This window comes from Natronococcus sp. A-GB1, from assembly GCF_029688845.1.
In the GTDB taxonomy this organism is placed as follows: domain Archaea; phylum Halobacteriota; class Halobacteria; order Halobacteriales; family Natrialbaceae; genus Natronococcus.
The window spans coordinates 335,485-390,289 of the sequence record NZ_JARUKW010000001.1 but is presented as its reverse complement, the minus strand read 5'-3'; the positions used below and the strand labels follow the sequence as shown (position 1 = coordinate 390,289).

General features: G+C 65.4%; 57 protein-coding genes and 2 pseudogenes (2 of these 59 running past the window's edge). 29 read left to right on the top strand and 30 right to left on the bottom strand.

Going from position 1 to position 54,805, the window contains the following annotated elements; genetic code table 11:
• Window positions 1-338: the 3' end of a TrkA family potassium uptake protein gene (locus tag QA600_RS02015; RefSeq protein ID WP_278290292.1), read on the top strand. It extends 364 nt beyond the left edge of the window; the window shows 338 of its 702 coding nt (coding positions 365-702); the start codon falls outside the window, past its left edge; the stop codon is at window positions 336-338.
• Window positions 338-568, top strand: coding sequence for an Lrp/AsnC ligand binding domain-containing protein (locus QA600_RS02010; protein ID WP_278290291.1), 231 nt, complete (start codon window positions 338-340; stop codon window positions 566-568). The genes QA600_RS02015 and QA600_RS02010 overlap by 1 nt, the downstream gene beginning before the upstream one ends.
• A 27-nt stretch (window positions 569-595) precedes the next feature.
• Here QA600_RS02010 and QA600_RS02005 read toward each other — a convergent pair whose 3' ends face one another.
• On the bottom strand, window positions 596-1,126 hold the full coding sequence (locus QA600_RS02005; protein ID WP_278290290.1) for a DUF5813 family protein: 531 nt from the start codon (window positions 1,124-1,126) through the stop codon (window positions 596-598).
• Between the two features lie 135 nt (window positions 1,127-1,261).
• Here QA600_RS02005 and QA600_RS02000 point away from each other — a divergent pair, with 135 nt between their 5' ends.
• Window positions 1,262-1,438 carry a hypothetical protein gene (locus QA600_RS02000; protein ID WP_005554178.1) on the top strand — a complete coding sequence of 59 codons (177 nt, stop codon included), beginning with the start codon at window positions 1,262-1,264 and terminating at the stop codon, window positions 1,436-1,438.
• Here the strand turns inward: QA600_RS02000 and QA600_RS01995 are convergent.
• Window positions 1,416-1,805 carry a hypothetical protein gene (locus QA600_RS01995; protein ID WP_005554179.1) on the bottom strand — a complete coding sequence of 130 codons (390 nt, stop codon included), beginning with the start codon at window positions 1,803-1,805 and terminating at the stop codon, window positions 1,416-1,418. The two genes, QA600_RS02000 and QA600_RS01995, sit on opposite strands and share 23 nt — an antisense overlap.
• 178 nt (window positions 1,806-1,983) lie before the next feature.
• On the bottom strand, window positions 1,984-2,982 hold the full coding sequence (locus tag QA600_RS01990; RefSeq protein WP_278290289.1) for a bifunctional oligoribonuclease/PAP phosphatase NrnA: 999 nt from the start codon (window positions 2,980-2,982) through the stop codon (window positions 1,984-1,986).
• Between the two features lie 158 nt (window positions 2,983-3,140).
• Here QA600_RS01990 and QA600_RS01985 point away from each other — a divergent pair, with 158 nt between their 5' ends.
• Complete coding sequence (locus QA600_RS01985) at window positions 3,141-3,770, top strand: TetR/AcrR family transcriptional regulator (protein WP_278290288.1); 630 nt, start codon at window positions 3,141-3,143, stop codon at window positions 3,768-3,770.
• A gap of 42 nt (window positions 3,771-3,812) precedes the next feature.
• On the opposite strand, the gene QA600_RS01980 is transcribed toward QA600_RS01985, so the two are convergent.
• From QA600_RS01980 to gpmI, 4 genes are all read right to left on the bottom strand, one after another.
• On the bottom strand, window positions 3,813-4,061 hold the full coding sequence (locus tag QA600_RS01980) for a hypothetical protein (RefSeq protein WP_278290287.1): 249 nt from the start codon (window positions 4,059-4,061) through the stop codon (window positions 3,813-3,815).
• Between the two features lie 112 nt (window positions 4,062-4,173).
• Window positions 4,174-4,935, bottom strand: coding sequence for a dimethylallyltranstransferase / geranyltranstransferase (locus tag QA600_RS01975; protein ID WP_278290286.1), 762 nt, complete (start codon window positions 4,933-4,935; stop codon window positions 4,174-4,176).
• A 245-nt stretch (window positions 4,936-5,180) separates the two neighbouring features.
• Window positions 5,181-6,467 (bottom strand): O-acetylhomoserine aminocarboxypropyltransferase/cysteine synthase family protein, encoded by a 1,287-nt coding sequence (locus tag QA600_RS01970; protein WP_278290285.1) that lies wholly within the window; start codon window positions 6,465-6,467, stop codon window positions 5,181-5,183.
• Between the two features lie 90 nt (window positions 6,468-6,557).
• Window positions 6,558-8,081 carry a 2,3-bisphosphoglycerate-independent phosphoglycerate mutase gene (gene gpmI / locus QA600_RS01965; RefSeq protein WP_278290284.1) on the bottom strand — a complete coding sequence of 508 codons (1,524 nt, stop codon included), beginning with the start codon at window positions 8,079-8,081 and terminating at the stop codon, window positions 6,558-6,560.
• Between the two features lie 100 nt (window positions 8,082-8,181).
• Here gpmI and QA600_RS01960 point away from each other — a divergent pair, with 100 nt between their 5' ends.
• Window positions 8,182-9,453 carry a DNA double-strand break repair nuclease NurA gene (locus QA600_RS01960; protein ID WP_278290283.1) on the top strand — a complete coding sequence of 424 codons (1,272 nt, stop codon included), beginning with the start codon at window positions 8,182-8,184 and terminating at the stop codon, window positions 9,451-9,453.
• Between the two features lie 44 nt (window positions 9,454-9,497).
• Window positions 9,498-10,295 (top strand): alpha/beta hydrolase, encoded by a 798-nt coding sequence (locus tag QA600_RS01955; RefSeq protein ID WP_278290282.1) that lies wholly within the window; start codon window positions 9,498-9,500, stop codon window positions 10,293-10,295.
• Between the two features lie 130 nt (window positions 10,296-10,425).
• Here QA600_RS01955 and QA600_RS01950 read toward each other — a convergent pair whose 3' ends face one another.
• Window positions 10,426-11,079, bottom strand: coding sequence for a ribonuclease HI family protein (locus QA600_RS01950; protein ID WP_278290281.1), 654 nt, complete (start codon window positions 11,077-11,079; stop codon window positions 10,426-10,428).
• Between the two features lie 337 nt (window positions 11,080-11,416).
• Window positions 11,417-11,746: a hypothetical protein gene (locus tag QA600_RS01945; protein ID WP_005554198.1), complete on the bottom strand. Its 330-nt coding sequence runs from the start codon at window positions 11,744-11,746 to the stop codon at window positions 11,417-11,419.
• A gap of 230 nt (window positions 11,747-11,976) precedes the next feature.
• On the opposite strand from QA600_RS01945, the gene QA600_RS01940 reads away from it, so the two are divergent.
• Together QA600_RS01940 and QA600_RS01935 are read left to right on the top strand one after the other, a co-directional pair.
• The gene (locus QA600_RS01940; protein WP_278290280.1) at window positions 11,977-12,579 is read left to right on the top strand and encodes a hypothetical protein; all 603 of its coding nucleotides are present in this window, start codon (window positions 11,977-11,979) and stop codon (window positions 12,577-12,579) included.
• A gap of 82 nt (window positions 12,580-12,661) precedes the next feature.
• Entirely contained in the window at window positions 12,662-14,473 is a 1,812-nt protein-coding gene (locus QA600_RS01935) for an ATP-binding protein (RefSeq protein ID WP_278290279.1), read from the top strand.
• A 143-nt stretch (window positions 14,474-14,616) separates the two neighbouring features.
• Here the strand turns inward: QA600_RS01935 and QA600_RS01930 are convergent, their stop codons facing one another.
• The 3 genes from QA600_RS01930 to QA600_RS01920 all read right to left on the bottom strand — a co-directional run bounded on the left by QA600_RS01930 (window position 14,617) and on the right by QA600_RS01920 (window position 17,100).
• Complete coding sequence (locus QA600_RS01930) at window positions 14,617-15,411, bottom strand: hypothetical protein (protein ID WP_278290278.1); 795 nt, start codon at window positions 15,409-15,411, stop codon at window positions 14,617-14,619.
• Complete coding sequence (locus QA600_RS01925; protein ID WP_278290277.1) at window positions 15,404-16,165, bottom strand: WbqC family protein; 762 nt, start codon at window positions 16,163-16,165, stop codon at window positions 15,404-15,406. Before QA600_RS01925 ends, QA600_RS01930 begins: the two co-directional genes overlap by 8 nt.
• Window positions 16,166-16,473: 308 nt before the next feature.
• The gene (locus tag QA600_RS01920) at window positions 16,474-17,100 is read right to left on the bottom strand and encodes an alpha/beta hydrolase (RefSeq protein WP_278290276.1); all 627 of its coding nucleotides are present in this window, start codon (window positions 17,098-17,100) and stop codon (window positions 16,474-16,476) included.
• Window positions 17,101-17,286: 186 nt separating this feature from the next.
• Between QA600_RS01920 and QA600_RS01915 the strand changes: the two genes are divergently transcribed.
• On the top strand, window positions 17,287-18,120 hold the full coding sequence (locus QA600_RS01915; protein WP_278290275.1) for a PspA/IM30 family protein: 834 nt from the start codon (window positions 17,287-17,289) through the stop codon (window positions 18,118-18,120).
• 97 nt (window positions 18,121-18,217) lie between these two features.
• Window positions 18,218-18,550 (top strand): hypothetical protein, encoded by a 333-nt coding sequence (locus QA600_RS01910; protein ID WP_278290274.1) that lies wholly within the window; start codon window positions 18,218-18,220, stop codon window positions 18,548-18,550.
• Between the two features lie 12 nt (window positions 18,551-18,562).
• On the opposite strand, the gene QA600_RS01905 is transcribed toward QA600_RS01910, so the two are convergent.
• Window positions 18,563-19,114, bottom strand: a complete 552-nt coding sequence (locus QA600_RS01905; RefSeq protein WP_278290273.1) for an FxLYD domain-containing protein — start codon at window positions 19,112-19,114, stop codon at window positions 18,563-18,565.
• Window positions 19,115-19,252: 138 nt separating this feature from the next.
• Complete coding sequence (locus QA600_RS01900; RefSeq protein ID WP_278290272.1) at window positions 19,253-19,828, bottom strand: HPP family protein; 576 nt, start codon at window positions 19,826-19,828, stop codon at window positions 19,253-19,255.
• Between the two features lie 157 nt (window positions 19,829-19,985).
• Between QA600_RS01900 and QA600_RS01895 the strand changes: the two genes are divergently transcribed.
• The gene (locus tag QA600_RS01895) at window positions 19,986-20,537 is read left to right on the top strand and encodes a halocyanin (RefSeq protein ID WP_278290271.1); all 552 of its coding nucleotides are present in this window, start codon (window positions 19,986-19,988) and stop codon (window positions 20,535-20,537) included.
• A 41-nt stretch (window positions 20,538-20,578) separates the two neighbouring features.
• Here QA600_RS01895 and QA600_RS01890 read toward each other — a convergent pair whose 3' ends face one another.
• Window positions 20,579-21,073: an FxLYD domain-containing protein gene (locus QA600_RS01890; protein ID WP_278290270.1), complete on the bottom strand. Its 495-nt coding sequence runs from the start codon at window positions 21,071-21,073 to the stop codon at window positions 20,579-20,581.
• A gap of 194 nt (window positions 21,074-21,267) precedes the next feature.
• Here QA600_RS01890 and QA600_RS01885 point away from each other — a divergent pair, with 194 nt between their 5' ends.
• The 3 genes from QA600_RS01885 (at window position 21,268) to QA600_RS01875 (ending at window position 24,005) form a co-directional block, all read left to right on the top strand.
• Entirely contained in the window at window positions 21,268-22,350 is a 1,083-nt protein-coding gene (locus QA600_RS01885) for a hypothetical protein (RefSeq protein WP_278290269.1), read from the top strand.
• Window positions 22,351-22,415: 65 nt separating this feature from the next.
• Window positions 22,416-23,453, top strand: a complete 1,038-nt coding sequence (locus tag QA600_RS01880) for a hypothetical protein (RefSeq protein WP_278290268.1) — start codon at window positions 22,416-22,418, stop codon at window positions 23,451-23,453.
• A gap of 63 nt (window positions 23,454-23,516) precedes the next feature.
• Entirely contained in the window at window positions 23,517-24,005 is a 489-nt protein-coding gene (locus tag QA600_RS01875; RefSeq protein WP_278290413.1) for an AAA family ATPase, read from the top strand.
• A 12-nt stretch (window positions 24,006-24,017) separates the two neighbouring features.
• On the opposite strand, the gene QA600_RS01870 is transcribed toward QA600_RS01875, so the two are convergent.
• A complete protein-coding gene (locus QA600_RS01870; RefSeq protein ID WP_278290267.1) occupies window positions 24,018-25,061 on the bottom strand; it encodes a hypothetical protein in 1,044 nt (347 codons plus the stop codon).
• 174 nt (window positions 25,062-25,235) lie between these two features.
• On the opposite strand from QA600_RS01870, the gene QA600_RS01865 reads away from it, so the two are divergent.
• Window positions 25,236-26,009 carry a sulfite exporter TauE/SafE family protein gene (locus QA600_RS01865; protein WP_278290266.1) on the top strand — a complete coding sequence of 258 codons (774 nt, stop codon included), beginning with the start codon at window positions 25,236-25,238 and terminating at the stop codon, window positions 26,007-26,009.
• A 2-nt stretch (window positions 26,010-26,011) separates the two neighbouring features.
• On the opposite strand, the gene QA600_RS01860 is transcribed toward QA600_RS01865, so the two are convergent.
• From QA600_RS01860 to QA600_RS01845, 4 genes are all read right to left on the bottom strand, one after another.
• Window positions 26,012-27,052, bottom strand: a complete 1,041-nt coding sequence (locus QA600_RS01860; RefSeq protein WP_278290265.1) for a dipeptide epimerase — start codon at window positions 27,050-27,052, stop codon at window positions 26,012-26,014.
• Window positions 27,049-28,065, bottom strand: coding sequence for a DUF1611 domain-containing protein (locus QA600_RS01855; RefSeq protein WP_278290264.1), 1,017 nt, complete (start codon window positions 28,063-28,065; stop codon window positions 27,049-27,051). Before QA600_RS01855 ends, QA600_RS01860 begins: the two co-directional genes overlap by 4 nt.
• Window positions 28,066-28,139: 74 nt before the next feature.
• Window positions 28,140-28,853: a uridine kinase gene (gene udk, locus QA600_RS01850; protein WP_278290263.1), complete on the bottom strand. Its 714-nt coding sequence runs from the start codon at window positions 28,851-28,853 to the stop codon at window positions 28,140-28,142.
• Window positions 28,854-29,135: 282 nt separating this feature from the next.
• The gene (locus QA600_RS01845; protein WP_278290262.1) at window positions 29,136-30,944 is read right to left on the bottom strand and encodes an SLC13 family permease; all 1,809 of its coding nucleotides are present in this window, start codon (window positions 30,942-30,944) and stop codon (window positions 29,136-29,138) included.
• A 141-nt stretch (window positions 30,945-31,085) separates the two neighbouring features.
• Between QA600_RS01845 and QA600_RS01840 the strand changes: the two genes are divergently transcribed.
• Window positions 31,086-31,544 (top strand): universal stress protein, encoded by a 459-nt coding sequence (locus tag QA600_RS01840; protein ID WP_278290412.1) that lies wholly within the window; start codon window positions 31,086-31,088, stop codon window positions 31,542-31,544.
• 419 nt (window positions 31,545-31,963) lie between these two features.
• On the opposite strand, the gene QA600_RS01835 is transcribed toward QA600_RS01840, so the two are convergent.
• Window positions 31,964-32,875, bottom strand: a complete 912-nt coding sequence (locus QA600_RS01835) for a Vms1/Ankzf1 family peptidyl-tRNA hydrolase (protein WP_278290261.1) — start codon at window positions 32,873-32,875, stop codon at window positions 31,964-31,966.
• A gap of 29 nt (window positions 32,876-32,904) precedes the next feature.
• Complete coding sequence (locus QA600_RS01830; RefSeq protein WP_278290260.1) at window positions 32,905-33,288, bottom strand: DUF5802 family protein; 384 nt, start codon at window positions 33,286-33,288, stop codon at window positions 32,905-32,907.
• Between the two features lie 383 nt (window positions 33,289-33,671).
• Here QA600_RS01830 and QA600_RS01825 point away from each other — a divergent pair, with 383 nt between their 5' ends.
• Window positions 33,672-34,289, top strand: a complete 618-nt coding sequence (locus QA600_RS01825; protein ID WP_278290259.1) for a hypothetical protein — start codon at window positions 33,672-33,674, stop codon at window positions 34,287-34,289.
• Between the two features lie 73 nt (window positions 34,290-34,362).
• Entirely contained in the window at window positions 34,363-35,031 is a 669-nt protein-coding gene (locus tag QA600_RS01820; protein ID WP_278290258.1) for a metalloregulator ArsR/SmtB family transcription factor, read from the top strand.
• An 86-nt stretch (window positions 35,032-35,117) separates the two neighbouring features.
• Here the strand turns inward: QA600_RS01820 and QA600_RS01815 are convergent, their stop codons facing one another.
• Together QA600_RS01815 and QA600_RS01810 are read right to left on the bottom strand one after the other, a co-directional pair.
• A complete protein-coding gene (locus QA600_RS01815) occupies window positions 35,118-36,776 on the bottom strand; it encodes a S1C family serine protease (protein WP_278290257.1) in 1,659 nt (552 codons plus the stop codon).
• A gap of 186 nt (window positions 36,777-36,962) precedes the next feature.
• Complete coding sequence (locus tag QA600_RS01810) at window positions 36,963-37,535, bottom strand: DUF456 domain-containing protein (RefSeq protein ID WP_278290256.1); 573 nt, start codon at window positions 37,533-37,535, stop codon at window positions 36,963-36,965.
• An 85-nt stretch (window positions 37,536-37,620) separates the two neighbouring features.
• On the opposite strand from QA600_RS01810, the gene QA600_RS01805 reads away from it, so the two are divergent.
• The 3 genes from QA600_RS01805 to QA600_RS01795 are packed head-to-tail and all read left to right on the top strand — an operon-like array spanning window position 37,621 to window position 40,027.
• Window positions 37,621-37,818 carry a hypothetical protein gene (locus QA600_RS01805; protein ID WP_278290255.1) on the top strand — a complete coding sequence of 66 codons (198 nt, stop codon included), beginning with the start codon at window positions 37,621-37,623 and terminating at the stop codon, window positions 37,816-37,818.
• A gap of 51 nt (window positions 37,819-37,869) precedes the next feature.
• Complete coding sequence (gene gatD, locus QA600_RS01800; RefSeq protein ID WP_278290254.1) at window positions 37,870-39,123, top strand: Glu-tRNA(Gln) amidotransferase subunit GatD; 1,254 nt, start codon at window positions 37,870-37,872, stop codon at window positions 39,121-39,123.
• 1 nt (window position 39,124) lies between these two features.
• Window positions 39,125-40,027, top strand: coding sequence for a GNAT family N-acetyltransferase (locus tag QA600_RS01795; protein ID WP_278290253.1), 903 nt, complete (start codon window positions 39,125-39,127; stop codon window positions 40,025-40,027).
• 727 nt (window positions 40,028-40,754) lie between these two features.
• Here the strand turns inward: QA600_RS01795 and QA600_RS01790 are convergent.
• Complete coding sequence (locus tag QA600_RS01790; protein ID WP_278290252.1) at window positions 40,755-41,060, bottom strand: HTH domain-containing protein; 306 nt, start codon at window positions 41,058-41,060, stop codon at window positions 40,755-40,757.
• Window positions 41,061-41,255: 195 nt separating this feature from the next.
• Between QA600_RS01790 and QA600_RS01785 the strand changes: the two genes are divergently transcribed.
• Window positions 41,256-42,662: a selenium-binding protein SBP56-related protein gene (locus QA600_RS01785; RefSeq protein ID WP_278290251.1), complete on the top strand. Its 1,407-nt coding sequence runs from the start codon at window positions 41,256-41,258 to the stop codon at window positions 42,660-42,662.
• Window positions 42,659-42,994 carry a 2Fe-2S iron-sulfur cluster-binding protein gene (locus QA600_RS01780; RefSeq protein WP_278290250.1) on the top strand — a complete coding sequence of 112 codons (336 nt, stop codon included), beginning with the start codon at window positions 42,659-42,661 and terminating at the stop codon, window positions 42,992-42,994. Before QA600_RS01785 ends, QA600_RS01780 begins: the two co-directional genes overlap by 4 nt.
• Before the next feature lie 319 nt (window positions 42,995-43,313).
• On the opposite strand, the pseudogene QA600_RS01775 reads toward QA600_RS01780, so the two are convergent.
• From QA600_RS01775 to QA600_RS01760, 4 genes and pseudogenes are all read right to left on the bottom strand, one after another.
• Window positions 43,314-43,469, bottom strand: a pseudogene (locus QA600_RS01775) (GNAT family N-acetyltransferase); the annotation flags it as partial.
• Complete coding sequence (locus QA600_RS01770; RefSeq protein WP_005554241.1) at window positions 43,469-43,747, bottom strand: ubiquitin-like small modifier protein 1; 279 nt, start codon at window positions 43,745-43,747, stop codon at window positions 43,469-43,471. The gene QA600_RS01770 and the pseudogene QA600_RS01775, both read right to left, overlap by 1 nt.
• Before the next feature lie 31 nt (window positions 43,748-43,778).
• Window positions 43,779-44,927 carry a TrkA C-terminal domain-containing protein gene (locus QA600_RS01765; RefSeq protein ID WP_278290248.1) on the bottom strand — a complete coding sequence of 383 codons (1,149 nt, stop codon included), beginning with the start codon at window positions 44,925-44,927 and terminating at the stop codon, window positions 43,779-43,781.
• A 37-nt stretch (window positions 44,928-44,964) separates the two neighbouring features.
• Complete coding sequence (locus QA600_RS01760) at window positions 44,965-46,251, bottom strand: TrkA C-terminal domain-containing protein (protein ID WP_278290411.1); 1,287 nt, start codon at window positions 46,249-46,251, stop codon at window positions 44,965-44,967.
• 94 nt (window positions 46,252-46,345) lie between these two features.
• On the opposite strand from QA600_RS01760, the gene QA600_RS01755 reads away from it, so the two are divergent.
• Together QA600_RS01755 and QA600_RS01750 are read left to right on the top strand one after the other, a co-directional pair.
• A complete protein-coding gene (locus tag QA600_RS01755; protein ID WP_278290247.1) occupies window positions 46,346-47,335 on the top strand; it encodes a patatin-like phospholipase family protein in 990 nt (329 codons plus the stop codon).
• A gap of 24 nt (window positions 47,336-47,359) precedes the next feature.
• Window positions 47,360-48,541: an NAD-binding protein gene (locus tag QA600_RS01750; RefSeq protein WP_278290246.1), complete on the top strand. Its 1,182-nt coding sequence runs from the start codon at window positions 47,360-47,362 to the stop codon at window positions 48,539-48,541.
• 50 nt (window positions 48,542-48,591) lie between these two features.
• On the opposite strand, the pseudogene QA600_RS01745 reads toward QA600_RS01750, so the two are convergent.
• Window positions 48,592-49,928: pseudogene (locus QA600_RS01745) on the bottom strand (transposase).
• A 350-nt stretch (window positions 49,929-50,278) separates the two neighbouring features.
• Here QA600_RS01745 and QA600_RS01740 point away from each other — a divergent pair.
• The 4 genes from QA600_RS01740 to QA600_RS01725 all read left to right on the top strand — a co-directional run.
• Complete coding sequence (locus QA600_RS01740; protein WP_278290245.1) at window positions 50,279-50,605, top strand: hypothetical protein; 327 nt, start codon at window positions 50,279-50,281, stop codon at window positions 50,603-50,605.
• 166 nt (window positions 50,606-50,771) lie between these two features.
• Window positions 50,772-52,610: a PQQ-like beta-propeller repeat protein gene (locus QA600_RS01735; RefSeq protein WP_278290244.1), complete on the top strand. Its 1,839-nt coding sequence runs from the start codon at window positions 50,772-50,774 to the stop codon at window positions 52,608-52,610.
• A 144-nt stretch (window positions 52,611-52,754) separates the two neighbouring features.
• The gene (locus tag QA600_RS01730; protein ID WP_278290243.1) at window positions 52,755-54,632 is read left to right on the top strand and encodes a PQQ-binding-like beta-propeller repeat protein; all 1,878 of its coding nucleotides are present in this window, start codon (window positions 52,755-52,757) and stop codon (window positions 54,630-54,632) included.
• A 143-nt stretch (window positions 54,633-54,775) separates the two neighbouring features.
• Window positions 54,776-54,805: the start of a PQQ-binding-like beta-propeller repeat protein gene (locus tag QA600_RS01725; protein ID WP_278290242.1), read on the top strand. It continues 2,007 nt past the right edge of the window; 30 of the gene's 2,037 nt are visible here — the first part of the coding sequence; it begins with the start codon at window positions 54,776-54,778; its stop codon lies beyond the right edge, outside the window.

Below are 54,805 nucleotides of genomic sequence, written 5' to 3'. Positions count from 1 at the left end.
GTGCGATCGGTGCGAAAAACGCCCTGCTCGGGGGGACGATCCGCGCGATCGCCGACATCGCACAGAACCTCCAGATCGTCGAACTTACCTTTACCGACGAGGCGCCGATCAACGGCTACTCGATCAGCGAACTCGAGTTGCCGGCCGACGCGACCGTCATCGCGTTCGGCAAGCGCGACCGTCCCCTGGAGATCCCCTCCGAGGACGAATCGCTCGAGACCGGCGACCGGATCGTCGTGCTAGCGGACTACGAGGTGTTGAACTCGGTCAGACAGCTGATCGTCGGCGAGTCGGCGACTCGCGCGGCGGCGAACGCGGGCGCGGGAGGTGTCAACTGATGGTTACAGCGTACGTCATGATCAAGGCGAACACGGGCGAGGCGGATCGACTCAGAGAGAGCGTCGAATCGATCGACGGCGTCGAAGCGGCACACATCGTTGCCGGCGACGTCGACATCATCGCGAAGGCGGCCGTCGACACTCCCGCCGCGGTCAAGAAGATCGCGGCAACGGAGATCCAGGGGATCAACGGCGTCGAGGACACACAGACCTACATCGCGATGGACTGAGCGACGATCCCGTCCGGCGACTCGCGTTTACATCGGCATTCCGCCACTCTCGCCGTCTCCCTCGGCCGCCTCCTGACCGCGACTCTGGGCGCTTTCGAGCAGCGTCGCGGCGGGCCCGCGGTAGACGTAGCCGGGGATCAGCCCCTGGGCGTAGGTGCCCTCGACGTACTCGATCAGCGCCTTGGCGTCCTCGACGCCTTCGCGGGCGTCCCAAGCGACGAACTCGAGAGTAACCCGCACGGTCTCGCCGTCGCGCTCGACGGTCGGCTCCTCGTGGGTGCTCGTCCGGGCGACGGTGAAGGTGTCCTCGAGGCGGCGCTCGAGGGTCTCGAACCAGCCGTCTTCGACGACCGGCGCGACGGTCTCGTCGCCGACCGCGGCGTCGAGCGTCGGCAAGTGGACGATCACCCGAAAGCGGCCGTCGCGCTTGCCGTCCGCCTCGGTCGCGTCTACCGTCGTCTCGAACACCGTCGTCGTCAGCTCGTAGCCGTCCTCGAGCGCGTCGAAGGCGTCGTGACTCTCGAGTTCGCGCTCGACGGGCTGGGGAAGTTCGCTCATTATCCTCGTAAACGGGCCTGAGTCGAAAGGATGTTGCGTTTCTCGCGGATTCGGCGACCCGTTTCGCGACGAAGTCCGGTGTTTCCCGGAAAACGGCCCGCATTACTATCCCCGACTCGCTCGTCGTAGCTCGGCATGAGTCTCGATAGACACGCCGCGGATCGACGACGGTTCGCTCGACTGCTCGGTCTCGACGAGCGCGACGGCCTCGGTCTGCCGATCGGTCTCGATCGGTCCGTCGGCGACGAGCCCACGGATCCGACGCGGGCCGACGAGTCCGAACCTGACCCTACTGGATCGCGCGATCGCTGAGAACCGTCTCGACCGCGGTTGCGACCTCCTCGAAGTCCTTGATCGTGAGCCCATCGGTGGTGACGAACACGCCCTCCCTGTCGCTCGTGACCCGGATCAGAAAGCCGTTGTCGAACACGCGGATCGTGTAGTTGTAATCACCGAGCTCGGACTGCTGGTAGGCCGTCTGGGCCGTTTTGAATCCGCGCCACTCGTGACCGATGAACGTCGAGAGGTCGGCGTCGCGCTCGAGATCCTCCCGGAGGTACAGCTGCTCGTAGTCGTCCCGCGTGAAGTAGGTGACCGAGCGGAGACTGTCGCCGATCGCCGTTCTGCAGGTCGTTTCGATCTGGTCCGCGATCTCCGCGTTGAGGAGCCCCGTTGCCATATCCGAGCAGTGAACGTCCGATACCTTAACCCCGGGGGCTGGTGACAGGATCCGGAGAGGTGATCCGGGACCGCGCCCGGAGCGGCTGTAAGCAGTGGTTTCGACCGAGGCCGGAGATCGTAGCTCCTGATTACGGAGATTCGAGGAGAAAGCCCACGACTTCAGTCGTGGGAGGAAGTCAGGTGTTCGAGACCGCCTCGAGAAACTCGCGGCCGATCCGGTCTCGAACTCGGTCGACGAGCACCGCCTCCTCCTCGGCCGTTCCCGCGACGGGGGTGAGCGGAAGCTGCCCCCCGGCCATGTCGTCGTGGCCGCCGACGTTCCCTCGGTCGGCGAACAGTTCGATGAGTGTTTCGCCGAGATCGAGATCCGGTCTGTTCGTCCGTCCGCTCAGGTGGATCTCCTCGCGGATGATCCCGCAGACGAGAACGGTGTCGACGCCGTCGATGTTCAGGAGGAAGTCGGCCCCCTGGGCCAGGGCGACCCTGTTCTCCAGCCGGCCGATACAGGAGGCCAGACAGGAACCCCACCGAACCCGGTTGTGGATCACGTCGCCGAACGCGTCGACGCTGTCGGGAAGAAAGGACACGCCGTACAGCTCGCGAAGCCGGCTTGGATCCGACCGCTCGTGGAGGTAGTCGGCGACCGCGTACTCCCGGTCGGTCGGCTGGCGATAGAAGTCGAGCCGTTCCCGGTGGATCCCAAAGAGAAGCGCGGAGGCGATCCGCGGCGTGGGCTCGGTCGCCGACTCCCGAAAGTACTCCGCGAGGATCGTCGCCGTCGCCCCGTAGGACTCGCGGACGTCGACGATGTCGGCCGGGATCGGACCGTCCGCGGGGTGGTGATCGATCACGATGTCGATCGTCTCCTCGGGCGGAACCGGGTTGTGGTCGCCGGGAACCGAGTGGTCGACGAACGCGACGATGTCGTTCGCCCCGAGTTTCGCGTCGCTGTAGCGCTGTGGCGTGACGTCGAACAGTTCGACAAACGCGCGGTTTTGCTGGTGGACGATCGTCCCACCGTACAAGATGTCAACGGTGTCGACGCCGCGGGCTCGAGCGAGCGACTCGAGGGCGATCGCCGACGCCAGCGAGTCCGGATCCGGATCGTCGTGACAGACCACGGTAAGCGACGAGGCCGACCGCAGCCGGGTGAGCACCGCGGCGGCGTCCGACATAGACTGGAGTTTGCGCTACATCGGTGTTAACAATTGTCGTCTCTCTCCTGAGAGTCACGACGATCTGATACCGGCGAGACGGCACTGAACCGCCGCAACGCTCCGAAGCCGCAACGAGAGATCCTGAAGTATTTATGGGCCATAGACGATCGTTCGCTATGGGCGGAACCTCCGGCGAGGAACGGTCGACGACGCTCGGCGAGGATCTCGACGAGACGACCGCGGCGATCATGGATGCGGTGTACCGGGCGCTGTCACACAACGGCTACCCCGCGACGACGATGTCCGAGATCGCCGCCGAGTTCGAGAAGAGCAAGTCCCTGCTGTACTACCACTACGAGAGCAAGGAGGAGATCCTCAACGACTTCTTCGCTCACCTCTGTGAGCGCCTCGAGGCGACGCTCGTCGAGGACCCCTACGACGACCCGCACGAACAGCTACTGGCCCTGATCGACCGGCTGCTGCCCGCGGAGATGGACGACGAGTCGCTCCGATTCCGGCGGGCGTTCTTCGAGATTCGGTCGCAGGCCCCGCACAATCAGTCCTACCACGAGCAGATCGAGCGTTCGGACGAGATCATCCTCGAGGCGCTGACCGAGACGGTCCGTCGAGGCGTCGACGAGGATCGGTTCGCCGACGTCGACCCCGAACGGGAGGCCGAACTCCTCTTCTCGACGATCTACGGCATCATGGAACGGGGCGTCACCCTGGAGGACCGAGCGCTCATCGAACGGAACAAGGAGACCCTCCACGACCGCATCGACCGCTGGCTGCTCGAGTCCGAGTAAGGCGGACCGTGCCGTATTCGACGGAGCGCTCGGAGCCGCCCCTTAGAACACGAACAGCAGCCAGACCACCCACATGAGGAAGTTGACGGCGCCGAGGACGCCGATCATGACGCCGACCCACCGTCGTTCCATGATCCGAACCAGGTTGTACCCGCTGTAGGCCGCAAGCGCACCGAGCAGCGGCACGAACAGCGAGGCGATCGCCGCACCGATACCGTTCCAGACGTGGAACTTCGACTCGTCGTGTGCGCGCCTGAGGTCGTCCGAGAGACTCGCCTTCGAGTTGCTCATGAAACGTTCGTCCTTCGCGCCGAAGGTATATAAACTGACCGTTCAGTCAGGATCGGCGGGCGGCGTCGGTCGTGCTCGATAGCGAGCGCAGAAATCGCCCGGACAACGGGAGCTACGCGATCGGATCGGCCGACTCCCGGTCGATGCTGGCCTCGAGAACCGCCGATAGCTGCGTCCGAACCGCCGCTTTCGAATCCGGCGGACAGCACTCGACGATCGGCTCGATCCACTGCGAGCGGTCCGGCGGACAGCGCCGTCGGTCGGTCGAAACGCCGTTTCCGGACCGACGAGAGCGGACGCAGTAGCCGAGCGCGCTACCGTGCTGTGCCAGCTCCCTCCGCGGCTCGACGTCAGTGAGAAGCGCCGCGAGTTCGACCGCACAGCCCGTCAGCGAACCGATCCGGCGAACCGCGTCGGTCTCGAGAACCGCCGACTGCGGCTCGGACGCAAGCGACGCTTCCCCCTCCTGGACGGCTCGCGTTGCCTCGGCCAGCGTCTCGAGACAGCGTTCGACAAGCGCCGGCTCGGCGTCGAACCTCGCCGTCAGCGCGAACGCCTTCGACTCGAGGAGATCCCCGAGTAGAACGTCGTCCGTCGGCCTGTGGCCGGTCCGTCGGCCGTACTCGGCGGCGCTGCGGTGGAGACGCACCTGCAGCGAGACGAGCTCCAGCGACGCGGCGATCGGCACCAGTTCCTCGAGCGGACGCTCGTCGCCGAGCCCGTCGGCCATCGCCAGAAACACTTGGCCGCGAATCCGTGGCCGGCCGAGCTCGAGCAGTTCCTCGGGGGAGCGATCGAACGCACCCGCCTCGGGCAGGTGCGTCCGGAGCGCGTCCTCGATCGCCGCTCGTCGCCGCGCGATCGTCCGTCTCATGGCCGTCCCCGCTGTGGGTTCCCTCGCAGGGGACGCTTCGAAGTGAGGTCGGTCCCGCCGACAGTTCGTTCCAGGATTCCAATCACGTGAGTACGTTTCTGTGGATCGAGTACGATCGACATCGGTTCTCCGCGCTGACCCCGACCGATACCGCCGTCGGTCGGCTCCTACTGACCGAACGGTTGTTCAGGAGGGACGATAAGTATTGCGTCGTTCGATCGCCCCGGTGAGGGCTCGAGTGGAACTCAGATCGACTCGATCGCCCGGTCGAGGTCGGCGATCACGTCTTCGGGGTCCTCGATGCCGACCGAGAGCCGGACGAGGTCGTCGGTGGTTCCGCTGGCGAGTTTCTCCTCCGCGGAGAGCTGCTGGTGGGTCGTGCTCGCGGGGTGGATGATCAGGGTCTTCGCGTCGCCGACGTTCGCCAGCAGGCTCGTCAGGTCGACCTCGTTACAGACGGTCTCGGCGGCGTCGTACCCGCCCTCGAGGCCGAACGTGATCATGCCGCCGTAGCCGCCGTCGAGATACTCGCTGGCGTGCTCGTGGGTTTCGTGGCTCTCGAGGCCGGGATAGGTGACCCAGTCGACCTCGGGGTGGCCCTCGAGGTACTCCGCGACGGCCATCCCGTTCTCGCAGTGTTTCTCCATTCGCAGCGGAAGGGACTCGAGTTTCTGCAGCGTGACCCAGGCGTCGAACGGCGACTGCTGGTTGCCCAGATCCCGCAGGCCGCGGGTGCGGGCGGCGATGGCGAACGCCTGCTCGCCGAACGTCTCGTAGAAGTCGATCCCGTGATAGGCGGGATTCGGCTCGGTGAGTTCGGGGTAGTCGCCCTCGTCCCAGGGGAAGGTGCCGCCGTCGACGAGCACGCCGCCGACGGTCGAGCCCGCCCCGTGGATCCACTTCGTCGTCGAGTTCCAGACGAGGTCGGCGCCGTGTTCGATCGGCCGGCACAGATAGGGCGTCGCGAACGTGTTGTCGACGAACAGCGGCACGTCGTGGTCGTGGGCGATGTCCGCAATGCGCTCGATGTCGGGCGTCACGAGCGCCGGGTTGCCGATCGTCTCGAGGTGGACGAACGCGGTGTCGTCCTCGATCGCCTCCGCGTAGGCGTCGTAGTCGAGCGTGTCGACGAATTTCGTCTCGATGCCGCGTTTCGCGACGGTGTGGGTGAGGTAGGTGTAGGTGCCGCCGTACAGCGACGACGAGGAGACGATGTTGTCGCCGACGTCCGCGAGGATGAACGTCGCGAGGTCGAATGCGGCCATGCCCGACGAGGTGGCGAGTGCGCCGACGCCACCCTCGAGGGTCGCGATGCGTTCCTCGAGCATCGCGTTCGTCGGGTTCATGATCCGTGAGTAGATGTTGCCGAACTCCTCGAGGCCGAAGAGGGCGGCCGCGTGGTCGGTGTCGTCGAACTCGTAGGAGGTCGTCTGGTAGATCGGCGGCGCCCGCGCACCCGTCGTCGGATCGGGGTCGTGGCCGGCGTGGACGCTGTTCGTTGCGAACCGTCGGTCGTCCTGCTCGTCGCTCATGGCTGTGACCTCTGTCCCGTAGCTAATAAAGTCACCAGTCGACTATGTTCGGGAAAGCGACGGACGTGAACGGCTCGGGGAGAGAAAGGGCTACTCGAGCAGCGGCTCGCCGGTCATCTCCGGGGGCTGGTCGAGCACGATCAGCTCGAGGATCGTCGGGGAGATGTCGGCGAGGGTGCCGCCCTCCCGAACCGCCCGTCCGCCGCCGGTGCCGTCGGGGGCGAGGTAGACGAACGGCACCTCGTTGTAGGTGTGGGCAGTGTGGGGTTCCTCCTCGGTGCCCATGTCGTCGGCGTTGCCGTGGTCGGCCGTGATGAGGACGTGAGCCCCCGCGGCCTCGAGCGCGTCGACGAGTCGCCCGAGCTGGGTATCGACGGCCTCGACGGCCTCGATCGCGGCCTCGTAGTCGCCCGTGTGCCCGACCATGTCGGGGTTAGCGTAGTTGAGCACGAGCACGTCCGGATCGTCGGTCTCGACCGTGTCGATCGCCGTATCCGTTACTTCGGGTGCGCTCATCTCGGGCTGACGATCGTAGGTCGGGACGTCCGGGCTCTCGACGATTCTCCTGATCTCGCCATCGAACTCGATCTCGCGGCCGCCGTTCAAGAAGTAGGTGACGTGGGCGTACTTCTCGGATTCGGCGATCCGGAGCTGGGTTTTTCCGTGATCGGCCAACACCTCCCCTAGCACGTTCTCGGGCTGGTTCGGCGGGTAGGCGACGGGAAGGTCGAACGTCTTGTCGTACTGGGTGAGCATGACGACCTCGACGTCCGGCGGGTGGGTCTCGATCTCGTCGGTCCAGTCCTCGGGCCGGATGTCCGCGAGCATCCGGGTGAGTTGGCGCGCGCGATCGGACCGGAAGTTGAACCAGACGACCGAGTCGCCGTCCTCGAGGGCGGGCTGATCCGCTATCACCGTCGGATCGACGAACTCGTCGGTCTCGCCCCGGTCGTAGGACGCTTCGACCACTTCGACGGCAGATTCGGCCTCGTACTTCGCCTCCCGCTCGACGATCGCGTCGTAGGCCCGCTTGGTCCGCTCCCAGTTCTGGTCGCGGTCCATCGCGTAGTACCGACCCGAGACGGTGGCGACGTCCCCGGTGCCGTGCTCGTCGACGACGTCCTCGAGTTCGGCCAGGTACTCCCGACCCCCGGTCGGGGAGGTGTCCCGCCCGTCGGTGATCGCGTGGGTGACGGCCTCGACCTCGCGGTCGCCGGCCAGCTCGATCAGCGCGTGGAGGTGTTCCTGGTCCGAGTGGACTCCGCCGTCGCTGACGAGACCGACGAAGTGGACTCGGCCGTCGTTCTCGCGAGCGTGTTCGAAAGCGGACTGGATAGCGGCGTTCTCGCGGAAGGAGCCGTCGGCGATCGAGTCCGACACGCGGGTGTACTCCTGGTAGACGACCCGTCCGGCGCCGATGTTGAGGTGGCCGACCTCGCTGTTACCCATCTGGCCGTCCGGCAGTCCAACTCGTCGGCCGGCGACCTCGAGACGGCCGCTGGCGCCCGCCTCCGAGAGGCGGTCGAAAACCGGCGTGTCGGCCGCCTTTACTGCGTCGCGTCCCGTGTCGTCGCCGAGCCCCCAGCCGTCGAGGATGATCAGCGCAGCGTCCATACTCGAGGGCTGCGCGGCCTCCCGTAACTAGCTGTCGCTGTCGGCGAGCGTCGCGGCGCCGACCGCGAGATATTTGAAAGCGGGGCGAAAGGTCACTGCCATGACCCTCGATCCGGTCCACTTCGACGGGATCGCCGAACTTGCGGGACGGATCGACCACGGCGCGGACGAGCGGGACCGGCGGGCCTTCGCCGAGACCGTCTGGGAGGAGTTCCTCGATCCGCTCCGTCAAAACGGCCGGGTCGTCCTCGAGCCGATCGACGAACGATCCCGCCGGCTGGTCGACTGCGAGGACGTCGCGCTGACCGAGCGACCGTTCCCGACCGAGCACGGGCTCGACGCGGGAACGATCAACCCGACGACGTTCAAAAACGGTCTCGTCATCGACGTCGCCCAGGCGGCGATGAGCGCGACGCCCAGCGACCTCGAGCTCCATCGCTCGCGAACGGCGGTGATGACGGTTCACTCGAGCGACGCGACTGCAAGCGTCGACAACGAGGAGTGGGATCGCTTCGACGAGGAGACGAGCAGGCGCCGGGTGATCCGGATCGGCCGCCTGGATCGGTTCGCCGAGGGCGTCGTCCACGCACTGGCGCTCTATCTCGCCGAGAGCGAACACGCTCACGAGCACGCCGACGCGGTGTCGGACCTGCTCGTCCTCGACGGGCCGCTCTACCCGCGCGGGCTGCTTCGCTGGGCCGACCAACACCCCGACCTCGCCGACTTCCTGCTCGAGGACCCACGACCGACGACGGTCCTCGAGAACTACGTCCGGCTCGTCGAGCGGTTCGTCGAGCGCGACGTCCCCCTCGTCGGGTTCGTCAAGAACCCGGCGACGAAGGCGATCACCCGGGCGGTCCGGAAGACGACCGACGCGAGTGCCCCCTGGACGAACGACGCGGCGATGTTCACCCGGCTGCTCGAGCGCGGCGAGTACGTCGACGACGTCGATGGCGAGCGCTGGGAGCGGGACACCTCGGCGCTGACCTACACGAACTGGTTTCGCTCGCGGGCCGGCGTCGACCGACCGCTCTCGGTCGACGGCGACGCGCTCGGGATCGACCGCGAACTGCCGCCGGAGGCGTACGAGGTCACATTCTTCGTCGTCTACGACCCCCGCGACGACCTGCTGTACCGGATCGAGGCGCCCTACGCCGTTACCCGCGACCGGGAGACCCGCGAACGGCTCGCGATCCAGCTGCTCCAAGATGTCGCCGTCGCCCACGGACCGCCCACGATCGTCGGCAAGGCCGACGAGCTCGCCCGGATCAGCGCCCCCGAGAAGCGCTCTCTCAGGGAAACGCTCGAGAGCCGTTTCGAGACGAGTCAGGACCGCAGCTACGACGAGCACCGCTGGCTCGAGGACTACTGAGCGTCTTCTAGAAGCTATAACTCCAATCTACTACGACAACCAGTATGGCTGAATTCGAGGGCCGTATCGCCGGCCATCCAACCGTCCGCTTCGGAAACGGCGACCAACCGCTGGTTATCATTCCCGGGTTGAGTGATTCGCTGCAGGGCGACGAGACGTCTCGATTTACTCGACTGCTGCTGAAGCGATACTACATGCGGGCGTTCGCCGACGACTACGACGTCTACATCGTCAGTCGCCCACGGGAGCTTCCGGACGATACGACGACCCGCAAGCTCGCTGCAAACTACGCGGCGGTACTGGAAGAGATCGGTCAGGCGGCCGTCCTCGGCATGTCGATGGGCGGGCTTATCGCCCAGTACCTCGGTAGCGATCACCCCGCCAACGTACAGAAACTCGTCGTGTCCCTTGCGGGGCCACACCTGAGCGAGTCGGGAGCCGAGCACGTTTCGAAGTGGCTCGACAGCGCGCTCGAGGGGCGATGGAGCGAGGTCTACCTCGGATCCGTCGAAGCCACGTATTCGTCGACCGGAGCGCGTGCTGCCTACGGCACGCTGCTACAGCTTCCCGGGGTCGTGAGGCAACCACCATATCCGAGCGATTTCGTCACGTCGGCGCAGGCTTGTCTCAATCACGACTCGACCGCAGTCCTCTCGTCGATCGAACCTGAAACCCTGGTTCTCGGTGGTGAACTGGACGCCCTCTTCGATGCTGACGACCTTCGATCGATGGGAGGGACGATTCCGAACGCCACCACCCGAATCCTCGAGGGCACCGGACACGGAGCGTTCGAAGAGCGAAGAACGGATTTCACCGAAGCGATCACCGCGTTCCTCCGGTAAATCCTCGAGAGACCGTTCGGCGTCTGTACGTTCGGTTCGGAGAAGGCGACCGCTCGAGCTTCCGAGTCAGGTGGATGAGTTGCGAACGGTGCAACAGGACCGCGGTTCATTTTCGAGTGTCGTAATACCACTACCCGGGGCCAAACGCCGCGATATCGGCACCCACCGTTGCCAGCGCGTCGGCGGGGTTCGGATCGCTGTCGGCCAGGTGCGTGTACCGGTGGTCGGGGACGCTCGAGAGCGCGTCCGCGACGGCCTCGCTGTACGTCTCGACGCCCGGTTCCGTCGGATCGTCGCCGCCCCAGACGTCCCGGATGACCGTCATCGAGTCGATGCGCACCTCGAGGCTGCGGGGCTCGTAGCGGACCAAGAGTTCGGACAGTCCGAGCTGGAGGGCGACGTACTCGGCGGTGTTGTTCCCAGCCCGGGAGCCGACGGGTCGGCCGAGACGGGCGAGTTGGTCCCCCGAGGCATCTAAAATGACGGCACCCGCACCCGCGGGACCGGGGTTACCGCGGGAGCTGCCGTCGACGTAGAGGACGAAGGCGTCACCCGTGGGATCGGGAGTGGGTGGTCGTCTGAGTCCCGACGCCAGCAGCTCCTCGAGTGCCGAGCGCAACTCGTCCCGGCTGGTCGCGGGATCGAACAGCCCGCCGTAGCCGGGGACGGCGTCGTCGACGGCGTCGGTGGCGGCCGCCACCTCGTAGCCGACCTCCGCGAGGACCTCGTCGACGAGCGCGGCGGGCGGCGGGAGGTGTTCGGCCGGGAGAGAGTCGTCGGTCACGCTACCCCCCACCGGGCTCCGGCTTCGGTCCCCGAACCCTCGGTTTCGGACGATTCGGTCGGCTGGTCGCACCACTGCACATCGGTTCTCAGTGGTCAAACGGGATAACCCCTTCAGGTGTCACCGGCAGCAAACTGTTTCGAACCGGTCGGCTCCTCGAGCCCTCGAGTAATAGTAGAGACGGGTAACTGGTATCGTCGTACGTCCCGCGAAAGCTGCTGGCCCTCTCAGCCCTGCCCAGGAGTGGATAGCCAAGGCCACGCACTCGAGGCCGGACGTTCCGTTCGAACTCATCCGTGGCGATCCGACGAACCCAGGTTCGACGTGATCAGGGCTATCAAGGGTCCCGTTCGACCTCGAGTTCGACCGACTCCGGGTCGACGCCGATCCTGGCGAACTGCGTGCGAACGTGCTCTTTGGCGGCCTCGAGAGCCTGTTCGCGGGTGTCGAACCCGCGGGGCATCGGCGACTCGAAGGCGAGGTTGACCTCGCGGCCGTCGACGACCTGGACGCTGCCGCCGCTGTCGACCTCGTAGAACTCGTCGCAGATCCAGACGTACGCGGCGTCCTCATCGGGTGCACCCCGGAACGAGGGGGGTCGTTCGCCCCGCTCGTACACCGTTCCGGTGAGTTCGGTTCCGCCCGCTCGACCGCGCACGATGAACATGCGTTCAACTACGGGTCCGAGATGCAAAAATACCCGTACTCGAGTCGGTTCACGCTCGAAACCCAGGCGGGCCCGGTCGATGGCGTTCCGGTGCTGCCTCAGTCGGCGGCGTCGGCGTCTGTCGACGGCCAGCGACGGGGGTTTCGTGTGATCATCGCAAAAGTATAATAATACTAACCCAAACTGTTTCGGGGCCGGGTTTATTCCCGTAGCTGTACTGCCTTTGTATAATGAGCTCGGACGCACAGACTAGTAGCGACGGGGCACAAGGGGGAGTGGCAGCCGTCTCGCGGGAGTGGTACGATGCACTCCGGCATCCGAAACGGATTCACCTGCTGGCAGCCCTCGAAAACGGATCACACACCCTCGAGGAGCTCGTCGACACCATCGCGGCCCGGGAGCCGGTCGATCGAGACGAGATCCGGATCGAGCTCGTCCACAACCACCTGCCGCGGCTGGCCGACCACGGAATCATCGAGTGGGACGGCGAGATCGCCTGTCGGACCGTCGAGCGATCGTTCCCGATCGCCGACCTCTCGGAGCTGCTCGAGGGCGGTGACCGGGTTGACGGACGAACGCTCGAGACGCTCGTCCATCCTGTCCGGACCCAGCTGTACGCGATGCTCGCGGAGCTGGATCGGGCAGTCTCGGTCGAGACGCTCGCCGCCGAACTGATCGATCGAGACGTCGACTCGCTCTCGGAGCGTTCCGAGGCCCGCCTCGCGCTCTACCACGTCCACCTCCCGGCGATGACCGACGTCGGCGCCGTCGAGTTCGATCCCCGATCCGGAATGGTTCGAGGGCCGAACCGATCGACGCCGTCGACGAACTGAACGACTCCTGGCGTCCGACTTCTCCGAACCCGTTCGCGACCGGAGGGAAACGCGTTTGTAGACGGCCCCTCATGGGCGAGATATGACGGATCTGGGAGATTTCAGCGAGTTCGATACCGACGCGGACGCCGATTCGACGGCCGATTCGAGCGCGTCGACATCGACGTCGGCATCGGCGACCGACTCGAGCGGGTTCGAACCCGCAGACGTCGAACCGCGGGGCGAGGACGTCGGCATCGGAACGATCTGTGTCTCCCAGGGGCTTCGAATCGCCGAGGACGAAGACGACACCTCGTTGCGGGCCTACGTCACCAGCGGTAACCGCTCGTCGGTTCGGATCGGCAGCTACCTGGTCGCGCCCTACCCCGACGGCGAGACGCTGTTCTGTCGGATCACCGGCCTCGAGTACGCCCAGCAGTACCACGCCGACGACGCGACGGAGATCCACGCCCGCCGGGCGATGCGCCAGGACAACGTCGACGAGGCCGACTACAAGTTCGTCGCCTCGCTCGAGCCCGTCGCGGTGTTGTACGACGACGACGGCGAACTCAAACGGCGGATGACCGATCGGGTCCCCAAGCCCCAGACGGTCGTCCGGCAGGCAAACGACACGACCGAGATCAAGACCGGGCTGAAGATGCCCGAAGACGGCGTCTTCCTGGGCCACCTCTCGGTCGGCGGCGAGAAGGTACGGACCGCAGCCACCCCGCCGACGATCGACTACCGACTGAAAGACGACTACGAGGCGGGCGACCCGCTCGTCTTCCGACACACCCTGGTCGCGGGTGGTACCGGATCGGGGAAAACCCACGGTGCGAAGAACGTCCTCCGGCAGTACCTCGCCGATGAGCGCCAGTACCCGATGGAGGACGGTCGCACCGTCGGCCCCGCCGTCGTCCAGTTCGACCCTCAGGACGAGTACGCCCAGATGCACGACGACAACCCCGACCTCGACGACGAGTTCGCCCGTCGGCTCGAGCGCGAGGGGGTTGCTCATGGCGGCGTCGCGGACACCACGGCGTTCGTGCCGAAGGTCGGCGACGCCAGCTACTCGGCGGGCCACCACCGCGCCGAGTGCGTCGAGTTCACGATCCCCTTCTCGATGTGTCGCACCCGGCCGTGGCTCGTGTCGGGGGGCTCGCTCAACGACAACCAGTACGGCGCGCTGACCTACCTCCTCGATCGCTTTTTCACTGAGGCCGGGAACGACGGCTCCTACGCGGGGTTCAAATCGTTCCTCGACGACCCCGCCCTGCGCGAGGAACTCGACGAGTCGGGTCGGGTCCACGAGGCGACCTACGACGCCGTTCGTCGCCGGGTGTTCGGCTTCGAGGACGTCTTCGACCAGGACGCCCGCCCGATCACGGAGCTGATCCACGAGTTCGTCCGCCCCGGCGGCCTCACCGTCGTCCCGACCTACCACGTCTCGAACACCCGCGCGACGGAGGCCGTCGTTCTCGCGTTGTCCTCGCTGCTGATCGACGAGAAGCTCTCGAACGATCCCACGTACGACCGAATCAAGGAGACGCCGCTCGTGCTGGGGATGGACGAGGCCCACAACTTCCTCACCGACGCCGACAGCGTCCAGGCGCGAAAGGTCATCACCAAGTTCACCGAAGCCGCCAAACAGGGCCGCAAGGAACGGCTCGGTCTCTTCCTGATCACCCAGGACCCCCAGGACATCGACGACGCCGTCTTCAAGCAGATCAACACGACGATCGTGCTCAACCTCGGCGACGAGGATGCGATCAAGAGCGTCAACATCCCCGCCAATCTCGAGTCGAAGGTCCCATATATGGAGAAGGGGCAGATGGTCGTCTACTCGCCGGACAACTCGGAACCCGTCGAGCTGATCGGGCTCTCGAGTTGCGTCACTCGACACGGCCGGGACTGATCGCCTCGGCTGCGGCGCGACCCGAACCGAAACCGGAGACGACCATCCTCCGTCGGCGCCTCAGACGGATTGCTGTACCGATGTCCCGGCGCAACCGCCCCACGGGTCGCGGGTACGCCGGTACTGACGTACAGTAAACCGTATCAGACGAGAACCCGATCCGTGTCGATTCGCTCGGCGTAGGGCGCGTAGATCGAGACGAGTTCCTCGTACGTTCGCGGGTCGCTCGCGTCGAACCGGTCGGCGACCGCGGCGAAGCGCTCGAGGGGCGGCTCGTGCTCGGTCCCCCACCAGACCGGGTGGGTCAGTACCTGCAGTCGCTCGGCGTCGGCGCTCTCGAGGATCGACTCGAGCGGGTCGCCCTCGCGCCACCGGCCGCTCGAGTCGGAGACGTACGTCGAGAGCAGGTCCGGATTGTAGGCGTTTACCATTCCATCGATCGTTCGCGGTCCCTCGAGCACCCGTTCGGACGGGCGGTGAAAGGAGACTGAGGTGACCGGGTCGATTCCCAGCTCCTCCAAGTGCCGCCTACCGGCGTCGACCCGTCGGCGCTCGCTCGGCGCCAGCCCATCCAGGCTGACGGGCTCGTCGGACTCGACGCCGGACAGATCGCAGTGGAGGGCGATCTCGTGGCCGAACTCCTGGATGAGGTGGAGGAGATCCCGCTCCTCCTCGAGGTCGTACAGCGGGGTGTCGGGAAGGACCATGTACGTCGATCGAACACCGAGTTCGTACTCGAGTTCGGCCATCTCGACGGCCCGCTCGAGGCAGACGTCGACGTCGTGGCGGACGAACGCGACCCGGGCGCCCGCCAGGCGGTCGGGTCGGTACTCCGAGAGCGTCCGGAGCTCAAAGATCGCTTGCAGCGTCTCCAGTAGCGTCCGGTAGTAGTCGTAGCTGAAGTCCTCGGCCCACCCCTCGAGGTCGGCGTTACGCATCGCCGCTCGCCTCCTCCAGCAGCTCCCGCGTCCCCGCGGCCCCGAGGTTCATGAGCGCGTCGACGACCGAGAGGTTCGACAGGAACTTGCCGAAGCGCTGCTCGTACCGGGGCGGGTCGAACGACTGGTACTCGAGGGCGATCCCTGCCTCCTCGAACCGCGCGTGGTCGTTGTAGGATCGGGCACCCTCCCCCGAGTAGTACCGATCGGCGCCGAGTTCCGTACAGAGGCGAACGACCCGCTCGCTGCCAGCGGCGTCGACCTCGAGGGTCGACGCGCGGACGAACTCGCAGTCGAGCCCGAGTCGGTCGGCGAGCTGCCGAACGAGGTGGACGTTCAGCTCGCACAGCGACTCCCACGAGCGCGCGTAGGTCGCCGCGAAGAAGGCCGCGAACTGCTCGTAGTGGGCCGCGCCGCCGTAGCTCGCCTGCAGGCTCTTCCGGTGGGTCTCGCGCCAGCCGTCGTCGACGATCTCGACGTCCGCAATCGTCCCGCTCGTCCCTCGGACCGGGACGGTGAGCCACGTCCAGTCGTGTGGCGTCTTGATCCTGTTCCGGTTGATCCAGGACCCCGACGTGTACTCGGCGTCGTCGAGGAAGACGAAGACGTCGCTTCGACGGATCTTCTCGAAGTAGCCGAGCCAGGGCAGGTAGTTCGGCTGGTGGATCGCGACGGTGCACCCTCCCTCGCCGGCAGCCGACGCCGCAGCATCTGATTCGAACGCGTCCCTCGGTCGATCGAACGATTCGCTCACAGCACATCACCCCACCGTTCCCTCCTCGGGACGACCCCGTCCGCTCGACGGGCGTCGAGTCCGACCGGGCGACAGTCCCGAAGCGTCTTCAGTTTCATTGATACACCAGGCGATCGGAACAGTCCCGGAACTATTGTTAAGCGCTCGAGGAAGACTCACCAGGAGACGGATGTCACCGCGTAACGCGGATCGACGAGTCTCGTGTCGGGAACTCGCCAATTGGGCGCTCGTACGGACCGGTCGGCGAAACGCAGGCCGCGGCTACTCCGGCGTAATCGGTCGTTTCTCCGGGATCGACCTCGATCGAGTCACGCCGTCGCGAGCCGTTCAGCGAAGAACTCCCGGACCCGGCGGGTGATTTCGTCGCGCGTTCCGAGGAAGAAGTGATCGGCCGGGAGCGCCACGGTCTCGTCGCCCCGTTCGCGGACCTGTTCGACGACGGGCTCCCAGTCGACGGTCGTGTCGCGTTCGCCGTAGAGGATCAGGGTCGGCACCTCGAGGGTCGACAGCGCGGCGACCGCGTCGAGATCGTTCCCGTTACCGTCGGCGCCCGTCGCCAGCGACGCGGTGGGCGCCAGCGAGGCAACCCCGAGAAGCGGCCGATCGACGGCCGCGGCCGCCAGCAGCGCCTGGGACGCGCCGAAGCTGTAGCCGAAGACGCCGACCCGTTCGTACCGCTCGTCCGCCCATCGGATCGCGTTGCGGACGTCCTCGCGCTCGCCGTTACCGTCGTCCCACGGCCCGTAGTCGAAGCGCAGACAGGCGATACCCGCCTCGCAGAGCGCCTCGCTCACCGCCACTAGTCGTCCGTCGCTACGGGAGCCACCGTGTTGGGGATGGGGTGGGCAGGCGACGACGACGGCCTCCGGTTCGCCGTCGGGCTCCTCGAGCGTTCCTCGGACGTCTCGAGCGCCGGGGACGAGTACGTCGGTCATAGTCGTTGGTCGTGTTCGGGCCCTATAGTAGGTACTGCAATCGGCTCTCCAACCCGCCCGAACGCCGGATCTCGATCGGACCGTGCTACTCGAGAAATCGTCGGCGAGAAACCTCACACGGCGTCGCTCTCCCGACGACTGTCGCCGATGTGATGTTTTTAAGGGCGGGGAACCATACGTAGGCGTATGGGCATCCTCTCTCGGACCTCCTACGTCATCCGCTCGAAGATCAACTCGGTGCTCAACCGGGCCGAGGACCCGACCGAGACGCTCGACTACTCCTACGAGCAGATGCGCGATCAGCTCCAGCAGGTCAAACGCGGGATCGCGGATCTCACAACGCAAAAAAAGCGCCTCGAAATGCAGAAAAAGCGCCTCGAGGAGAACGTCGAGAAACACAACGACCAGGCCCGGACCGCAGTCCAGCAGGACCGGGAGGACCTGGCCCGGCGCGCCCTCGAGAAGAAGAAGACGAAGATGAACCAGATCGAGGATCTGGAGCGCCAGATCTCGAAGCTCCAGAGCCAGCAGGACAGTCTGATCGACCAGAAGGACGAGCTCCAGAACCGCATCGAGGAGTTCCGCACGAAAAAGGAGACGATGAAGGCCCGTCACGAGGCCGCCAAGGCGAGCTCGACGGTGTCGGAGGCGATGACCGCTACCGGAGACGAGTTCGAGGACGTCGGCCGCGCCATCGAGCGCGCCGAGGAACAGACCGAGGACATGGAGGCCCGCGCCGCCGCGCTCGACGAACTGCAGGAGTCGGGTGCGTTCGAGGACGTCATGTCCGATAAGGACTCGATCGACCGCGAACTCGAGGAGCTCTCGACCGACAGCGGCGTCGAGGCCGAACTCGAGACGCTCAGATCGGAGGTCGGCGGCGGCGCCGAAGCGGACGCCGAACCCGAGCCCGAGCCCGAGTCGGTCGACGACGAGGAGCTCGAGGATCTCGAGGCCGACGTCGACGACACCGAGATCGACGCCGAACTCGAGGAGCTCCAAGAAGAGGAGAACGCCTGATCGACGGACTTCGAGCGGAGTCCCGGTAAAGTAGACGTATTTTCACGACCGTAGAGCAAGGGCAACTGCTACCATCCGTCAGTTCATACGACCGCGTATGGTGGCATCAGAAGCGATCGACTCGCTCTCGCTGACCGAACAGCTGGTACTGCTCGCCGTCGCCGACGCCCATCGAAACGACGAAACGCCCGCACAGACCCACGAGGTCCGTCGGAGCTGCCGAACGCGGCTCGATGACCTCGAGTCCGAGGTCGTCGGCACGGTCACGGAGGCCGACGTCATGCGCTCGCTGTACCGCCTCGAGGACGCGGGGGTCGTCGAGGAGGTCGGGACCGGGGAACGGTCACCGACGGGGAAGGGACGGCCGAGCTACGCGCTCTCCGGATCGGCAGAGACGGTCTACGAGGACGTTTCCGACCGGCTGTTATGATTTGCCCTCGAGCTACGACGGCGTCCCAAGCACCGCGATGTCGTACTCGGCGACGTCCTCGGGGGACTCCAGCAGAATAACCTCGAACTCCCACTCCGAGCCGTCGTCGAGGTCGACGGTGCTGTCGAGGTAGTGGCCGAGCCGCGCCCCGGCGTCGTCGTACACGCGGACCCGAACCTCGACGGTCTCGAGGCGGTTGTCCCGATTGTTCTCGACGGTCCCCTGCACGGTCGGCCCCCGGTAGTCGTCCTCGAGGACGAACTCGTGGTCCGCGACCACGAGGTTGTCCCGCGGCGCGACGTCCTCGTCGATTTCCTGGTCGGCGAACTGTTCGGCGATCGACTGCTCCTCGTCGGTTCGCTCCTCGCCGTCGACGTCGACGGTTCCGCTCCGGTACTCCGGATCGGTACCACCCAACCCAACGCCGTCGACGAGGTCGACGCCGCCGACGTCGACGTCCTCGATCTCGTCGACGGCATCGGCACAGCCGGCGAGGGACAGCGTGACCCCGGTTCCAAGCGACGCGAGCACGGTGCGTCGACTCGGTCGGCCCCGTTCGGTCATCGCGATGTCCTCCGGCGACGAACGCGCTCTTTACAGTTGCGACGGCTGCTCATGACAGAACGGAGGACGTGACCGCATTTCAACGTGGGCCTTGCTCGACCCGTCCTCGAGGCGCTTGCGGACGGACTCCAGGGATGATCACTCCGCCCGGGCGTCCCGGGGGACGAAGCCGTATCGGTGGGCCAGCGGCGAGATGACCTTGTCGTGGAAGTACCACAGGATAGCGACGGCCACCACGATGATGACCCCGTCCTCGAGGCCGCCCATCAGCCCCAGCGCGACGATCAGCGTCGTCGCACACGCCGCGGCGTGGTTCGTCTTCGTCAGCAACATTGCCGTCGTCGTCAGCATCATCGCGACCGTCCCGCTGGCCCAGAGGTAGACGACCTCTATACTGAAGGCGGGATCGGGGCGGGCGAACACCACGTACGCGCTGACCTCGTTGCCGAACAGCGCGTAGGCGATCAGCCCGCCGACGACCGCGACGGTGTGCCCGCCGATGACGTGGTAGGCACCTTCGGCTCGAGGCTGCTCGCCGGTCGCGATCAGGTACGCCGACGGCCCCAGACTCGGAAACAGAAACGGACGACCCGTCACCAGCGCGATCACGCCGAGGACGGTGAAATGCAGAAAGACGTTGACCGTCGCGCTGTACTCGTCCTCGAGGTTCAGGACGTAGTCTGGGTCGTCCGGATCGAAGCTAAACCCCAGCAACGTACGCTGAGCAACGAAACGCACCACTAAAAGGACTCACTCTGCAGCTATTTTTCTACCTTGTAGGCGTGGATTTATTTGGGGCAGGCGGTCAGTCCGGGCCGCCGGAGGAAGGTGATCCGATGTGCTTTATCGTTTCGGGCCCGACGAGGCGGTAATGAGCGGACTGCAGTCGAGTCGGCGGCGGCTGTTGACGGCCGTCGGCACGCTCTCCGCGACCGGGATCGCCGGTTGCATCGACGACGAGCTTGGGGTAGACGATCCCCTGATAGGCGACCCCGAGGCCCACGTGGAGGTCGAACTGGCGGATGAGGGCGGCGAGCCCCGTCTCGATCCGCCGATCGCCCACGTCGTCGACGGCGGCACCGTCGAGTGGATCGCCGAAAGCGGCGTCCACGATACGACGAGCTATCACCCGGAGACTCACCGTGATCAGCGACGGACTTCCGAGAACAGCGAGCCGTGGGCGAGCGAGGTCACGACGTCGAACCCGTTCGACCGGGTCTTCGACGGCGAAGGTGTCTACAACTACGCGTGTACGGTCCACGAGCCGGAGGGATTGGTCGGTACGGTCCTCGTCGGTCTCCCGGATCCGGACGAACAGCCGGCTCTCGAGCCCGTCTCTGTGGATTATCCCGACGTCGTACGCGAGGAGCTCGAGTACCAGAACGATCGGATTCGGGAGGTGCTGACGGAGGCTCACGAGTAGCCGCTCGCCCGGTAGTCCATCCAGAGACGGCCGGGAAGGACCTACGCCGGGGTACCGATCGCGGCGACCTCGTAGTCGTCGATGTCCGCCAGCGGTTCAAGGATGATGACGGTAAACGACCAGCTGGCACCGGGGTCGAGGTCACCCCCGACGTCGAGGTACCGACCGACCTGTTCGCCCTCGTCGTTGTACACCCGCACGCGGATCTCGATCAGCTGGATCCGGTCGTCGCCGGTGTTCTCGACGGTTCCCTGTACGGTCGGCCCCCGGTAGTCGTCCTCCATAACGAATTCGTGGGACTCGAGCGAGAGTGACTCGAGCGTCGTCACGCCCTCGTTGGGCTCGATTTCGGCGAGCGATTCGGCGGCGGTCATCTCCTCCGCCGATCGGTCCTCGCCGTCGATCTCGCCGATTTCGCCGGACTCGTAGTCCGGCGCGTCGCTCCCCGTAATGTCACCACATCCCGCGAGGGTGATCACGGCGCCCGCACCGACGGCACCGAGCACGCGCCGTCGCGTCGATCGGGTGCCGCTCATCATCGGCAACACCACGTTCGAGGGCGCCCGTCGTAACTGATCATGACCGAACCGACGGTGCGAGCGTATTTCAGTCTGAAGCCTGATGGATCCGTCTGACGGGCGACCAACCGCGTACGGTTGTGTGAGCCCGTCACATCGGGTTGTCGTGTGCAACGGGGTACCTTATTGCCGGGCGCGCTGAACCTGTAGTTATGAGTTCGTCGCAGTCCGACGAGTCCCTCGAGTCCTACGGGGCGGAGGTCGGGAGATGGACGAGTTCGTGGGCGCGCGTCCGTGACTGGTTTCTGGTCGATGGGGATCGGCTGTTCCTTGCAATCGGGATCTCTGCCGCGGTGTTTCTCACGTTTCTCGTGCTTCAGGATATCGGCATCATCAGCATCGTCAACGACGACTCCATCACGCGGGCGGCTGGCGGTATGATCGCGGGCACGTTCTCGCTGGTCACGCTCGTCGTCTCGATCAACCAGCTCATCCTCTCACGGGAGTTCACCTCGGCCAGCGAGTCGAAGGACAAACTCGAGGGCGTGATGTCGTTTCGCGAAGACGTCGCCAGGGTCACGTCGGTGCCGGCGAGTCCGGCCTCACCCACGCGACTCATCCGGCTGCTCGTCAACGCGATGCACGACCGCGCCGGCGACCTCGAGGACGCCGTCGCCGGCATCGAGGACGACGACGTCAAGAACCAAGTGACGCAGTACGCAGCCGACGTCAAAGAGAGCACCGAGCTGATGGACGAGACGCTCGAGGAAACGGCGTTCGGGACGTTCAACACCGTCGCTGCGACGATCAGTTACGACGAGTCCTGGCACCTCTACGTCGCCAGACACCTCTGTGACCGACACCACGACGAGCTTCCCGAGGCGGCCCACGACGCGATAGACGACCTGGTCGAGACGCTGATGCTGTTCGACATTGCCCGCGAACACTTCAAGACGACCTACCTGCAGCGAGAGCTCACCCGGTTCTCACAGCTGACGATCTACTGTGGCATCCCCTCGATCTTCTCGGCGATGCTGCTCGGGTTCATCTACGCGGACTTCGCGGGTCCCTCGATCAGCCTCGTCTACCTTCCGTACGTCGTCGCCGGGCTCATCTCGGTTGTCGTCCTTCCGCTCGCGCTCCTCACGACGTTCATCCTCCGGACGGCGACGATCACCCGTCGGACGGCGTCGACGGGACCGATGGTCCCCCAGAAGGACCCCTCCGAGGGACCGTTCGAGGTGACGTACGGTGAGGACTCCGAACCCGGCTCGTCGGCGTCACAGTCGGACTGAGCCGGCACCTGCTCGCTGCCGGCCGCACGTATTTTTGACCGATACTCCTACCACCGTTCGAAGCGATGAGCGACGACAGTTCGCAGCCCGCCGATACGATGGTCGAACGGAGTTCGAACCCGAGATGGAAGCTGTGGCTCCTGCTGAACGGCAACCGGTGGTTCGTCACGGTCTTGCTCGCCGCGTTCGCGTTCGTCGGGCTGCTCGTGATCAGCCAGGTGAGTCCGGTCTCCCTGCGGGCGCTGATGGGAGAGAAGGAACCGGTCCACTTCCTGTTTCAGGCGCTCGTGACCTCGCTGATCACCGGTGTCACGCTCGTCCTGACGATCAACCAGCTCGTCCTCTCCCAGGAGCTGGGCGCCGTCGACGATCAGCGCGGGCGCCTCGAGGGGTCGCTCGAGTTCCACGAGGATGTCGAGAACGTGATCGACGCGCCGATCAGTCCGCCGGATCCCGCGTCGTTCCTGCAGGCGATCATTGACGCCTCGCAGGACCGGGCGGCCGAGTTCCGCGAGGCCGTCGACGACAGTCGCGACGAGGAGTTCGAGGAGCGGGTGGACGACTTCGTCGACAACGTCACGAGCCACGCGGAGACGGTCCACGACGAACTGGACGACGCCCAGTTCGGCACCTACGAGGTCATCAAATCGGCGCTCGACTACAACTACTCCTGGAAGATCTTCCGCGCTCGTCGGCTGCGCAACGTCCACGCCGACTCCTTTACCGACGAGGCCCGGGAAGCCCACGACCAGCTGCTCGAGTCGCTGAAGCTGTTCGGGCTCGCCCGTGAACATTTCAAGACGCTGTACTTCCAGTGGGAGTTGATCAACCTCTCGCGGGGGATCATGTACGTCTCGGTACCCTCACTGATCGTGGCGATGTCGATGATTGCCTTCTTTGACGCCGACGCGGTGTCGGGTACCGCCCTCGGAATCGACGCCGTCGTCTGGGTCGTCGTGGCGGCGGCGACGGTCTCGATCGTACCCTTCCTCCTGCTGGTCGCGTTCGTGTTGCGGCTCGGAACGATGGCCAAGCGGACGCTGGCGATCGGCCCGTTCATCCTCCGGGAGTCGAACCGCAACGAGGAGATCGACTGGGACTGAAACGGTTCGTCGATCGCCAGTTTCGATATGGCTGTGACGCGCGTCGCCTGATCCGTCTCGACGATCCGAACGCGGAAGGGCGTTCGGCACCTCTCCGAGCCCGTGACCGTCGTCATCTGCGGGCCACCTGGTGCGGGCAAGACGACCGTCGCGACCCGCGTCGCCGACCGACTCGAGGCCCACGGCGAGTCGGTTCGCCTGCTCCACTCCGACGACTTCTCGAGGCGGACCTACGAGCGCCTCTTCAAGCGAGTCGTCGCCGGACCCGACGACGTCACCTGGCTGGTCGACGGCACCTTCTACCGGCGGGAGTGGCAGGACCAGTTCCGAACCTTCGGCGACGTTCGGTTCGTCCTCGTGACCGCGAGCCTCGAGACCTGCCTCGAGCGAAACCGTCGTCGCGAGGACGCGATCGACGAGCAGGGCGTCCACGTCGTCTACCGGGAGTTCGACGAGCCCGCGGCCGATCTCGAGGTCGACACCGACGAGCTGTCGGCTACGGAAGCGGTCGAACGGGTACTCGAGGCGCTCGATCGGTGGCGCTCGGCGTAGCGAGCGGGGCGGCTACAGCCCGAGCCCGTCGGCCAGCGAGAACGACTCGGGGAGCCGATCCGGGACCTCCTCGTCGGGGAGTACGTCCCAGCCGAGCTCGTCCTCGCCGGGCTCGGAGTCGGTGTCGAACCCCGGATCGTCGGCCGGCTCGCGTTCGCGGTACTCCGGCGGGGGCCCGCCGTGAGCGTAGACGCCCTCGGGGTGGTCGACGGTCCAGACGTGCATCATACAGGGCGTCCGGCAGGGTGGCGCCAGCTCGCCCTCGCGGTAGGACCCCTCGTATACCGTCCGATAGTACCACCAGGCGAGTCGTCCCGGCGCGCCGGCGTGGTAGTGCCACGGCGAGCAGCGGTCAGGATCGCCGTCGGGGTGGTGATCGTGGTCGTCGTGCGGGTGGTCGTGATCGTCCTCTGGGTGATGATGGTCGCGATCGTCGTGCGGGTGGTCGTGATCGTCCTCTGGGTGATGATGGTCGCGATCGTCGTCCGGGTGACGGTCGTGGTCTTCGTGGTAGTCCCCGTCCTCGGGTGGCCCCTCCCAGGTCTCGTCGTCGGCCTCGTACACCGCCGGCGGCGGTGAGATCGGCTCGCCGTCGCGGGTCGCGATGAACATGACCCCGATCGAGCGCCAGGAGTCGTTGTCGACCAGCACCGACTCCGGACGCTCCGGATCGAGGACGGCGTCGTCGCCGATGTACTCCGGATTCAGCCAGTGGGACCAGCCGTCGTCGTCGCCGTCGAGCGTATCGAAGTAGGGTTTGAACCCCGCCTCGAGCAGGGCGCCAGCGTCGGGATACCGGTGCTCGAGGGTCTCCTCGACGGCCTCCCGGAGCTCGATCGTAACGGGGTGATCGTCGGCACACCCCTCCATGCTCGCACCTGCGCAGTGGCCCATACTCGGTCGGAGCGTCGACTCGGGACACCGTCCGGAAAGCAGTCCGCGTTCGCGCTCTCCGTCGGCCTGTGCGGTGCCGACCGTCGAGAGTGCGACCGTTCCGGCGCCGGCCCCCAGCAGTGCTCGTCGCGTGAGTCGTGTACCGCCATCGCTATCGCTCATGGCAGTACGTCGCACGACTCACGTCGTGTTAAGCGATTTTGGCGGTCGAAACGACTGTCGTCGCTTCGAACCGCTCGCGGAGTGCACGATACGGAATCGAGTGTACGCCGACGCCCTGACCGATCGCGGACCCCTGGACACTTCACACAGGGCGAGCGTAGCCGTCCGTACGCGATGGTCCCCGTCCCGTTCGAGGTCCTCCTCGCGTTGCTCCTCGTCGCCCTGCTGTCGGGGATCGGCTGCACGACGGTCGGCGCAGGCGGGATCTTCGTGACGATCGCGCTCTACCTGCTGACGCCGCTGTCCTCGGCGGAGATCGCGGGCACCGCCCACGTGCTGTTCGTTCTCGTGGGAGTGATCGGCGTCGTCGGCTACGCGCGCTCGGGCGAGCTGGTCGGACGGGAGGGACGAGCGCTGGCGACGGTCCTCGCGGGCTCGAGCGTGCTGGGTGCGCTGGCCGGGTCCGTCCTAAACGCGTTCGTCTCGCGACGACTGTTTGGGATCCTGCTGGGGCTCCTCATCGTCTGTACCGGGATCTTACTGGCGTACCGTCGACTCCGAGGGCTGCCGTCGCTGGCCGCCGTCGGCCCGGAATCGAGGGGCGGACGGCTCGTCTTTGCTGGGCTCGGGCTCGCGTTGGGCGCCGTCGGCGGGCTAGTCGGCGTCGGCGGTCCCGTCCTCGCCGTGCCGGCGCTCGTCCTACTGGGCGTCCCGATGCTCGCGGCGCTGGGGGTCGCACAGCTCCAGGCGATCTTCATCTCCGGCTTCGCCGTCGGTGGCTACTACCTGCAGGACGCCGTTTCGGTCGCGCTCGCGGGACTACTCGCGGTGCCGATCGCCGTCGGCGCCGTCGCCGGCTGGCTGGTCGCCCACCGGGTCGATCCGTCCCGACTCGAGCTGGTCCTGGGGATCGTCCTCGTTCCGACCGGGATCTACCTCGTGCTCTGACGCTACTCGAGCGCGGCGCCGGTGCCGGCTCGCTCGAGCCCCGCCAGATCGATCTCGCCGCCGGGCATCGCAACCCCCGAGTACGGGTCCTCCTCGAGCAGCAGGGAGCCGTCCAGATCGGCGTAGTCGAGCAGCGGCGCGAGGTGACAGGCCGCCGCGATGGAGGCGTTCGATTCGGTCATGCAGCCACACATCACCTCGAGCCCGTGGGCGCGGGCGGTGTGGATCATCCGTTTGGCCTCGCGGAGGCCCCCGCACTTCATCAGCTTCAGGTTCGCGATGTCACACCGGTCGGCGATCTGTGGAACGTCCTCGAGGCTAACGCAGGACTCGTCGGCCGCGATCGGCAGCGACGAGCGCTCGTAGACGAACCGTAGCCCCTCCGGGTCCTCGGCGGCGACGGGCTGTTCGACGAACTCGAGGTCGAACTCAGCGAGGCGGTCGATTTTCGACACCGCCTCGCGGGGCGTCCAGGCCTCGTTGGCGTCGACGAACAGGTCGACATCGGGTGCGACCGAGCGAATCGTCCGGACGATTTCGACGTCGCGGTCGGTGCCGAGCTTGACCTTCAGCCGTCCGTGGCCGCGCTCGAGGGCCGTCTCAGTCTTCTCGCGCATTGTCTCGGGATCGTCGAGCCCGATCGTATAGGAGGTCTCGAGCGTTTCCTCGGGATCGAGCCCCCAGTATCGGTAGAGCGGTACCCCCAGGCGCTTGGCTGCAAGGTCGTGGAGCGCAATGCTGACCGCACAGCGGGCCGCCGGATTTCGGTTGACGGTCTCGCGCATGCGGCGCTCGATCCGCTCGAGTTCGTGGGGGTCGCCGACGTCCTCGACGACCGCGAGCAGCTCCGGAAGAACGGCGGCGACGGTCTCGGGTGTCTCGCCGTAGTGCGGCGAGGGACCCGCACCGCCGACCCCGACCCGGCCCTCGTCGTCCTCGATCCGGACGGTGACGACCTCGGCCTCGGTCGCCGTTCCCCGGGCGATGCCGAAGGGGAACTCGAGTGGAAGACTGTGGCGTTCGAACGTGGTCTCGAGGCTCATTCGAGCAGCGCCTCCAGCAAGTCGTCCGTGCCGAACCGGATCACGTCGCTTGCGGGCGCGCCGAGTTCCTCGACGTACTCGTCGACGGCCCGTTTCGCCTCGTCGTCGTCCTCGAGGTGGCTCGTGTTGATCGCGCCCGCGGTGATCGTGGCGTCGGCAACGGGCTCGGCGAGGTCCTCGTAGAGGTCGACGTACGCCTGAATCGAGGGCAGCTCGAAGTCCTCGTAGCCGTGGATCGACTCCTTGCCGGCCTCGTGACAGAGCACGAGCTGGTCGGCCATCGAGCCGTGGAGGATACCGCAGGTGACCGCCGAGTACGCCGGGTGGACGATGCTACCCTGGCCCTCGACGAAGAGGTAGTCGTGCTCGTCGCCCTTCTCGAGGATCATCTCCTCGACGGCGCCCGCGGTGAAGTCCGAGACGACGCGGTCGATCGGGTTCCCCCAGCCCTCAATCATGATGCCGGTCTGACCAGTCGGGATCACGGCGGCGTCGTAGCCGGCCTCGCGGGCGTCGCGGGCCAGCTCCATCGAGACGGTCATCTTGCCGACCGAGCAGTCGGTGCCGACTGTCAGGATGACCTCGGCGTCGACGTCGCCGGCGACGCCGTCGGCGACCGTCAGCTCGTCGTGGGGTTTGCGGACGTCCCACAGCTCGCAGTCGTTCTCCTCGGCGAGGGCGGCGAACTCCTCGTCCTCGGCGAGGAAGAAGTGGAGCCCGGAGATGACGTCGCAGCCGCGCTCGAGTGCGGTCCGGACGTCCTCGCGCCAGCTCTCGTCGAAGCCGCCGCCGATGGGGGCGATCCCGATCAGGAGGGCGTCGACGTTCCCGACGTCGTCCATCCCCTCGACGATCGGGGCGTCCTGGACGTCGGAGACGTGATCCTGTACTCGGCTGCCGGCGCTGTCGCGGTCGAGGACGGCCTCGACGTCGTAGTCGGCGTAGCGCAGTACTCCGAGAGCCGTCTTGGCCCGGTCCGGGAACTTCTCGTGGGCGAGAATCGCGATCTGCATACCGGGCCATCGGTCGACCGACTACTTAACGGTAGAGAATTACGCCGGCCCGCGTCGTCCGGACCGCCGTAGTATCAGCCGTCGGAACGGTTCGTCGATTCTAGGTCGACCCGCGTCGGCCGATCCTCGCCGACCTCGAGGGGAAACGCGCGGTCGTTCTCGTCGGGATCGCCGGGCGCGAGTTCGGCCTCGACCTTCTCGACTAACAGGTCGACGGCCATCCGGTTTGCCCCCTCGGGGATGATGACGTCGGCGTTTTTCTTCGTCGGCGCGACGAACTGCTCGTGCATCGGCTTCACCGTCTCGAGGTACTGGTCGATGACGCCCTCGAGCCCGCGGCCCCGATCGATGACGTCGCGCTCGATCCGCCGGAGGATGCGGACGTCGGCGTCGGTCATCACGTACACCTTCAGGTCGAGCATCTCGAGGACCTGCTCGTCGAACAGCGAGAGGATCCCCTCGAGAACGATCACGTCGGAGGGGGCGACGGTGACGCGCTCGTCCTTGCGGTTGTGGAGCTCGAAGTCGTACTGGGGCATCTCGATGGATTGGCCCATCAACAGGCTGTCGAGCTGCTCGCGCAGGAGCTCCCACTCGAAGGCGTCGGGGTGGTCGTAGTTGACCTCGGCGCGCTCCTCGTAGTCGAGGTGGGAGAGGTCCTCGTAGTAGTTGTCAAGCGGGATCCGCGTGACGGCCTCGCCGACCGTCTCGGCGACGGTCCGGGAGACCGTCGTCTTTCCGGCGCCCGTGCCGCCGGCGATGCCGATGACGAACGACGGGATACTCATCACTCGAGTCTCGGACGGCGCGCTAATGAATGCCCTGATGTCCGCCCGTTTGCCAACAGTTGGTCGTCGTTCTTTGATCCGAGCTCGTGTGGAACTCGCGTTCCGTACAGATGGGGATGTATTGCGATAGAGTATGACCGATTCTGCGGTGGACCGTGACGGTTTGGCGTGTCCTTCCAGACAGAGGTTTAGATTCTCGAAGGTCGGGCAACTGATCAGTTTCCGGCAACTACGGACAATCGGCTCCGCAAGCGTAGCTTCCCACCGGAGTCGTTGACAGGTTCACGATCCCCACGCCTCGAGGAACTCCCCTGGCAGCGTCGTTACGTCGATTCCCCAAGCAAGGGGGAGCCACAGCACCGCCACGATCGTGATCAGGATGATCCCGATGACGTTGAGGCCGACACCGACGCGGGCCATCTGCGGGAGGGTGATGTAGCCGCTGCCGAAGACGATCGCGTTCGGCGGCGTCGCGACCGGGAGCATGAACGCGAACGAGGCCGCCGTCGCCGCAGCGATCATCAGCCCGTAGGGGTGGACGCCGATGCCGACCGCGACGCCCGCGAGGATCGGCATCAACATGGCTGTCGTCGCCGTGTTCGAGGTGACCTCGGTGAGAAAGATCGTCATCGTGACGACCGCGAGCAGGATGAGCACCATCGAGACGCCCTCGAGGGCGCGAAGGCTCTCGCCGATCCAGACGGCGAGGCCGGTCTCCCCGAATCCGGCGGCGATCGCGAGCCCGCCGCCGAACAGCAGGATTACGCCCCAGGGAATCTCGACCGCGCTCGTCCAGTCGAGGACGAACGTGTGCTCGCCGTCCTCGGTTCTCGTGGGCAGGGTAAAGAGCACGAGCGCGCCCCCGATCGCGATGATCGAGTCGACGTCGTCGGGTGCCGCGATCACCCCGGCCTGATCGAGCAGGCTCGCGCCGATCCAGCTCGCGGCCATCCCGACGAAGACGACGAGGACCAGCCGCTCCTGGCTCGACATCGGGCCGAGCTCCGCGAGCTGCTGTTCGATCGTCTCTCCGCCGACCGGCAGCTCGGAGAACTGCGGGCGCATCGCCGCGCGCGTGACGTAGACGTAGACGGTCACGATCCCGACGATGGAGATGGGCACGCCGTAGAGCATCCACTCGGCGAAGCCGACCGTCTCCCCGAACAGCTCGCCGGCCTGGCCCGCAAAGAGGATGTTCGGCGGCGTGCCGATGAGGGTGCCGACGCCGCCGACGGAGGCGCCGTAGGCGATACACAGCATCAGGGCGATGCCGAAGGAGAACTCACCCTCCTCGGTGGGGACGTCGAGGCCGGTCTCGTCGATTAGATCCGCGGTCTGGTAGATCACTGCCAGCGCGATCGGCACCATCATCATCACGGTCGCGCTGTTCGAGACCCACATCGAGAGAAACGCCGTCGCGATCATAAAGCCGAGAATGAGTCGGGAGGGCGAGTTCCCGACGAACGCGATCGTCCGGAGGGCGATCCGGCGGTGGAGCCCCCAGCGCTGCATCGCCATCGCGAGGAAGAAACCACCCATAAAGAGGAAGATCAGTGGGCTGGCGTACGACGGCGTCGTCTCGGCGACCGGCAAGGCACCGGTCAGCGGGAAGAGCACGATCGGCAACAGCGACGTCGCCGGGATCGGGATCGACTCACCCACCCACCAGACGGCCACCCAGGCGGTGACGGCGGCGACGGCCTCCCCCTCCGGCGGGAGCCCCGCCGGCGTCGGCGAGAAGTAGATCAACGCGAACAGGAGCGGACCGAGCAGGAAACTGATCTGCTGGCGCGGGCCGTAGCTGCCGCCCACGTCGAACGGCGAGTCGTCGTCGCCCCCGTCTTCTGGATCGTCCGGGTCCCGCGAGTCACCAGCGGGGAGGTCGCGCGGGTCGTCGCCGCGGTCGTCCTCGAGCCGTCGTCGAGCCGTCGGATCGTCCGGCACGTCGGCGCGGAGTTCCCCGTCTGCGATGTCGGCGGCGATCTTCGGTCCGTCGAGGGTGAGATACGCTTTCGTTCGAACACTCGATCGCCAGAGGGCCAACCGAACGCCACGAGTACCGCGGCGACACGCCTCGAACACGTCGTGCATGATTGATACATATAGTATTTGGGGATACATATAGAGCTTCTATGGCGGTTCGACAGGATCCTCTGAAACTGAGAGAGCCTTGAACGTCTACACCGGTATCTCGTGACGAGAGCTTTATCACTGGAGGTGGTACGACGACGCATGTACCGGGTGTTGCTCACCGCTGATGAGAGGGTCTCGCGGGCACGCGCACAGGCCGAAGCGATCGCCAAAAGTGCGGCCGACGACCACGTGGTCGACGTCCTCCACGTCCACGAGAGGGTGTCGCTGCCCGACGCCGAATGGGCGGTCGGTGGCTTCTTCGAGACCTACGCCGAGGAGATGGCCGACGCGATCCGGGAGGTCGACCGACTGCCAGAGTCGGTCGAGGCCGCCGTCGAAGTCCTCGAGGACGCCGGGATCGAGTACGCGGTCCACGAGACCGTTGGAACGCCAGCCGAGGCGATCATTGAGACCGCAGCGGAGCTCGACAGCGACGAGATCGTTCTCGGCGTCTCGAAACACACCCCAGTGGGGAAGGTGCTGTTCGGTAGCGTCGCCCAGGCGGTGATCCTCGACACTGACCGGCCAGTGATGGTCGTCCCCGACAAGGCGGGGTGAACGGCCTCCGACGGATCGGAAAGACGGTGACGCTGTAGCCTGTCGAAGATAGCCCGCTGCACGAGTTGCGTCCTCTATTCGGGACAGGATTAGGTCTCTGTGTCGGCAAAGGGTAAGCCTCACCCGCAGCACAGACACTGTGAAGTACCTCGGGGACAAGCCCCGAGGCACTCTCGCTGTCTCTCTGTAGAGAGATTGGAGTGGCGGTCGAATCGCTCCGGCGGTTTCGCGACGCCGCGGACGAAGAGGACGTGAAAGCGCGGATCGACGAGCGCATCGATGGACTCTGCGGGAGTGAGATGACAACGGGCAGGAACCACCCCTGCCACCGCCGCCGCTCGAGATCGACGGGGACGTGTGCAACCCTACGTAGCAGTTCGGCAATTCAAACCTGAACAGCAACACTGTAACAACTACTGTTAGATCACCGTCAGCGTCGTCGTCCAGAACGATCGGTAGGCGTCCTCGAGCGCCGGCTTCGGGTTCCCCGTCGCGTCGACGGCGGCGGTCGCGGCGGGCTCGAGGTCGGCCTCCTCGACCAGCGTATCGACGACGCCGCGCTGGCCGACGACGTAGAGGCGGTCGGCGTCGCGCTCCGCGAGGGCGTCCCGGCAGCGCTCGAGGTGGTCGTCGATCTGGTCGTCGCGGATCCGTTCGAAGCGGGCCTGCGAGAACCCTCCCTTCGAGTGGTTGCCCTTGACGTCGCTCTCGAATCCGCGGTAGTCGACGCGCTCGTCGTCCTCGTAGGTCCCGAGCGCGAACAGGTCAGCGCGCACGAGCGCGAGGGCGTGGCGCCCAGTCGGCAGGAACCACTCCCGCTCGAGGTCGAACCGGTCGTCCCAGGTCGCCTCGAGGGACGGCCGCACGGGCGAGTCGAGCGCGACCGAGACGAGGCCGGCGTCGTCGACACAGCACAGACAGGGCGCGGCGTCCTCGAGCAACGCGGTCCGCTCGCCGAGGACGTCCGAGAGATCCTCCCGGACGGAATCGGTGAGGGCGTCCTCGAGACTCGCGGTGAGCGCGCCCTCCGGAGCCGTTCGGATCGACCGGAGCCGCTCGAGAACGTCCTCGAGGCGGACGCCGCGCAGGTCGACGCGTCGGCGGACGGTCGGCCCGGCGTCGTCGGCCTCGACGCGCTCGAGTTCGCCCTCGAGCTGGGCGATACGGTCCTCGAGCCGATTCTGTTGCTCCTCGGCTTCCTGGCGGGCCGTCGCCGCGTCGGCTCGTCGTTCGGATTCGGCCTCGTACCGCTCCCGCAGCCGCTCGTTTTCCTCCTCGAGTTCGTCGATGCGCGCCTTCAGCGGGGCGCGGCCGAGCAACTCATCGAGCATCTGACCAAACACGCGAAGCGGGAGTACTTCTAGGTTCCGGCGCCGGGGTAGTCGTCGGTGTCGGGACCGGAGGGCTCCCAGCCGGCGAAAGAAAGCAGCTGTCGGGCCCGTTCGCGGCGTGCGAGCAACACCTCCTGCAATGAGGGCGGGCTCCGAACGTCGGTGTCCTCGAGCATCGACTGCGGGAGGGCAAGGGTGTTCGTCGGGACGGCTGAATCGCCGTGGACCGGGAAGTGGTGGGACTCGAGTTTCATCACCAGCGGGGCGTCGAGCCGTTCGACGCCCTCGCCGGTCGTGTACACTTCCTCGTTCAGGCGTTCGTGCTGTTCGTCGTGTATGAGGGCGTGTTGCCGGTCGGTCGGGGTCACGTAGAGGCGACCGAGGTAGTAGCTTCCGGAAAACACTTCGAACATGTCACTAGATACCACGGACCGAGGCGGTATAACTTTTCTGCGAGCTGCTCCGTGCATGTAGTGCAATCGTCAACCAATCGTTTCGGACGGTCGGGCGGACCGTCGCGCGACCACAACAGTTCATAACGCCGACGATAAACGCGACGAAAACGGCATCTGACGGCGGTAAATCCCGACTTCCCGGCGGATAAACGGTTTGAACGATCCGGCTTCAGACGGATCGTTTCGAGCCGTCGACGACGAGTCACCCGCTACGTACGACCGCTGCAACGCGACTAAAGCCAGTGTAAATTCACCGGGTCTTCCGAACGACTGAACCGAGGGCGTAAACGGTTCCGAACGAAGGCCCGACTTTTTAGGCTGGTCGACGGTCGAACAGGATAATGAACTCCACCCGGTCGGCCGCCCTCCTCGCTGCGGTCCTCCTCGTCGGGCTGACGGTCGCCCCCGTTGCCAGCGGAGCCTTCGCGAGCGTCGGCGCCGACGATCGGTCGGACGAACAGGACGACGAGCAACACGATTCGGAAGTCGAACGCGGCGTCACCACGTTCATGCAGTCGAGCGCGACGGACACCTCGAGCACGGTCGAATCTGAGATGTTCGAAGCGAAGTACGAAGCCGCCGACGACGACGTCCGGGAACGGCTCGTCGACGAGCGAGCGGACGGCCTTGAAGCGCAACTCGAGAGCCTCGAGTACGAGCGCGACGAACTCCGCGAACACGGCAACGAACTCTCGACGCCGCAGTACCAGGCCCGGATGACCCGGTTGACCGTCGAGATCGTGGCCTTGGAGCGGGCGATCGAACAGACCATCCCGTTCGCGGACGACAAGGAGGTCGGCGTCGACCGCCTCGAGGTCCTCGAGGAGAACGTCGTCGACCTCGGCAGCGAACAGATCGCGGCTGTCGCGACGGAGCTGCTGGGCTTCGAGGGCTATCTCGAGGGAGAACCGGTCGATGACGGCGGCGACGAGACGGACGCTGCGGACGGCGGGGAGTAACTGCGACCCACGGGACCGAGCGACCCGCTGAGAAGACACGCTTTTCAGCGGCGCCACCCAAACGCTGCTACGAATGGACTCTGCCGCCCTGTTGGACCTCCTCGGGAACGAAAACCGGAGACGCATCCTCCGACTGCTTGCGCGAAAACCCTGCTACGTGACCGAGATCTCGGAGTACCTCGGCGTGAGTCCCAAGGCGGTGATCGAACACCTGCGCAAGCTCGAAGAGGCCGGCCTGATCGAGAGCCGGATCGACGACCAGCGCCGGAAGTACTTCCACATCGCCCGCAACCTTCGCCTCGAGGTGAGCCTCTCGCCGTACGGCTACGTGAGCAAGAGCGCCTACCCGGCGAACAGCAGCTTCGACATCGCGACCTGTCGCCACCTCGAGATCGACGTCTCCTGGGACGACACTGACGACTTAGAGGAACTTCTGGCGTCCTTAGAGCAGCTCGAGCAGCTCGAAAACGAGCTGTCGCTGGCCCAGCGGTGGGTCCAGCGCCACGTCTGTGACGTGCTCGATCGAATCTCCGAGACGGTCGGCACCGGTCCCGAGAGCCGGATCTACGCCGACGTCCTCGCAAGCATCCGCTCCGAGCCAAAATCGGTCTCCGAGCTGGGCGAGGACGTCGACGCGCCCCGCGAGGTCGTCGCCGAGATCCTCGAGCTGATGGCCGACGAGGGAATGGTCCGACGGACGAGACGCGGCTGGGAGCTCGTTCCCGAGCCCGAGGAATCGTAGCCGAGCCGCAGTCGGTAGCACGGCCGCTTCGCTCGAGAGACGCCGCAACGTGGCTCGAGGGCGTTCGAGGATGCGTGACTCCCCAGTTACGGGGCCGGCGATTGCGTGTCCCTCACTCGGGAAACGACGCGTGCTTCAGCGGGGAGTAGCGGTGGCTGACCGTCCGTTCTGTGGTGCAGCCCGGCCAGAATGCGCTCGAGGGCGGCTCGGTCGCGCTCGGTGGCGAGTTGGACGTAAATCACGAGCGCGAACGACTGGTCCCGCGGTTCGGCAACGGTGAAGAAGGTTGCTGTCCGGGTATCACCACAGCCCGTCGATGATCGAGAGTCCCCTCGATAGAGCCCGTCGTCGTACGGACCCAGTTTGGTGACCGGACAGTCCCGATACCGACGGTCGCCGAGAACCCCATCAGTCCCGTATTCGAGGTCCGAAGAACGCAAGACCAGGAGTCCTGGCGCCTCGATGGTCTTCCGGAATCGCTCGACATCGGGTGCAGCGATCAAGCATGGGCCCAGCCCGGTCCGCCGATAACGTCGGTCGGCCCACTCGCTCGGCACGTCGGTCCAGATCGTCCCTGTCTCGTCAGTGAGCGTCGTGTACTCCGGATACGGGTCGTCAGTTCGTGCGTGCGCCGACGCAGGGTGCCCGAGGACTGGTTCGAGCGGACGTCCGTCGAGCGTTCCGGTGAGGAGGATGCCATCGCGGTAGACCTGAATCGGCAGTTCGTCGGCGGAGTCGTGTACGTCTAATACGTTACAGTACTCGCGAACGGTTCCGCCCGTCCCGACGTGTGTGTTCCCAATCGCGGTGAGCACGTCGCCGGGCTGGATGGTGGCGTTGCTGGCTGGACCGTTGGACTCCACCGCCAATACGTGAACTCCGGCCGGAGAACGGTCGTCGGCGGGAACGGCAGTACCGTGGATGCCGATCGATGCCGTAGCCGTCCCGGCTCGGATTTCCTCGACAACCGTGCTCGTGACCGTCGCACTGATCGCGAACTGCTCCGTCTCGTCGACCGGAGTGAACGGATTGCTGACCGCATAGTTGACGCCTACGGTGCGGCCGTCGACGGTGACCAGTGGACCGCCCGAGTGTCCGCCGCGAAGCCGGGCCGTGTGTTCGATCTCGGAATCGACGGCAATCCACCGATTCGCCGTCTCGGTGGTCCTCGAAATCGAGCCGTCGGTCGTCGTGTACGACTCGCCGTCCGGAAAACCAAGCGCCCACACGTCGAGTTCTGGTTCGGGCTCGTCGGTGTACCACGTAAGGGGTGTGTAGCCCTCGCCCGTGATCCCGAGCACGGCGAGGTCGGCACACTCCGAGACACCAAGCACGGTCGCAGCGGGCGAGGCCTGCGCTCGACCGACGAACAGTTCGAGCGAGTCGACACCGGTCACGACGTGACCGTTCGTTACGACGATCCCTGAGGCATCGATGAGGAAGCCGGAGCCGTCAACTGGTATCGGATCGTCGCCGTACTCGCCGCCCGTTCGTTCCGTACTGATCCGCACGACCGCGTCTCGCGCCTCGTCGACGCTTCTCACCTGCCGTCTCTCGTCCCCGCTCTCGAATCGCGCCTCGCCGTGCTGGCGGTCGGTATCGGGACGGTCGTGTCCCGCCCCGGAACGGCCAGCAACGCCGAGTACTCCGCCGGTCGCAAGCTGCTTCAATACGCGCCGTCGAGAACTCGAGGAAGGGGTGTGGCTGACCGACAGCGTCTTTTCGGGTCGGCCTGTGTCGATCATTCGGTTTCGGGACTCAGTCGCGTATTGCGAACTGGTCGTCTGTCTTCGAAATTCTGTTCATGCAGTACGTGTCGATTACGGTGCCTGCCGAGGCTATCGAACGGCACGAGTACTGAAATAGGTCTAGGGCTGCTCGAACACGCTCCCGATAGCTACCGGCGAACGCTCGCTTCTCCATCTAACCGCTCACTCGAGATCCTGGAACAGCCCGTTTCGGAGGTCCCGGCCGAGGTAGTAGCCGACGAGACAGGCGACCAGTCCGGCCGTCACGCCGACGGCCAGCACCGCCCGCCCCGACCCGGCGACCGCGAGCACCGCGTTGCTCACCACCGCGGCGATCCCGCCGACCGAGGCGCCTGCCGTCCCCACCTCGAGGTAGCGCCGTTTCGACGTGGCGAGCCCGATCGCGAACGCGACGGCGAACATGCCGACGATCTGGCCGGCGATCGGAATCGTTAGCTCGCCGGCGAAGAAGCCAACCCCGACGGCGAGGACGAGCGCGAGAAACGCCTTGGGGGAGAACGCCGTCTCGAGCGAGGGGCGGGGAAGCGACGGCAGGCGCGACCGGAGCGAGCTGCCCTTGGTTGCGTTCGCCTCCGCTTCCGTCTCGGGCGAGGCCGCGGGGGGCGCGTCAGCGCTCGAATCCGTGTCGACCTCCGCGTCGGAGCCCGAGAGCAGTCGCTCCGTCTCCTCGAGGAGCTCGTCGGTCGAACGCTCCCCGCGGTCGGCCTCGACGAACTCGTCCGAACGATCGCCCATACGCGAGTCGAAGCGTTCCGAGACCATGGCCTTTTCCCACAGTCGACGGGCGTTCTTTTTACCCCTCCCGACGTACTGGGTGGCAGTGACTACCGAGCTGATCGTCTTCGGGGTGATCTCGATCGCTCTCGGGGGTGGGTTGCTGTACGCCGGGCGCCACCTCTACCCGCGGCTCGATCTCACCCGTGAGGCGCTGAGTACCGTCCGCCTGCTGACGGCGGTCATCGCCGGCGTGCTCCTCCTGATGGGGATGGGACTCGTCGCGGTCGGTCTGTTCACCTAGACTCGCCGCCGAAAGAGTGCCTTCAAGTCCGGCGCCGCGCAACGGAGGGGTATGAATCCAGGCGACCGCGTTCGCGTCGATCGCGCGGACCGCAGCTACGAGGGCGTCCTGTTGCCCTCGAGTACGGACGAGCAGCTCGTGGTGAAACTCGAGGGCGGGTACAACGTCGGAATCGACCGCGAGGACGCTGCGGTCGACGTGCTCGAGGAGGACGTCTACGAGATCGACGGCTCGGGCGCCGACGACGAGGGCGGCTCGGCGGTCGAGTTCGACGCCGACTTGCCGACGATCGCACTGATCTCGACGGGGGGAACGATCGCCTCGACGGTCGACTACCGCACCGGCGCGGTGACGGCGCAGTTCGACGCCGAGGACGTCCTGCGTGCGGTCCCGGACCTGGCGGGCCGTGCGAACTACAGGGGGAGAGTCGTCGCCAACATCCTCTCGGAGAACATGGAGCCGCCGATCTGGCAGGATCTCGCCCGTGCGGTCCGCGATGAGATCGAAGACGGCGCCGACGGCGTCGTCGTCATGCACGGCACCGACACGATGCAGTACTCCGCGTCGGCGCTCGCCTTTATGCTCGAGACGCCGGTGCCGATCGTCTTTACGGGCAGCCAGCGCTCGGCGGATCGGCCGTCCTCCGACAACGTAATGAACGCGGTCTGCGCCGTCGAGGCCGCCAAGAGCGACTGCGCGGAGGTCATGGTCTGTATGCACGCCTCCGAGAGCGACGACCGCTGTGCGCTCCACCGGGGAACTCGAGTGCGGAAGAACCACACCTCGCGGCGGGACGCCTTCGAGACGGTCGGCGCCGAGCCGCTGGGCGAGGTCGACTACGACTCCGAGGCGGTCTCGTTTCGCCGGGACTACCAGCAGCGAAACGAGAGCGAGGTGGACCTCGGGCTCGAGGCCGACCTGGAGGAAGACGTCGAACTGCTGAAGTTCACGCCCGGAATGGACCCCGCCTTCCTCGACATCGTCGAGGGAAGCGAGGGACTGGTCCTCGAGGGGACCGGACTCGGCCACGTCCACACCGACCTCATCCCTCGTATCGAGGAGCTGATCGAGGACGGCACGACGGTCGTCATGACCAGCCAGTGTCTCGAGGGGCGGGTCTGTGACCGCGTCTACGACACGGGCCGGGACCTGCTCGAGGCCGGCGTGATCGAGGCCGGCGACACGCTGCCGGGAACGGCGAAAGTCAAGCTGATGTGGGCGCTCGCGAACGCCGACTCGGTCCCGGAGGCGATGGAGACGTCGCTGGCCGGCGAACTGCAGGAACGGTCGACCCCCTGGGAGTGAGATGTCCGTAGGTATCGAGATCCGGCGAGCGACCCACGACGACTACGAGGGCGTAAAGGCGTTCACCGAGGATCTCTGGGAGGACCGCGGCGGCGACTACATCCCCGAGATCTACCACGACTGGCTCGAGGACGGCGACGAGCGAAAGAAGACGTTCCTCGCGGACGCCGGCGACGAGGTCGCGGGGATCGTCCAGGCCGTGATGCTCTCGGACGACGAGGCCTGGTTCCAGGGGATGCGGGTCAACCCCGCCTACCAGCGCCAGGGGCTGAGCGGTCGGCTCAACGAGGCTTGCTTCGAGTGGGCCCACGATCAGGGGGCAACCGTCGGTCGCATCATGATCTTCTCGTGGAACGCGGCCTCACTGGGCGCCGCGCGCACTGGCGGGTTCGAGCCGCTGACGGAGTTTCGCTTCGCTCATCCCGACCCTGATTCGGATGCCTCGAGTCCGGACCCCGTCCCGAGCGATCCCCGACGCGCCTGGCGCTACTGGACCCACAGCGACGCCCGCAACCACCTGCGGGGGCTGGGTTTTGCCCCCGAGGAGTCGTGGGCGATGCGCGAACTCACGCGCGCGGACTTCGAGCGCATCGCCGACGAGACAGCGGTGTTCGTCGCCGAACGGGAGTCGGAATCGGTCGGAACGTCCTACCGCGTCCGCAGCTACGATCGCGAGGGCGACGACGGCGAAACCGAAACGTGGGCCGAGTACGGCGTCGGCGCCTGGGACGACGTCGACGCCGCGCGGTCGCTGTTCGGCGCGATCGCCCGGGACGCCGCCGCCATCGGCGCGGACCGAACGCGGGTACTGATCCCCGAGACTGCCGAGTACGTCAGCGACGCCTCCTACGCGGGCACGGAGATCTCGGAAGAGCCTGACTTCGTGCTCGGGATCGACCTCTGAGACGGTCTACTGGAGTGGATGAGCGAGGGAACGACGCGATCGAGTGGATCGGGTGGGGAGGATATGGAACTCAACGTATGAGTACGAGAGTCTCGTCGACCACGCGCGACTGTACCATTCCGATAGGAAACAGTACACCGACGGCCCATCTTCGTTCAGTAGTGATTGTATGAAGTCAGTAGCTACCGAATGCTGCATAGATACTCTGTATAGAACAGACCGGCTCCAATCACAAGATTTCCTGCTTAACCAACAACGGGTGCAGTAGAGGGGCCTCATTGGTTAACTACGCCGGTAGTAGATTGGGGATCAAACGAGACTCAGCTGCTACGGAGCTATGTGAGAAAGTGGCTGCTGCTCGAGCGGTGGCCCCAACTGAACGGCCTGGTTATCCTTGGTAGGTCCTGTCGCTGTGAGTGCAGCGGCTAACCGCATCCATGGGCCGATTATTGGATGCTCGAACAGTCGCGATGGATCCGGTGGCCAGAACAGCATACTCCCAAGCGGATCATCGGGATTGCCGTAACGGCCTGGTGTGAGCAGCGTCTCGAGGAGTGCGTCAGCTGCATTGAGGAGCATCTGACTCTCCTCGAGAACAGCCGGAACAACGGGGTCGCGTCGCTCAGTGGTTGCCTGAAACGACAACGCTATACTAACAACTGAAACTGTTTGCACACCGATCGCACAGCCGTCGTGCGATCGGGTGCACACTGACTTTCAGTGGCTACTATAGCTGACACCCGTTCTCGTCGACACGAATGAGATCGAGCGCCTCGAGTCGATCGCGGTAGTTCCGGACCGTCTGTGTCGAGACATCCGCTCGATCGGCGAGTTCACACTGTGAGAGACGCCTTTCAGCTGTGAGTAGTGTCTGAGCTATTCGACCAACTGTCGCCGGGAGATCGGAGAGTAACTGCTCAGGCTCGAGTGTTCCCAGCGCATAGCGGAGTTCGTCTGGTCGAAGCTCTCGGCGGCCGTCTTCGCCGGCGAGTTGCTGCAGTGCTTGAGCAGCGGCATACGGCGAACCAGCCAATGTATGAAGCAACGAAACGCTCTCTCGGGTTAGTCGGAGGTCCTTGGACTGCAGAATCCACGTCGCAGTCGCTGCGTCGGCTGCTCGATCGACTGTCGATAGGGAGACGTGGACTGCGGACTCGGGAGCGTCCTCAGCGAGGGCTGCTGGCGCCTCGATCTATAAGTGTTTGGGGAGTGATATCCCTTATCTAGGATGAGCACAGACCAATCAAATTCTACAGATGAACAGCCAATCCACGACCACGAGGACGTCGACGGTCCCGGATATCCGACGCCTGCGGCGATGCGGACCGAATCCGAACGGGAGAAAACGGCCTACGTGATGGCCCCCCGCGTCGGCATGGAAACCGACGGAAAGGATTTCGTCGGCGTCGTCGATCTCGATCCCGAGTCGGAGACGTACAGCGAGTTGATCGATACAGTGGAAATGCCGAACAAGGGTGACGAACTCCATCATTTCGGCTGGAATGCCTGTTCGTCGTCGTGTCACGCAGAGGGACTCGCCCGCCAGTATCTCGTAGTTCCGGGACAGCGATCCTCCCGCATTCACATCATTGACGCTGAAGATCCCCGGAATCCGCAGATCGTGAAAATTATCGAGCCCGAGGAGCTCTTCGAGTACGATCTTTCGGCGCCCCATACCGTCCACTGCGTCCCAGGTGGGAAAATCGTCATCAGCATGCTTGGCAACGCTGACGGTGAACTCCCTGGCGGATTCCTCCAGCTCGATCAGGAGGACTTCACGATCGACGGCCGGTGGGAAGCCGACACCGGCGAATGGGAGGGGATGCACTACGACTACTGGTATCAGCCTCGACACGACGTGTTAGTTTCCACGGAGTGGGCCGCTCCGAACACCTATTACCCGGGTTTCGACCTCGAGGATGTCGAGGCGGGCAACTACGGCGACAGCATTCATATCTGGGACTGGTCGGAGAAACGTCACGAACAGACCCTCGAGTTTGGCGAGGAGGGCCAGATCCCTCTCGAGGTCCGGATGAGCCACAACCCCGAGGAGACACAGGGGTACGTGGGAGCGGCCCTTTCCTCGAACATCATCCACTTCTACGAGACGGACAACGGCACGTGGGACTGGGACGTCGTCATCGAGGAGGAGGCCCGTGAACACGACGACTGGGATATGCCGGTGCCGTCGCTGATCACCGATACCCTGCTGTCACTCGATGACCAGTATCTGTTCTACGCGAACTGGCTCCACGGTAACCTTCGGATGTACGACGTAAGCGACATGGGAAACCCTCGACTTGTCGATACGATCTGGGCTGGCGGGCTGTTCGGCGATCGCCAGGAGGTCCAGGGAACCGACATCAGAGGATCCCCACAGATGCTCCAGCTTTCACGCGATGGCAGCCGGCTCTACTGGACGACCTCGCTGTTCTCCTCGTGGGACAACCAGTTCTTCCCAGAGATCGCTGAGGAGGGGTCATTGATGTTCAAGGCTGACGTCTACCCCGATGAGGGGCGGATGGAACTCGACGAGGAGTTCCTCGTCGACTTCGGCGACGCGCCGGGCGGTCCGGCCCGGGCTCACGAGATCCGCTGGCCCGGCGGTGACTGCACGAGCGATGTCTGGCAATGACCTGCTGCGATGACCCCAGCCACGTCGTTGAACTCCGTGACGCTGACGGGACAGTGGGGTCTATCCGGATCCCGACGGGGGAGTCGATCGTCGACGCCGCCGAATCGGCCGGGATCGATCTCCCCTACGGCTGTCTCTACGGTGCCTGTGGGACCTGCACCGCCCGGCTCCTCGAAGGAACGTGTACCCACCAGGAGCCGCCGCGCGCGCTGAAAGACGATGTACTCGAGGGCGGATACGTCCTTACCTGCGTCGCCACCCCGGTGACCGACTGTACGCTCCGGGTAGGTCATGACGTCCAAGCGGAGGCGATAGGAACGCCCTGGCGGTGACGGCGGCGTACTGGACGGCCCAGGGTGTTATAAAACGCAAGGAGAATACCCGCGCCTTTAGGCGCGTGAGGACTGCTTCGACGGTCTCGGAGCCAGCCGCTCCGAGGTCGTCACACTCATAAACCAGTTCTTCAACTTCGTCAACGAGTTCCGCTGAAAGAGCCACGCCAAACTTTTCTCTGGCCATTTTGAACGCCTCTCAGAACGCTGTGCACCGGGTGCACAGTCATTTTAACGGCCTACATCGGATCTGCAAACTTCATCCTGTCGAGTGACGATTTATTTGATGAGCGTCACTTTGGACATCACTATGAATCGCGAGCCGGTGTGCGACCTCCGCAGCGACGAGATCGACGTCGTCGGCGAGCGCGTGGCCGTCGACGATCGACTCGAGCTCGCGGTGGTACGGAAGCCACAGCGCCTCGACGTAGCGACGGACGGCCGCCTCGTCGGGCCGAAGACGCCGGAGCTCCATCAGCCGCCGCTGACGGGCGGGAACAGCGCCAGCTCGTCTCCCTCCTCGAGTTCGGTCTCGAGACCCTCCTCCTCGACTAAGACGTTCGTTCCGTTGCGCAACACGTTGATCTGGGAGCGCAGCTCGCCGTCCTCGAGGACACGGTCCTCGAGCTCGGGGCGTCCCTCGAGGAGCTCCTCGAGTGCGTCGCCGACGGTGTCGCCGGCGTCGGCCTCGACCGCGACGTGTTTATCACCTGCGCGCTCGGCGAGATCCGCGAACAGCTTCCACTCGGTCATGGATGGCGCTATCCGCGCCGCGGGCAAGTAGCTACCGCTCCGGGAGCCGACGGAGGGCCTCGGGACGGCCGAGGACGTACGCGACGTCGCCGGCAGCAAGACGGAGGTCGTCGGACGGGAGCGCGACGGCGTCGTCACCATCCCGGTCGACCGCGAGCACCAGTGCCGGCAGCGAGTCGACGGTCGTCCCGTCGAGGGAGCCACCGGCGTCGACGGCCAGCGCGGTGACCGTCTCGTCGGCCGCACGGAGCGCGGACACCAGCTCCCGTTCCGCGTCGGGCGTTCCCGGAAGCGTGACGAGTCGGTACGGGCGGTCGGCGTCGAACGCGCCAGCGTCGTCGGCGTCGACAGCGACGGTCGCCGCGTCGTCGGCCGTTCCCCGCAGTTCGCCGACCGCGAGCGGTCGAGGTCCGTCGTCGCTGGTCCAGATCTGGACGGCGTCACCCGGGCTGGCGTCCACGGCGGGATCCGCACGAATCGAGAGGGCGACGGTGCCGGGAGCCAGCGTCGGCCCGATCCCCGCCGGTCGGCTCCCCAGCCCGAGGTACTCGATTTCGCCGTCAGCTCCGAGCTCGACGTCGACGTGGCCGATCCCGTAGTCGCGCTCGAGGCGCGCGGTCAACCGATCGCGCAGCTGTCCGGCGGGCAGGTGTCGCGGGAAGAGAAACGTCCCGCCGGCGAGAGCCGCCTTCGTCTCAGCGTCGACGGGATCGTAGCCGTCGACGTCCTCGATCGTCTCCGGCAGCTCTACCGCGGTCACGCGGCCGGCCGAGCGGACGAGCTGGCCCACGTCGTCGATCGTCCGCGGCGCGGCGAGCGCGAACACGTCCCGCCCGAGATAATCTCCGACCCGTCGCCCACCGTCGGCGGCGATCGCACTCGTCGCGAAGACGATGACGGTGTACACCGCGGTCTCGATCTCGAGCAGCGGCGTCGTGCCGATGATCGCGTCCTGGAGGGCTGTCTTCGTGTTCAGCCAGATCGCGACGGCCGTAATACCGGCGAGGACGCCGACCCCCTCGGGGAGTTCGTCGGCGCTGTACCACCGGAAGGTCACGGCCGCGGCTGCCGCCGTTCCGGCCGCGAGGACGGCAAAGCCGAGTATCCTGCCGAAGACGTCGAGCAGCGAGTCGACGGCGGGGTCGGGCTGGGCGAGTTGCGTGACGAACGGATCGATCACGGACGATCACCCCGCCGACGATCGATTGTCGGGCAACTCATCGTCCGATCGCCTCCGCGAAGGCATCGGTCACCCCTTCGGGGCCGGCGACGAACACCTCGTCGCCGGCTTCGAGTCGGTCCCCTCCCCCCGGAACGAACCGCCACCCCTGGCGACGATCGTCGGGATCGGCGTCCTGTCTGCGGACCGCGAGTACTCGCACGTCGGACGGCGGATCGACGGGCGCCGACTCCGCGGTCGCGCCCACGGTCAGCCGACGGATCGCGTACCCGGCGCGTTTGACCAGCGCAAACGCCTCGAAATCCCGGTTGGTTCCCCGCGAGCGGACGATCAGCCGGGGTGCCTCGGCCTCGAGCAGCGGTTTCACGGCCGACCGGTCGACGGCGATCGTGACGAGGCCGACGCCGCCGGGGCTCGCGACGCTCGAGCCGCCCGGAGCCGGGGACGAGGACGGAGATGGGGAGTTCGCCGCTTCCCGATCCGCGTCCGACGCGGCCGGCTCGACCCGGTTCGCGTCGGACGCCGCCGACGGCTCCTGGGCCCCCGGTTGCTCTCGGCCGTCGTTCCGGTCGATCCGCGCGCTCAGTACCCTTCCCGCGATCGACCGGGAGCCCCCCTGTACGGTCACCCGATCCCCGCGCGCCAGCCCGGTCGGCACCAACGTCGCGATCGACACCGCCCGCTTTCCCTCCGGCACGCGCCGCGAGAGCCCGCCGGCCGACGGCGCCGCGGCGATCGTCGCGCGCCCTCGCTCGTCGATCGAGGCGGTGACGTCCGCGAGCTCGTGGTCGGTTCGAAGGCGCTCCTCGAGGCGCATCTTGAGTTCCGAGAGTGGAAGATCGGCCGGGAGCCGCCAGGAGCCGGTCCGGAGCGTCCTGCGGAGATCGGCCGACAGCGGGGGATACCCCTCCATGTCTCGGATCTCGCCAGTAGGTCGGATCGTAACCTGTCCGGCGGCCCCGACGAGTTCGATCACGTCGGCCGAGAGGGTCCGCTGACGGAGCCCGGACAGCGAGAGCCGCCGCGGCAGCTCGGCACCAAGTTTGTCGCCCTCGTTGTGAGCGTACAGCGCGAGCATCAGGACGACCAGCACAGCGACCAGCAGCCGGGGAGATTGGGCGATGTCGGGCTCGACGAGTCCGAGCAGGCCGCCCTGGACGCTGGCGATCGAGAGCGCCAACACGACCACACCGAAGCCGGGCAGCGTAACGCCGGTCACGTAGCGAACGAGAAAGCCGAGCGCGCCGGAGACGAACGCGGGCACGATTCCGGTCAGGAGACCGAGGTAGAGACCGAGCAGTACTTCGACCGGCAACGTCATGATCGGCCGGTCGGCCGGAACCGTTAAACAGCTACCGGCTCGCGGGACCACAGCCGGAACGAACTTGGTGGGCGATCGGAAACACTCGGCAACGACGATGAGTTCAGATCCACAGCGCGTCGCAATCGCGTGCCAGGGCGGCGGCAGCCACACGGCGTTTACCGCCGGCGTACTCTCTCGCCTACTCGAGGACGAAGCCCTCGCGGACGACGTCGAAATTGTCGGCTTCAGCGGGACCTCCGGCGGGGCGGTCTGTGCGTTGCTCGCGTGGTACGGCCGCGAACACCCCGATCACGAGCCCCGACAGCTGCTGGCCGACTACTGGGCGGACATGGCCGCCCACGGGCCGATCGACCGGCTGGCAAACGAAACAGTTCGCTGGACCGGACGACTCCAGCGGATGGGCGTCCCCACCCCCGAGGTCAGCCCCTACCAGTCCCCCGCCGCGCTCTGGGGTCGCCGGGAGTTCCTCGACCTGCTCGAGCGCCACGTCGACTTCGAGGCGATCCCCGAGCTGCTCGACGGGAGCGAGCCGGCGCTGTTGATTAGCGCCGCCAACGTGCTCTCTGGAGAGTTCAAGCTCTTCCGCGAGGACGAGCTCTCGGCGGAGGCGGTCCTGGCATCGGCCGCTATCCCCTACGCCTTCCCGGCCGAGGAAGTCGGCGGCGAGTACTACTGGGACGGCCTGTTCTCGAAGAACCCGCCGATCAAGGACTTCGTGAGCAACCGGGAGACGGCCGATCCCGACGAGATCTGGGTGATAAAGATCAACCCGCAGGAACGACCCCGCGTCCCGAAATCCCAGGAGGGGATCGCCGACCGACGAAACGAACTCTCGGGTAACAAGTCCCTGAACAGTGAGGTGAGCTTCGTCGAGCAGCTCAACGACTGGGTCGATGCGGGCTATCTCCCCGAGAAGTTCACCCACACCGAGATCGAACGCATCCGCTTTCGCCGGCCCGATCTGGGCTGGCGGACGAAGCTCGACCGGAGCCCGGACTTCCTCGAGGGATTGTTCGAAGACGGCGAGGAGGCCGCGGCGGAGTTCCTCGCCGACCAAGAGGCGACCGCGAACGAAGAGGTTTAATCGGCCACGCCTCCGAGCGGGGGTATGGTCGGCGAACGCATCGTGGAACGGCTGCCCGAGAACTGGCGCTGGGTGGTGACGACGCGGGCGGCCGTCGCGCTAGCCTTGCTCGTCGCCCTGCTCTCGGTCGCGACGGGGATCCTCAGAATCGATCAGCAGGCGGCGGACTTCGGCCCCTTCGCGGCCCACGTGCCGATCATCGTCCAGAACGCGGTCGGCTTTACGGGAGCGCTAACCGGGTTTCTGATGCTCGCAAGCGCGCTCGCGCTCAGGCGGCGACTGCGTTCCGGCTGGTGGGCAACGTTCCTGCTGTTGCCGCTGACGGCGATCCAGGGGCTGTTACAGGCGAGCCCGTACTCGCTGCCGCTGGTTGCCCTCTCGGTGTGTGCACTGCCGGTCCTGCTGCTCAGCCGACGGCAATTCGACCGCTCGCTCGCGCTGACGACGACGCAGCTGGCCGCCGGCGGCGCGCTCGTCGGCGTCCAGGCCTACGGCACGTTCGGCTCGTACGCCTTACGCGAGCAGTTCGACGGGATCGACCACCTGCTCGACGCGTTCTACTTCACGCTGATCACCTCGAGTACGGTCGGCTACGGCGACATCGGGCCGGAAACGGAGGTCGCCATGCTCTTTACGATGTCCGTCGTTGTGCTTGGCGTCGCGAGCTTCGGTATTGCCATCGGATCGCTCGTCGGACCTGCAATTCAGGCTCGCCTCTCCAAGACCCTCGGTATCATGACAGACTCAGAACTCGACTTGCTGGACGACCACATCCTCGTGCTTGGGTACGGGGACCTGACCGAACCGATCGTCAACGAACTCCACGATGCGGACCGCCAGTTTCTGGTCATTACGCGGGATCAGGAGGCCGCCAGCGCGCTCTCCGATCGAGACATCCGCGTGCTGACGGCCAATCCGAGCGACGAGGAACCCCTCCGCCGGGCGCGGATCGAGAACGCCCAGGCCGTCCTCGTCGCAACCGACGACGACGCCCAGGATGCGATGGCGGTGCTGACAGCTCGCGAACTCCGACCCGACGTCCGGATCGTCACCGCCGCGACGGATCGCCAGAACACGCGAAAGCTCGAGCGAGCCGGTGCCGACGACGTCATCAGCCTCGCCGAACTCGGCGGGCACCTACTCGTCCAGTCGGCGCTCGGCACCGACGAGTCGCCACTCGTCTCGCAATTGCTCGAGACGGATTGACATCCTCCCTGCCCTGAAGGGCGAGGATTCCCGCGTTGGGATATTACGGTCTACGACGTGACCCGTTCTTGCGGTGCGAACGCACCAGTTTCCTTGTCAAACAGGAACGTCGATGGCTGTGCCAACCAGCCGTTACTCCTATCACCGTCCCCAGAACGTAAGACGTTCTGGTGTGCGGACGAGACGCGATGCGTCTTGTCAACGCCATCCGTGACGGGACTCGGAGATACTTTCTGTCGAATGTCCTCAGCACCGTTCACATCAGCGTTCGCCACCATCCCGCACTCGTCACACACGTACAACCCACGTTCAACACGGTTAGCCTTTCGTTCCCGACCACAGAACGAACACGACTTCGACGTACCCCGCTCGGACACTTCTTCGACCGTAATACCTTCCATTTCGACCTTGTATTCGAGCATCGAGGTGAACCGGTCGAACGCCCACGAGTGCAAGTCGAGGTTACCGTGTTCACCCCAGTTTTTCGCTTCGCCGTTCTCGTCATCCTCGCGGATACCGGAGAGATTTCCCACCACAATCGTCCCAACACCCTCCTCAACACACCGCTGAACAATGTGCTTGGAAAGTGTGTGGAAGTAGTGACTTCTCCGTCGAGACTTCTTCTGATTCAACCTGGTGGCCTGCTCGGAATCCGAGTCGTCACACCGGGAAATCCGCTTGCTGAAGTAGTAGTCGTCCTGCTTCAGACAGTTCAGCGGGTACAGTTCGCTGTGGCCGTCCTCGTAGGCGAGTGCTGCGAAGTTGTTGATGCCAAGGTCAACACCCACGGTCTTCTCTCCGAGTGTTTCAGTCACTTCGACCTCAACTTTGCAGACGAAGTGCAGTTCCCATTCATCGCCCGTCCAGACTGCCCGAACCTGTTGGACGTTCTCCACGGTGGAGAGGTCAACGTTAGGGCGAGTCTGGTACTCACAGAGAATGAAGTCCGACCAATACTCCTTGAGGTTCGACCCTTTCGAGAGTCGAACACGGTCGTACCGGATGTCGAGTTCAAATCCGGCGGCTTTGAACGTGACTGTGCTTGCGGGTGTTCGTCGCCGTGTTTGCGGTAGCCGGGCGGGTTCGCCCGTGTGTCTCCATTTTGTCGTTTGCCGTACCAGCCGTCGAACGCCTCAGCGAGTTCTTGAAGGACTCGCTGCCTTGACTGAGAATGCAGGTCATCGTAGCGTTCGTGGCTCTTGAGGTACGCGGTGAGTTCGTCATGTTCTGGGATATAGTTGATTTCGTCCCAGACACGACTGCACGTCCATCGTCCGACGTTCCAGAGTTTCGAGGCGGCGAACCCGAGCGAATCAAAGTCGTCAGACACCTGTGGCTGATTCCTGATGGAAGCAATGTAGGTGCGGGTGACGACCTGTTTGGCCATACGTAACCTATGTAGACAAATTTATTTGAAAGTGCGGATTACACAGCGTGGAATATCCTGCCGTTCAATCAAACGGCGGTTTGTGAACGGTATTGTCGGATTCATCCCCGCCCTAAAGCGCGGGGCTTTCTCCTTGACTCTCCGTAACCCGTCCGCAGCGGCGTAACGTCACTCGACCATCCGATTACAGCCAATCTCACCGCAAAAAATATAGTGCGCTGGGGATGAGTGTGTGTATACAGGACATGACACAAATGATACGTGAACGGATCGTCAGCCGGATCGGTGGTCCCGGTTCGAGACGAGGCGTACCGAATCGCTCGTCGCTCGAGCCGGTGGAGGGAACGTAGATGCTGCAGCTACTCAACGCCGCGTTCGTGCTTCAGGCGGAAGGCGAGGAGCTGCCGATAGACGAGTCGACGTTCGTTCTCATCGCGCTGGCCGTCTCGCTCGTCTTCCTGGTGATCACGATCGGCGTCGCCTACTGGATCTACAAGGACGCCTCGAAACGGGAGAACAACGAACTCCTCTGGGCGCTCGGCACCGCCGGGCTGTTGTTCCTGTTCTTCCCGCTCGGCGTGGTCGCCGCGATCGCGTACTTCGTCGTCCGCGGGGAGAAGACGCCCGAGGACGAGGGGGAACCGCGGCAGGCCGAACCCGCCGGCCAGGAGTGGTAGCGACCGGGAAACGCTCCCTCGAGCCAGCGAGTCCGTCCTCGAGAGCTCGATACAGCAGGTATCGTCCGACGATTACCTCGATCTCGCCCGTCCGAAACAGTTGCGGGAGGAACAAATCAGCCGTAGCAACTGGATAGTAATCGGACGGTCTATCGTCGACACCCGTATGACGAAGTGGCGACGGCGTTCGGTGCTGGCGACCGGTGCAACGCTCACTGCAGGGGGGGCCCTCGCGTCGGTCGGTGCCGGGGAGGAGTCGGCCGACGACGACCTACCGGATCCGGACCGCGATCCGAACCCGGGGATGGACGAGGACTGGCCGTCGTTCGACGGCGACGCCGGGCACTCGAGGTACGTCCCCGACGGGACCGCGCTCGACGGCGACGCGCTCGAGGCAGCCTGGTCGGTCGACTTCGGCTTCGGACGAGACGCCGGCGTGGCCGTCGCCGACGACGTCGTCTACGCGACGAATGCGAACGGAGTCGTCGCGCTCGACGTCGCCGACGGTTCGATTATCTGGGAGAACACCGACGTCGACGCGAACGCGCCGTCGGTTGTCGACGACACCGTCTACGTTACCGGCGACGAACTGTTCGCGCTCGACATCGCCGATGGAAGCGTCCGGTGGCAGACCGAGTTCGAGCCGGAGGATCCGATTCAGAGTCAGACCGTCGCGTACGGAGGCGTCTTCGTCGTCGTCAACGGCACGCTGTACGCCCTCGAGACCGACGACGGCTCGGTGCGATGGGAGATCGACACGCTCACCGCTGAACCCCAACACGATGACGAGGGCGAGCAGGAGTACGACTTCCTCGATACGACCGCCGCGGCGAACGGCGTCGTCTACGCCGGCGCGGGGGATCTGGAAGGTGGTGCAACGGTTGCACTCGACCCCGATACGGGTGATGAGGTCTGGCGAGGGGATTCGAAGTTTTACACCGGAGGCGCCCAGGCACGGGCGACGGCGACCGCCGTCGTCGTGAGCCGGGTCGATTTCTACGCCCGGGTGCTCCTCGACGCACAGACCGGCGAGCATATTGCGAAGGTGTCGGCGGAGGGGATCTCGGTGACGCTCGGCAAGGAGCGCTACCTCAGCGGGTACGAGGCCGACCAGCTCACGGGAAGCGCCTATCACGGCGACGAGGACGACTGGGGTGTCGACGTGTCTCGAAACGTCGGCCGCGCGATCATCGCCGGCGACACCGTCTACGTCTACTTCAGGGGAACGGATGCGACGTACGGAGAATACGACGGCGAACTCGTCGCCCTCGACAAGGACGACGGGAGCGAGCGCTGGGCAATCCAAGCCGGGGAGCTGCCGGTCGGCAACGTCCTGGGTATCAGCGACGAAACGCTCTACGTCGAACACGAGGACAGTCTCGTCGCGCTTCGCGAGGAGGATGATGGGGACGAAGAGACCGGCGAGGACGACGAGAGTGACGAAGACGAAGATAAGGGAGAAAACGGCGACGACGACGGAGACGAGGACGAAAGTGAGGAAACGGCGGACGATGATCGCGGAGATGGGGACGACGAGGATGACGACGACGGTGAGGAGGAGAGCGAAAACGGAGACGACGAGCAGTACGACGGAGATGAGGAGGGCGAAGCGGATGACAACGAAGGGGTGGCCGACGACGAAGACGAGAGCGAAAACGGAGACGACGAACAGTACGACGGAGATGAGTACGACGGAGATGAGGACGAATCGGATGACGACGGCGACGGCGACGACGAGATAGACGACGAAGATGAGGACGATATCGGCGATGAAGACGACGTCGACGACTCCGAGGAGGACGATATCGGCGACGAAGACAACAGTGACGACGAGGACGGCGATATCGACGACGACGAGGCCGACTCGGTTCCCGGCTTTACGACCGGTGCCGGCCTTGTCAGCGGCGCGTTAGGGCTCGAGTGGCTGCGCCGACGGGCCGCGGCAGACGAACAGGCTGACGCCGCGGCCGAGCCGCCGACGTCTGGGGAGGAACGAACCGAGTAACCGGCAATTTGGGCCGGTGTTCCGCCAGCCGAACCGACGAGCTCCGTCCAGCAGTTCCGATCCGACCTTTGAGACGGTTGTTGAGCGTTCAATTCAGTGATAACGACCCGGTAGTAATCCACATGGGCTAATTTCCGGCCACGTATGACGACGTGGCGACGACGGTCAGTGCTGACGACGGGCGCAGTGTTCGCTGCCGGTGGCGTACTCTCCTCGGCCGCCTCCGCTGACGGCGAGGACGATGATGAACAGCTTCCGGACTCGGATATCGACCCGAACCCGGAGACGGATGCGATGTGGCCGTCGAACGACGGCGATGCCGGCCACGCGAGGTACGCCGCCGACGCCCCCGAGTTCGATGGCGAGGCGCTCGAGGCCGCATGGACGGTCGAACGTGCCGATGGAAAGCCGGCCGTCGCCGACGGCGTCGTCCACCTGCAAACCTTGGACGGGATCGCCGCGTTTGACGCTGCGGACGGCTCGACCATCTGGGAGATTGACGGGGATGACGACTATGACTGGATACGATCCGCCAACGGGATCGAAACGAGCGATCCAGCGGTCCTCGGAGACACAGTCTACTTCCGCAGCCTGGAACCCAAAGCGGACGAGTACGGCGACCGAGTCTACGAACCCAACGTGGTCGTTGCACTGGATGCTGCAGACGGCAGCGTCCGTTGGGCGGAAGACCTCGACGAAGTGGGTACCTTGACCGTCGCCTATGGGACCGTCTTTACCCTCTCCGGTGACACCGCCTCCGAGGACATGGACGCCACGCTATACGCCCTGGACGCGGACGACGGCTCGGTCCGGTGGGAACGCGAGTCGATTACTATCGGAGCTGAGGACGACGAGGAGTACGAGCTGTTTGGGGAGACGGCTGCCGCAAACGGCGTCGTCTACACCGCAGCGAGGAGCGAGTCAGCGGAGATTGTAGTCGCGCTGAATCCGGACTCCGGTGACGTGATCTGGCACACCGAGGACGATCTGGATGAGACACGAGGCGTCGGCCAGATCAGGGCGACGACAGGGGGTGTCGCCCTCGACACGCCCGGGTCCGACGCCCGGTATCTGTACGATCCGGTGACGGGCGACGAGCGGGAGACGGTAACAGCCGACGGGATCGACCTCGTCCTCGGCGAGGAGATCTCCATCGGTGGCGACGGCGAGAGCGAGATCAGCGTCCACTCTCACGACGACGAGAACGGCGGCTGGGACATCGAGGTGGACGAAAACGTCACCGACGCGGCCGTCATCGGTGGCGACACCGTTTACGTCTACTTCGCCACGAGTGACTCTTCCGAGTGGGACGGGTACAGCGGGGAGCTCGTCGCCTTCGAGAAGGACGACGGGAGCGAACGCTGGACGGTTTCGACGGACGACCGCTCCGTTGGAAACGTCGTGGCCATCGACGACGAGACGCTCTACGTCGAAGACGGTAACGCCCTCGTCGCGCTTCGAGAAGATCTGAACGAGGGCGATACCGAGAGAGACGACGAGACTCCCGAGGAAGACGAGGATGAATCTGTCGACGAAGACGAGGACGGCGACAGGGATCCCGAGAGCGACGACGAGGATGCGGACGACGAAGGGGGAGAGACCGACGACGAATACGAGGGCGAGGAGGACGGAGACGACGAATCGGATGACGTCGACGACGGTGACCAGGAGGAGGGCTCCGACGACGGAGATGACGAGCCGGATGACACCGAGGGAGACGGCGAACCGGATGACGACGACGGTGACCGGGATGATACGGACGGCGACGGGGACGATAGCCGGAGTGACATCGACGACGGTGGCGACGGCGAAACTGATGGCACTGGAACTGGAGACGACCCAGACGATACCACAGAAGACACGGACGGCGAAACCGACGACGATGCCGATTCCGTTCCCGGGTTCACGACCGGTGCCGGCCTCGTCGGCGGCGCGGTAGGGCTCGAGTGGCTCCGACGGAAAGCGGGGGCGAACGATACCGTAGACGAGCCAACGGAGGCTACGGAGGACCGAACGGAGTAACCCGCAAGTCGGATCGGTGGTCCGCCAGCCGAACCGACGGACCCCGTCGAGCAGTCCAGATCCAATCTTGGGACGGTTGTTGTGCGATCAATTCAGTGATAACAACCCGGTAGTAATCCACACGGTCTGAGTTTTAGGCACGTATGACGTGGCGACGACGGTCAGTGCTGACG

Bases quoted from the DNA above. Each gene is read 5' to 3' on its own strand.
- QA600_RS02010 (WP_278290291.1), top strand. From the start codon at position 338: ATGGTTACAGCGTACGTCATGATCAAGGCGAACACGGGCGAGGCGGAT.
- QA600_RS02005 (WP_278290290.1), bottom strand. From the start codon at position 1,126: ATGAGCGAACTTCCCCAGCCCGTCGAGCGCGAACTCGAGAGTCACGAC.
- QA600_RS02000 (WP_005554178.1), top strand. From the start codon at position 1,262: ATGAGTCTCGATAGACACGCCGCGGATCGACGACGGTTCGCTCGACTG.
- QA600_RS01995 (WP_005554179.1), bottom strand. From the start codon at position 1,805: ATGGCAACGGGGCTCCTCAACGCGGAGATCGCGGACCAGATCGAAACG.
- QA600_RS01990 (WP_278290289.1), bottom strand. From the start codon at position 2,982: ATGTCGGACGCCGCCGCGGTGCTCACCCGGCTGCGGTCGGCCTCGTCG.
- QA600_RS01985 (WP_278290288.1), top strand. From the start codon at position 3,141: ATGGGCGGAACCTCCGGCGAGGAACGGTCGACGACGCTCGGCGAGGAT.
- QA600_RS01980 (WP_278290287.1), bottom strand. From the start codon at position 4,061: ATGAGCAACTCGAAGGCGAGTCTCTCGGACGACCTCAGGCGCGCACAC.
- QA600_RS01975 (WP_278290286.1), bottom strand. From the start codon at position 4,935: ATGAGACGGACGATCGCGCGGCGACGAGCGGCGATCGAGGACGCGCTC.
- QA600_RS01970 (WP_278290285.1), bottom strand. From the start codon at position 6,467: ATGAGCGACGAGCAGGACGACCGACGGTTCGCAACGAACAGCGTCCAC.
- gpmI (WP_278290284.1), bottom strand. From the start codon at position 8,081: ATGGACGCTGCGCTGATCATCCTCGACGGCTGGGGGCTCGGCGACGAC.
- QA600_RS01960 (WP_278290283.1), top strand. From the start codon at position 8,182: ATGACCCTCGATCCGGTCCACTTCGACGGGATCGCCGAACTTGCGGGA.
- QA600_RS01955 (WP_278290282.1), top strand. From the start codon at position 9,498: ATGGCTGAATTCGAGGGCCGTATCGCCGGCCATCCAACCGTCCGCTTC.
- QA600_RS01945 (WP_005554198.1), bottom strand. From the start codon at position 11,746: ATGTTCATCGTGCGCGGTCGAGCGGGCGGAACCGAACTCACCGGAACG.
- QA600_RS01940 (WP_278290280.1), top strand. From the start codon at position 11,977: ATGAGCTCGGACGCACAGACTAGTAGCGACGGGGCACAAGGGGGAGTG.
- QA600_RS01935 (WP_278290279.1), top strand. From the start codon at position 12,662: ATGACGGATCTGGGAGATTTCAGCGAGTTCGATACCGACGCGGACGCC.
- QA600_RS01930 (WP_278290278.1), bottom strand. From the start codon at position 15,411: ATGCGTAACGCCGACCTCGAGGGGTGGGCCGAGGACTTCAGCTACGAC.
- QA600_RS01920 (WP_278290276.1), bottom strand. From the start codon at position 17,100: ATGACCGACGTACTCGTCCCCGGCGCTCGAGACGTCCGAGGAACGCTC.
- QA600_RS01915 (WP_278290275.1), top strand. From the start codon at position 17,287: ATGGGCATCCTCTCTCGGACCTCCTACGTCATCCGCTCGAAGATCAAC.
- QA600_RS01910 (WP_278290274.1), top strand. From the start codon at position 18,218: ATGGTGGCATCAGAAGCGATCGACTCGCTCTCGCTGACCGAACAGCTG.
- QA600_RS01905 (WP_278290273.1), bottom strand. From the start codon at position 19,114: ATGACCGAACGGGGCCGACCGAGTCGACGCACCGTGCTCGCGTCGCTT.
- QA600_RS01895 (WP_278290271.1), top strand. From the start codon at position 19,986: ATGAGCGGACTGCAGTCGAGTCGGCGGCGGCTGTTGACGGCCGTCGGC.
- QA600_RS01890 (WP_278290270.1), bottom strand. From the start codon at position 21,073: ATGAGCGGCACCCGATCGACGCGACGGCGCGTGCTCGGTGCCGTCGGT.
- QA600_RS01885 (WP_278290269.1), top strand. From the start codon at position 21,268: ATGAGTTCGTCGCAGTCCGACGAGTCCCTCGAGTCCTACGGGGCGGAG.
- QA600_RS01880 (WP_278290268.1), top strand. From the start codon at position 22,416: ATGAGCGACGACAGTTCGCAGCCCGCCGATACGATGGTCGAACGGAGT.
- QA600_RS01870 (WP_278290267.1), bottom strand. From the start codon at position 25,061: ATGAGCGATAGCGATGGCGGTACACGACTCACGCGACGAGCACTGCTG.
- QA600_RS01865 (WP_278290266.1), top strand. From the start codon at position 25,236: ATGGTCCCCGTCCCGTTCGAGGTCCTCCTCGCGTTGCTCCTCGTCGCC.
- QA600_RS01860 (WP_278290265.1), bottom strand. From the start codon at position 27,052: ATGAGCCTCGAGACCACGTTCGAACGCCACAGTCTTCCACTCGAGTTC.
- QA600_RS01855 (WP_278290264.1), bottom strand. From the start codon at position 28,065: ATGCAGATCGCGATTCTCGCCCACGAGAAGTTCCCGGACCGGGCCAAG.
- udk (WP_278290263.1), bottom strand. From the start codon at position 28,853: ATGAGTATCCCGTCGTTCGTCATCGGCATCGCCGGCGGCACGGGCGCC.
- QA600_RS01845 (WP_278290262.1), bottom strand. From the start codon at position 30,944: ATGCACGACGTGTTCGAGGCGTGTCGCCGCGGTACTCGTGGCGTTCGG.
- QA600_RS01840 (WP_278290412.1), top strand. From the start codon at position 31,086: ATGTACCGGGTGTTGCTCACCGCTGATGAGAGGGTCTCGCGGGCACGC.
- QA600_RS01835 (WP_278290261.1), bottom strand. From the start codon at position 32,875: ATGCTCGATGAGTTGCTCGGCCGCGCCCCGCTGAAGGCGCGCATCGAC.
- QA600_RS01830 (WP_278290260.1), bottom strand. From the start codon at position 33,288: ATGTTCGAAGTGTTTTCCGGAAGCTACTACCTCGGTCGCCTCTACGTG.
- QA600_RS01825 (WP_278290259.1), top strand. From the start codon at position 33,672: ATGAACTCCACCCGGTCGGCCGCCCTCCTCGCTGCGGTCCTCCTCGTC.
- QA600_RS01820 (WP_278290258.1), top strand. From the start codon at position 34,363: ATGGACTCTGCCGCCCTGTTGGACCTCCTCGGGAACGAAAACCGGAGA.
- QA600_RS01815 (WP_278290257.1), bottom strand. From the start codon at position 36,776: ATGATCGACACAGGCCGACCCGAAAAGACGCTGTCGGTCAGCCACACC.
- QA600_RS01810 (WP_278290256.1), bottom strand. From the start codon at position 37,535: ATGGGCGATCGTTCGGACGAGTTCGTCGAGGCCGACCGCGGGGAGCGT.
- gatD (WP_278290254.1), top strand. From the start codon at position 37,870: ATGAATCCAGGCGACCGCGTTCGCGTCGATCGCGCGGACCGCAGCTAC.
- QA600_RS01795 (WP_278290253.1), top strand. From the start codon at position 39,125: ATGTCCGTAGGTATCGAGATCCGGCGAGCGACCCACGACGACTACGAG.
- QA600_RS01785 (WP_278290251.1), top strand. From the start codon at position 41,256: ATGAGCACAGACCAATCAAATTCTACAGATGAACAGCCAATCCACGAC.
- QA600_RS01780 (WP_278290250.1), top strand. From the start codon at position 42,659: ATGACCTGCTGCGATGACCCCAGCCACGTCGTTGAACTCCGTGACGCT.
- QA600_RS01770 (WP_005554241.1), bottom strand. From the start codon at position 43,747: ATGACCGAGTGGAAGCTGTTCGCGGATCTCGCCGAGCGCGCAGGTGAT.
- QA600_RS01755 (WP_278290247.1), top strand. From the start codon at position 46,346: ATGAGTTCAGATCCACAGCGCGTCGCAATCGCGTGCCAGGGCGGCGGC.
- QA600_RS01750 (WP_278290246.1), top strand. From the start codon at position 47,360: ATGGTCGGCGAACGCATCGTGGAACGGCTGCCCGAGAACTGGCGCTGG.
- QA600_RS01740 (WP_278290245.1), top strand. From the start codon at position 50,279: ATGCTGCAGCTACTCAACGCCGCGTTCGTGCTTCAGGCGGAAGGCGAG.
- QA600_RS01735 (WP_278290244.1), top strand. From the start codon at position 50,772: ATGACGAAGTGGCGACGGCGTTCGGTGCTGGCGACCGGTGCAACGCTC.
- QA600_RS01730 (WP_278290243.1), top strand. From the start codon at position 52,755: ATGACGACGTGGCGACGACGGTCAGTGCTGACGACGGGCGCAGTGTTC.